57 protein-coding genes, 1 pseudogene and 1 riboswitch are annotated in these 57,671 nt (G+C 52.1%); of the genes and pseudogenes, 17 read left to right on the top strand and 41 right to left on the bottom strand.

Annotated features, from left to right (window positions below; translation table 11 throughout):
• Nucleotides 1–37 precede the first annotated feature (37 nt).
• Nucleotides 38–994 carry a helix-turn-helix domain-containing protein gene (locus D7M11_RS12880; protein WP_120747639.1) on the bottom strand — a complete coding sequence of 319 codons (957 nt, stop codon included), beginning with the start codon at nt 992–994 and terminating at the stop codon, nt 38–40.
• Between the two features lie 132 nt (nt 995–1,126).
• Between D7M11_RS12880 and D7M11_RS12875 the strand changes: the two genes are divergently transcribed.
• Together D7M11_RS12875 and D7M11_RS12870 are read left to right on the top strand one after the other, a co-directional pair.
• Nucleotides 1,127–1,897: a phytanoyl-CoA dioxygenase family protein gene (locus D7M11_RS12875; RefSeq protein WP_120747638.1), complete on the top strand. Its 771-nt coding sequence runs from the start codon at nt 1,127–1,129 to the stop codon at nt 1,895–1,897.
• Between the two features lie 153 nt (nt 1,898–2,050).
• Nucleotides 2,051–3,280: an MFS transporter gene (locus D7M11_RS12870; protein ID WP_240041086.1), complete on the top strand. Its 1,230-nt coding sequence runs from the start codon at nt 2,051–2,053 to the stop codon at nt 3,278–3,280.
• A gap of 88 nt (nt 3,281–3,368) precedes the next feature.
• Here the strand turns inward: D7M11_RS12870 and D7M11_RS12865 are convergent, their stop codons facing one another.
• Genes D7M11_RS12865 through D7M11_RS12845 form a run of 5 tightly spaced genes read right to left on the bottom strand, consistent with a single transcriptional unit; the run spans nt 3,369 to nt 6,693 of the window.
• Nucleotides 3,369–4,019, bottom strand: a complete 651-nt coding sequence (locus D7M11_RS12865) for a DUF2306 domain-containing protein (RefSeq protein ID WP_120747637.1) — start codon at nt 4,017–4,019, stop codon at nt 3,369–3,371.
• The gene (locus tag D7M11_RS12860) at nt 4,012–4,677 is read right to left on the bottom strand and encodes an NAD(P)-dependent oxidoreductase (RefSeq protein WP_120747636.1); all 666 of its coding nucleotides are present in this window, start codon (nt 4,675–4,677) and stop codon (nt 4,012–4,014) included. Before D7M11_RS12860 ends, D7M11_RS12865 begins: the two co-directional genes overlap by 8 nt.
• A complete protein-coding gene (locus D7M11_RS12855) occupies nt 4,674–5,498 on the bottom strand; it encodes an SGNH/GDSL hydrolase family protein (RefSeq protein ID WP_120747635.1) in 825 nt (274 codons plus the stop codon). Before D7M11_RS12855 ends, D7M11_RS12860 begins: the two co-directional genes overlap by 4 nt.
• Before the next feature lie 21 nt (nt 5,499–5,519).
• Nucleotides 5,520–6,284 carry a glucose 1-dehydrogenase gene (locus tag D7M11_RS12850; protein WP_120747634.1) on the bottom strand — a complete coding sequence of 255 codons (765 nt, stop codon included), beginning with the start codon at nt 6,282–6,284 and terminating at the stop codon, nt 5,520–5,522.
• A 16-nt stretch (nt 6,285–6,300) separates the two neighbouring features.
• On the bottom strand, nt 6,301–6,693 hold the full coding sequence (locus tag D7M11_RS12845; protein ID WP_120747633.1) for a DUF6220 domain-containing protein: 393 nt from the start codon (nt 6,691–6,693) through the stop codon (nt 6,301–6,303).
• 228 nt (nt 6,694–6,921) lie between these two features.
• Between D7M11_RS12845 and D7M11_RS12840 the strand changes: the two genes are divergently transcribed.
• Entirely contained in the window at nt 6,922–7,587 is a 666-nt protein-coding gene (locus tag D7M11_RS12840; protein ID WP_275671691.1) for a response regulator transcription factor, read from the top strand.
• Nucleotides 7,584–8,912, top strand: a complete 1,329-nt coding sequence (locus tag D7M11_RS12835) for a sensor histidine kinase (protein WP_120747631.1) — start codon at nt 7,584–7,586, stop codon at nt 8,910–8,912. Before D7M11_RS12840 ends, D7M11_RS12835 begins: the two co-directional genes overlap by 4 nt.
• 67 nt (nt 8,913–8,979) lie before the next feature.
• Here D7M11_RS12835 and D7M11_RS12830 read toward each other — a convergent pair whose 3' ends face one another.
• The 3 genes from D7M11_RS12830 to D7M11_RS12820 form a co-directional block, all read right to left on the bottom strand.
• Nucleotides 8,980–9,816, bottom strand: a complete 837-nt coding sequence (locus D7M11_RS12830) for a phosphotransferase (RefSeq protein WP_120747630.1) — start codon at nt 9,814–9,816, stop codon at nt 8,980–8,982.
• Nucleotides 9,817–9,855: 39 nt separating this feature from the next.
• A complete protein-coding gene (locus D7M11_RS12825; protein ID WP_240041085.1) occupies nt 9,856–10,338 on the bottom strand; it encodes a TetR/AcrR family transcriptional regulator in 483 nt (160 codons plus the stop codon).
• Between the two features lie 224 nt (nt 10,339–10,562).
• Nucleotides 10,563–11,519, bottom strand: a complete 957-nt coding sequence (locus D7M11_RS12820; protein WP_120747628.1) for a GNAT family N-acetyltransferase — start codon at nt 11,517–11,519, stop codon at nt 10,563–10,565.
• A 394-nt stretch (nt 11,520–11,913) separates the two neighbouring features.
• Here D7M11_RS12820 and D7M11_RS12815 point away from each other — a divergent pair, with 394 nt between their 5' ends.
• A complete protein-coding gene (locus D7M11_RS12815; RefSeq protein ID WP_147433426.1) occupies nt 11,914–14,823 on the top strand; it encodes a hypothetical protein in 2,910 nt (969 codons plus the stop codon).
• 102 nt (nt 14,824–14,925) lie between these two features.
• Here the strand turns inward: D7M11_RS12815 and D7M11_RS12810 are convergent, their stop codons facing one another.
• The 5 genes from D7M11_RS12810 to D7M11_RS12790 all read right to left on the bottom strand — a co-directional run bounded on the left by D7M11_RS12810 (nt 14,926) and on the right by D7M11_RS12790 (nt 19,645).
• Nucleotides 14,926–15,327: a DUF1801 domain-containing protein gene (locus D7M11_RS12810; protein ID WP_120747801.1), complete on the bottom strand. Its 402-nt coding sequence runs from the start codon at nt 15,325–15,327 to the stop codon at nt 14,926–14,928.
• 2 nt (nt 15,328–15,329) lie between these two features.
• Entirely contained in the window at nt 15,330–15,755 is a 426-nt protein-coding gene (locus D7M11_RS12805; RefSeq protein ID WP_120747626.1) for a VOC family protein, read from the bottom strand.
• A 112-nt stretch (nt 15,756–15,867) separates the two neighbouring features.
• On the bottom strand, nt 15,868–18,051 hold the full coding sequence (locus D7M11_RS12800; RefSeq protein ID WP_120747625.1) for a metallophosphoesterase: 2,184 nt from the start codon (nt 18,049–18,051) through the stop codon (nt 15,868–15,870).
• Between the two features lie 201 nt (nt 18,052–18,252).
• Nucleotides 18,253–18,792 (bottom strand): GNAT family N-acetyltransferase, encoded by a 540-nt coding sequence (locus D7M11_RS12795; RefSeq protein ID WP_120747624.1) that lies wholly within the window; start codon nt 18,790–18,792, stop codon nt 18,253–18,255.
• A 142-nt stretch (nt 18,793–18,934) separates the two neighbouring features.
• Entirely contained in the window at nt 18,935–19,645 is a 711-nt protein-coding gene (locus D7M11_RS12790; protein ID WP_120747623.1) for a phytanoyl-CoA dioxygenase family protein, read from the bottom strand.
• Between the two features lie 340 nt (nt 19,646–19,985).
• Between D7M11_RS12790 and D7M11_RS12785 the strand changes: the two genes are divergently transcribed.
• The 6 genes from D7M11_RS12785 to D7M11_RS12760 all read left to right on the top strand — a co-directional run bounded on the left by D7M11_RS12785 (nt 19,986) and on the right by D7M11_RS12760 (nt 28,279).
• Nucleotides 19,986–20,828 carry an AraC family transcriptional regulator gene (locus D7M11_RS12785; RefSeq protein WP_120747622.1) on the top strand — a complete coding sequence of 281 codons (843 nt, stop codon included), beginning with the start codon at nt 19,986–19,988 and terminating at the stop codon, nt 20,826–20,828.
• 13 nt (nt 20,829–20,841) lie between these two features.
• The gene (locus D7M11_RS12780; protein ID WP_120747621.1) at nt 20,842–21,540 is read left to right on the top strand and encodes a response regulator transcription factor; all 699 of its coding nucleotides are present in this window, start codon (nt 20,842–20,844) and stop codon (nt 21,538–21,540) included.
• Nucleotides 21,537–22,943 carry a sensor histidine kinase gene (locus tag D7M11_RS12775; protein ID WP_120747620.1) on the top strand — a complete coding sequence of 469 codons (1,407 nt, stop codon included), beginning with the start codon at nt 21,537–21,539 and terminating at the stop codon, nt 22,941–22,943. Before D7M11_RS12780 ends, D7M11_RS12775 begins: the two co-directional genes overlap by 4 nt.
• 155 nt (nt 22,944–23,098) lie before the next feature.
• A complete protein-coding gene (locus D7M11_RS12770; protein WP_120747619.1) occupies nt 23,099–23,836 on the top strand; it encodes an ABC transporter ATP-binding protein in 738 nt (245 codons plus the stop codon).
• Nucleotides 23,736–26,645, top strand: coding sequence for an ABC transporter permease (locus tag D7M11_RS12765; protein WP_120747618.1), 2,910 nt, complete (start codon nt 23,736–23,738; stop codon nt 26,643–26,645). The genes D7M11_RS12770 and D7M11_RS12765 overlap by 101 nt, the downstream gene beginning before the upstream one ends.
• Nucleotides 26,646–26,929: 284 nt before the next feature.
• The gene (locus tag D7M11_RS12760; protein WP_120747617.1) at nt 26,930–28,279 is read left to right on the top strand and encodes an esterase/lipase family protein; all 1,350 of its coding nucleotides are present in this window, start codon (nt 26,930–26,932) and stop codon (nt 28,277–28,279) included.
• Between the two features lie 92 nt (nt 28,280–28,371).
• On the opposite strand, the gene D7M11_RS12755 is transcribed toward D7M11_RS12760, so the two are convergent.
• From D7M11_RS12755 to selD, 4 genes are all read right to left on the bottom strand, one after another.
• Nucleotides 28,372–30,180, bottom strand: a complete 1,809-nt coding sequence (locus D7M11_RS12755; protein WP_158606577.1) for a LamG domain-containing protein — start codon at nt 30,178–30,180, stop codon at nt 28,372–28,374.
• 74 nt (nt 30,181–30,254) lie between these two features.
• Nucleotides 30,255–30,704: an NUDIX domain-containing protein gene (locus D7M11_RS12750; RefSeq protein ID WP_158606576.1), complete on the bottom strand. Its 450-nt coding sequence runs from the start codon at nt 30,702–30,704 to the stop codon at nt 30,255–30,257.
• A 103-nt stretch (nt 30,705–30,807) separates the two neighbouring features.
• A complete protein-coding gene (gene mnmH, locus D7M11_RS12745) occupies nt 30,808–31,869 on the bottom strand; it encodes a tRNA 2-selenouridine(34) synthase MnmH (RefSeq protein ID WP_120747614.1) in 1,062 nt (353 codons plus the stop codon).
• A 22-nt stretch (nt 31,870–31,891) separates the two neighbouring features.
• Nucleotides 31,892–32,932, bottom strand: a complete 1,041-nt coding sequence (selD, locus tag D7M11_RS12740) for a selenide, water dikinase SelD (protein ID WP_420818224.1) — start codon at nt 32,930–32,932, stop codon at nt 31,892–31,894.
• A gap of 431 nt (nt 32,933–33,363) precedes the next feature.
• On the opposite strand from selD, the gene D7M11_RS12735 reads away from it, so the two are divergent.
• Entirely contained in the window at nt 33,364–34,692 is a 1,329-nt protein-coding gene (locus D7M11_RS12735) for an ABC transporter substrate-binding protein (RefSeq protein ID WP_158606575.1), read from the top strand.
• Between the two features lie 85 nt (nt 34,693–34,777).
• On the top strand, nt 34,778–35,488 hold the full coding sequence (locus tag D7M11_RS12730) for an HAD family hydrolase (RefSeq protein WP_120747611.1): 711 nt from the start codon (nt 34,778–34,780) through the stop codon (nt 35,486–35,488).
• 42 nt (nt 35,489–35,530) lie between these two features.
• On the opposite strand, the gene D7M11_RS12725 is transcribed toward D7M11_RS12730, so the two are convergent.
• The 22 genes and pseudogenes from D7M11_RS12725 to D7M11_RS12615 form a co-directional block, all read right to left on the bottom strand.
• Nucleotides 35,531–35,992 (bottom strand): GreA/GreB family elongation factor, encoded by a 462-nt coding sequence (locus D7M11_RS12725; RefSeq protein ID WP_120747610.1) that lies wholly within the window; start codon nt 35,990–35,992, stop codon nt 35,531–35,533.
• Between the two features lie 180 nt (nt 35,993–36,172).
• The gene (locus D7M11_RS12720) at nt 36,173–37,069 is read right to left on the bottom strand and encodes a GNAT family N-acetyltransferase (RefSeq protein ID WP_120747609.1); all 897 of its coding nucleotides are present in this window, start codon (nt 37,067–37,069) and stop codon (nt 36,173–36,175) included.
• 158 nt (nt 37,070–37,227) lie between these two features.
• Nucleotides 37,228–38,388, bottom strand: a complete 1,161-nt coding sequence (gene purT, locus D7M11_RS12715; RefSeq protein ID WP_120747608.1) for a phosphoribosylglycinamide formyltransferase 2 — start codon at nt 38,386–38,388, stop codon at nt 37,228–37,230.
• Between the two features lie 78 nt (nt 38,389–38,466).
• A riboswitch (ZMP/ZTP riboswitch) is annotated at nt 38,467–38,546 on the bottom strand.
• Nucleotides 38,547–38,656: 110 nt separating this feature from the next.
• On the bottom strand, nt 38,657–39,136 hold the full coding sequence (locus tag D7M11_RS12710) for a DUF2975 domain-containing protein (RefSeq protein WP_120747607.1): 480 nt from the start codon (nt 39,134–39,136) through the stop codon (nt 38,657–38,659).
• Nucleotides 39,137–39,305: 169 nt separating this feature from the next.
• Entirely contained in the window at nt 39,306–39,617 is a 312-nt protein-coding gene (locus D7M11_RS12705; protein WP_158606574.1) for a hypothetical protein, read from the bottom strand.
• Nucleotides 39,618–40,304: 687 nt separating this feature from the next.
• A complete protein-coding gene (locus D7M11_RS12700; protein ID WP_120747605.1) occupies nt 40,305–40,964 on the bottom strand; it encodes an ABC transporter ATP-binding protein in 660 nt (219 codons plus the stop codon).
• Nucleotides 40,961–42,610: an ABC transporter permease gene (locus D7M11_RS12695; RefSeq protein ID WP_120747604.1), complete on the bottom strand. Its 1,650-nt coding sequence runs from the start codon at nt 42,608–42,610 to the stop codon at nt 40,961–40,963. Before D7M11_RS12695 ends, D7M11_RS12700 begins: the two co-directional genes overlap by 4 nt.
• A 13-nt stretch (nt 42,611–42,623) precedes the next feature.
• Nucleotides 42,624–43,721 carry a Fe(3+) ABC transporter substrate-binding protein gene (locus tag D7M11_RS12690; RefSeq protein WP_120747603.1) on the bottom strand — a complete coding sequence of 366 codons (1,098 nt, stop codon included), beginning with the start codon at nt 43,719–43,721 and terminating at the stop codon, nt 42,624–42,626.
• A gap of 402 nt (nt 43,722–44,123) precedes the next feature.
• A complete protein-coding gene (locus D7M11_RS12685; RefSeq protein WP_240041084.1) occupies nt 44,124–45,524 on the bottom strand; it encodes a HAMP domain-containing sensor histidine kinase in 1,401 nt (466 codons plus the stop codon).
• A gap of 20 nt (nt 45,525–45,544) precedes the next feature.
• Nucleotides 45,545–46,222, bottom strand: coding sequence for a response regulator transcription factor (locus D7M11_RS12680; protein WP_120747601.1), 678 nt, complete (start codon nt 46,220–46,222; stop codon nt 45,545–45,547).
• 313 nt (nt 46,223–46,535) lie between these two features.
• A complete protein-coding gene (locus D7M11_RS12675; protein WP_120747600.1) occupies nt 46,536–46,937 on the bottom strand; it encodes an Imm7 family immunity protein in 402 nt (133 codons plus the stop codon).
• Between the two features lie 94 nt (nt 46,938–47,031).
• Nucleotides 47,032–47,220: a hypothetical protein gene (locus D7M11_RS12670; RefSeq protein ID WP_240041083.1), complete on the bottom strand. Its 189-nt coding sequence runs from the start codon at nt 47,218–47,220 to the stop codon at nt 47,032–47,034.
• Between the two features lie 730 nt (nt 47,221–47,950).
• Nucleotides 47,951–48,445 (bottom strand): hypothetical protein, encoded by a 495-nt coding sequence (locus D7M11_RS12660; RefSeq protein WP_120747597.1) that lies wholly within the window; start codon nt 48,443–48,445, stop codon nt 47,951–47,953.
• A 185-nt stretch (nt 48,446–48,630) separates the two neighbouring features.
• The gene (locus D7M11_RS38045; RefSeq protein WP_120747596.1) at nt 48,631–48,819 is read right to left on the bottom strand and encodes a GNAT family N-acetyltransferase; all 189 of its coding nucleotides are present in this window, start codon (nt 48,817–48,819) and stop codon (nt 48,631–48,633) included.
• 168 nt (nt 48,820–48,987) lie between these two features.
• Nucleotides 48,988–50,135, bottom strand: a pseudogene (locus tag D7M11_RS12650) (IS256 family transposase).
• 85 nt (nt 50,136–50,220) lie between these two features.
• Nucleotides 50,221–50,598, bottom strand: a complete 378-nt coding sequence (locus D7M11_RS12645) for a hypothetical protein (protein WP_120747594.1) — start codon at nt 50,596–50,598, stop codon at nt 50,221–50,223.
• 390 nt (nt 50,599–50,988) lie between these two features.
• Nucleotides 50,989–51,342 (bottom strand): VOC family protein, encoded by a 354-nt coding sequence (locus D7M11_RS12640; protein ID WP_120747593.1) that lies wholly within the window; start codon nt 51,340–51,342, stop codon nt 50,989–50,991.
• A 246-nt stretch (nt 51,343–51,588) separates the two neighbouring features.
• The gene (locus D7M11_RS12635; protein WP_120747592.1) at nt 51,589–52,065 is read right to left on the bottom strand and encodes a VOC family protein; all 477 of its coding nucleotides are present in this window, start codon (nt 52,063–52,065) and stop codon (nt 51,589–51,591) included.
• Between the two features lie 56 nt (nt 52,066–52,121).
• Nucleotides 52,122–52,628, bottom strand: coding sequence for an SRPBCC family protein (locus D7M11_RS12630; RefSeq protein ID WP_120747590.1), 507 nt, complete (start codon nt 52,626–52,628; stop codon nt 52,122–52,124).
• The gene (locus D7M11_RS12625) at nt 52,625–52,978 is read right to left on the bottom strand and encodes an ArsR/SmtB family transcription factor (protein ID WP_120747589.1); all 354 of its coding nucleotides are present in this window, start codon (nt 52,976–52,978) and stop codon (nt 52,625–52,627) included. The genes D7M11_RS12630 and D7M11_RS12625 overlap by 4 nt, the downstream gene beginning before the upstream one ends.
• A gap of 400 nt (nt 52,979–53,378) precedes the next feature.
• Entirely contained in the window at nt 53,379–53,471 is a 93-nt protein-coding gene (locus D7M11_RS12620) for a zinc ribbon domain-containing protein (protein ID WP_240041101.1), read from the bottom strand.
• 175 nt (nt 53,472–53,646) lie between these two features.
• A complete protein-coding gene (locus D7M11_RS12615; protein ID WP_120747587.1) occupies nt 53,647–53,844 on the bottom strand; it encodes a hypothetical protein in 198 nt (65 codons plus the stop codon).
• Between D7M11_RS12615 and D7M11_RS36375 the strand changes: the two genes are divergently transcribed.
• Nucleotides 53,838–53,993 carry a hypothetical protein gene (locus D7M11_RS36375; protein WP_158606572.1) on the top strand — a complete coding sequence of 52 codons (156 nt, stop codon included), beginning with the start codon at nt 53,838–53,840 and terminating at the stop codon, nt 53,991–53,993. The two genes, D7M11_RS12615 and D7M11_RS36375, sit on opposite strands and share 7 nt — an antisense overlap.
• Before the next feature lie 90 nt (nt 53,994–54,083).
• Here the strand turns inward: D7M11_RS36375 and D7M11_RS12610 are convergent, their stop codons facing one another.
• The gene (locus D7M11_RS12610) at nt 54,084–54,785 is read right to left on the bottom strand and encodes a DUF421 domain-containing protein (protein WP_240041082.1); all 702 of its coding nucleotides are present in this window, start codon (nt 54,783–54,785) and stop codon (nt 54,084–54,086) included.
• Between the two features lie 303 nt (nt 54,786–55,088).
• On the opposite strand from D7M11_RS12610, the gene D7M11_RS37090 reads away from it, so the two are divergent.
• The 3 genes from D7M11_RS37090 (at nt 55,089) to D7M11_RS37330 (ending at nt 57,494) form a co-directional block, all read left to right on the top strand.
• Nucleotides 55,089–55,484, top strand: coding sequence for a hypothetical protein (locus D7M11_RS37090; protein ID WP_205127049.1), 396 nt, complete (start codon nt 55,089–55,091; stop codon nt 55,482–55,484).
• A gap of 319 nt (nt 55,485–55,803) precedes the next feature.
• On the top strand, nt 55,804–56,619 hold the full coding sequence (locus D7M11_RS12600) for a helix-turn-helix domain-containing protein (RefSeq protein WP_120747585.1): 816 nt from the start codon (nt 55,804–55,806) through the stop codon (nt 56,617–56,619).
• 131 nt (nt 56,620–56,750) lie between these two features.
• The gene (locus tag D7M11_RS37330) at nt 56,751–57,494 is read left to right on the top strand and encodes an MmcQ/YjbR family DNA-binding protein (RefSeq protein ID WP_240041081.1); all 744 of its coding nucleotides are present in this window, start codon (nt 56,751–56,753) and stop codon (nt 57,492–57,494) included.
• Nucleotides 57,495–57,671: the final 177 nt, after the last annotated feature.

The raw sequence follows: 57,671 nt of genomic DNA, 5'->3' as shown, positions 1-57,671 counted from the left end.
GTTGTGGTAAAGCGGCACCGACAACTAGGTAAATCCTCTATATGAGCATTTGGCTGCTCCCGTACCGCTCTTCTGCCGGAAGCCGCGCGTCCGGTTCGGATATCGACCTCCGGTAGGCCGCCGGAGACCAGCCCGTCGCCTGCCGGAATATGCGCGTGAAATAATGGACGGTACCGAAGCCCGTTTTCTCGGCGATGTCCTTGATCGGCAGCCCGCTTTTCCGCAATAGTTCGGATGCGCTCCGAATCCGTTCCCGGCGGATGAACTCCCCTATCGTCATCTGCAGCTCGCGCCTGAATACACGGGACAAATGGCGTTCGGATATGTGCAGGTAACGTGCTACTTGCCCTGTAAGATGCGACTCGGCCAAATTATCTTTCATATACATCCGGGCCTGATCCAGCATGATCGAAACCGGCTTGACGGGGTCCGCGCTCCCGCGCTGCAACCGATCCGCGGCGAACAGAGAAGGGAATGTCAGCAGAAGCGAATAAGCGACCTGTTGCAGCAGCTCCGCCGACTTTTCCCAGAGCAGCCCGGACGAGGAAAGCTGGAGCAGAGCCAGCCACAAGTTCGCCGCCGGCGTCCCCGCCGCTTGCCGAATCAAGGGAGGCCCTTCCTCCCGGAGCAGTTCGAACATGGCGCCCGCCTCCGGCGGCAACCGGTCCGGCTCCGCCTGGAAAGCGATATAAAGCAGGTACAGCTCGCGATCCGGATCCGGGACGATCTGATGATACACCTCCGGCCGCGAGCAAAAGGCGATACCGGGCTCGATTCGGAACCGCTCGTCCTTCTCCCGGTATGTTCCTCCGCCCCGCGTGCACAAGCATATTTCATAGAAGGAATGCTTATGGTACGGGTTAGCCTTAAGCCCCGGCGTCGCTCCCCAGTATTTGATCTCGTACGTTCCTTGCGCTCCGGATAACGGCTGAACAACGGCCGCATTGAGCGCAGCGGCGGCTTCCTTCCACCTTGCCGCTTCCAGTTGCTCCATTCGGCTCCCTCCCCTCTCACGAAACGTTGTCTGTATCAGACAAAAGAATGTCAGATTTCCATAAAGACGCTAATTCGAAGCGTTCCTATAATTATGGTGTATAGCGCTGCTTCTCACAAGGAGGAAACGAAGATGATTTCGCAGTCGGACATTGATTTTTACAAGGAAAACGGCTATTTGCTGGCAAAAGGGGTATTTACGGAAGCGGAAGTGGAGGATATGCGCGAAGCGGTCGATGCGATCATCCGTCGGGCAGCCGGGTCCAAATACGACAAAAACCATGTATGGCAGGGGGACTACCTCGGAGACGAGGATGTGCGCAAGCTCGTGCTGAAAGGGTTCCATGACGTGCATTATCATCATGCCGCCTTCACACGGGCGGCTATTCACCCGCGCATGGCGGATATTGTTCGCGGACTGATCGGTCCGAACGTCATGCTGCATCACTCCAAGATGCTGGTCAAGCCCCCGGAGAAAGGCGCCGCCTTCCCGCTGCATCAGGACTATCCGTACTTCCCTCACGCCAACCATACGATGACGGCGGCAAGCGTCTATTTGGACGACGCCACCGAGGAAAACGGCGCGATCGGCGTCATTCCCGGCTCGCACAAGCTCGGACCGCTGCCCCATGTCGGCAGGCACTATCTGGATCATCGCGAATATCCGATCTCTAGGGCGACCATATGCTGTGCCGAAAAAGGCGACGTGTTGTTCTTCAACTATTTGACCGTCCACGGTTCGAATGCAAACCGAAGCCCGCGTCCGAGGCGCAACGTATTGTTTCAGTACCGCGATCCGTTGGACCCGCCGACGGTCGATACGCATGTCGACTGGGGCATGGGTCTGATGATCACCGGCGAAAACGCGGACTACTTCGATTTCAGAGTCAGAATGAATAAGTAAAATATTGCATTGGAGGAGGCGGTCGGGTACCGCTTCTTTTTTTGCACATCTTATTCAATGTTTCTATCAAGCTCATAACAATCGTTTATCGGAATGCGAGGCCGTCAGGTGGTATGATAGAAAGGAACTTAACCAGCCAAGGAAGTGCATGATGTGGCCTCATTTTCATGGAAACGCAATTTATTCGTCTTATGGATCGGAACGTTTCTCGTCAGTATGGCGTATTCGGTCTCGATCCCGTTCATGTCGATTTTCCTCGAGAACGATCTGGGCGTCACCAGCCATCTGGAAGCCTGGACAGGCGTCGTGTTCGCGCTGACGTTCCTGTCCGGAGCGCTGATCGCACCTTTCTGGGGCTCGATGGCCGACAAATACGGACGCAAGCCAATGATGCTTCGCGCCGGCATCTGTTTATCCGCCTGTTACTTCTTGTATTATATCGTCAGCGGACCGTACGAGCTGATCGCTGCCCGTATTCTGGAAGGACTGCTCGCCGGATATATTCCATCCGCGATCGCGCTGATCGCGACGAACACTCCGGAGAAGCATATGGGCTATGCGCTCGGCGTCATCTCCACGTCCAGTGCCGCCGCTTCGATTATCGGACCGCTCATCGGCGGAGTCGTCAGTCATCTGGTCGGCCCGCGCGATACGTTCGCTCTTGCGGGCACCATGGTATTTATCGCGTTCCTCATCTGTTTGTTCTGGGTCAAGGAACCATCGTTCCGCAAAACGTCGGCCAAACGCTCGTCAATCGTGCAGGATTTGAAGGTGGCCGCCTCCAACCGCAGCCTGATGATCGCCTTCGGCGTCGTGTTCGCAACGACGTCCTCGGTCATGGTGCTGGAGCCGCTGCTGACGATTTATGTGAAGAAGCTCGGTTCGGACCCATCCAACGACTCGCTGTATGCCGGCATGATCTTCTCCTCGGTCGGCATCGCCACGCTGATCGCTGCCCCATGGTGGGGAAAGCGCGGAACGAAGCTCGGCTACGAAAAGGTGCTGTTCATCGGTCTGCTCGGCGGCGGCATCGGCAACATCCTGCAATTGTTTTTCCACAGCCTGATCGGCTTCGGCGCGCTGCGCTTCGGGTACGGGCTGTTTTTTGCGGCGGTGTATCCCGCGCTGAACGCCTTCATCGCGGAGCGGACCGACCCGGCCTTCCGCAGCCGGGCGTTCGGCTTGAATCAGTCGTCGAATCAGATGGGTCTGATGCTCGGACCGCTGGTCGGTGGATTCGCCGCGACGCAGGTGCCGATCCCCGTCGTATTCGTTTGTACCGGGGCCGCCCTGCTGGTGATCGCGCTGCTGCTCAAGCTCCCGAAGTTCTCTATCGCGCAGCGGCCGGCCGTTTCGCCGGAGAAGAGCGTAGCCGAGTCGTAAGGCATTTCATGTGCCTGCCGTTTGTCGGCGGGTGCCAAAGCAAAAAGGCCTCGATCTCCATGTACCGCTGGAAATCGAGGTCTTTGCTCTATGAACGGTTATGCGGGCTTAGTAGGACCCATTCCGCAATCACGACATTCACGACCAGCCCAATCCAAATATTGATCTCGAGAACAGGCTCCAGCACCGCTGCAATGCCTCCGCCCGGCTGAAGCCCGTGTCCTGCCAAGTAAATCAGAATGCATAGCGGGGTAAGAAGACGTGCGCTTGCCGCGACAAGTGTCAGGGCGTAATTCCGGATCATCCATTTTTTGTGCTCGACGAATCGTCCTAGCCTCGCCTTGCGATAGCCGTTCCAGCCGGTAAACAGCCACAGAAGAGCGAGCGTAAGAAAAGCCATTTGCCTGACATAGCTCTCTGTCAACATACCAACCGTCAGACCGGTTATCCCCCCGATCGCAACGAGTCCCAAGTATGCCCGTCCCGCCCATCTGTGGATATCCGGCCGACGGTTTCTCAGGCCGGGAACAAACTGCACCCAGCCGATAAGCAGCGCGAGGAAGGAAGACCATATATGAACAAGCAGCAGCGGAAAGTGGAGCGGGAACGATTCTCTCGGCTCAATGCGGCTTAGCCCCGGGTCGGCAGCTATATACGGAGCGACGGCAAAAACGGCCGCAGCCGACGTAATCGCAGCGATCGCGCCCCAAATCACCTGGACATACCGATTTTTACTCATACGTTCTCGCCCGCTTGTCGTTCGTCTTCGATATCTCCACGATTTGTCCGTAAGCTGCCCGGTCCGCAATCGATCGTATCATGTAATCCGCCAGGTCGGCGCGCGATATCCCTTCGGCACCGGGCAAAGGCTTGCCGATCGCCGTTCGGTACGCCTTCGTTCGCGGCCCGTTCGTCAGCCGCGGAGGGCGTATGACAGTCCAGTTGATGCCGGAGGAAGTGCGGATTGCCGCCTCCATTCGCGCCATATCGGCATAGGCGTGTTTATACATCCGCTGAATGACGAGCCGGATCACCATTCGCTGAAGCAGCGGCGTATCCGAAGCAATGTCCAGTCCTGCCGAAGAGAGACAGATGAGGCGAAGTACACCTGCCGACTGCATCGCTTCCATAATCGATGAAGTTCCTTCCGAGTAAACCGTTGTCGGATTTTTGTGTGAAACGCCAAGCGCGGATAACACCGCGTCCTTTCCGTGCAACGCCTGTCTGAACGTAGCCGGTAGGAGAACGTCGCCCCGGATCACCTCCAGCGCTCCGGGCCGAACATCGAAATTTTCAGGCTTACGGACGACGGCGGTGACTTCATGACCTTGCTCCAAAGCTTGAACGACTGCCTGCCTTCCAGTACCGCCGGAAGCTCCAAAGACGATCAGCTTCATTTCGCAAGTTCCTCAACAAGTACGGTCACGATGTATCGATGCCCTTCCAGAGTAGGATGTACGCCGTCCGGACCAAGAAGTATATCGGCGCCTGGCGACAGGAAGCCGTCTTGCGTATCCGCTACCGGGTCCGGCAGCTCGCGAATGATGTCGCCCGCACGGCGTATATCCTCGTTGCGCCAAGCGAGCCCGGCGGCCTTGAAAGGAGGGTAATCTGCCGCGCGCTGCTCGTCGATAGACGACGGCGTGAGCCATACCAGACGGGCATTCGTCCGCGCTGCGGCCAACTGACGGATAGCCGCCATATTGCGGGCCGTCTCGCCCGGGCTAACCTGCGTGATGCCGGAATCCGGTCCGATTCGCATCGCATCGTTGCCGCCGATCATGCAGAATAGCCAGTCCGGCTCCTTTGCGGCGATGCCGCTCATTCGGCCTAATACTTGCGAAGTCGTAAAGCCCGATACGCCTTCGTTCACAAAGCGGATTTCATCCTCCGGCCTTCTCAGCTGAACCAGATGGCGGAGCAGCTCAAACCAGGACAACAAGTCGTCCGTTGTACTCTCGCCGATGGCTACGACCGTCTGCCCCGGGCGAAACGGAAGGCGATCCACCTTTGCGGCAAAGTCCGGCTGCTCCAGCATGTCCGCAGCCGCATCTCGGACCGTCTCAGATAGCTGCCGCTGAATCGACCGGTACGTTTCCGTATCGATGCCGTATATGGCGGCGATCGTCGGTTCGTTCATATGGCGCGCAAAGGGCAGCAGTTTCGCCGGATGTTGAGTTTGCACCAGCTTCACCCACGGTGCGTTATTAGGTTCCATAACTGTTATCTCCTCATATCGTCATCTCATGTACATGCCGCCGTTCACGTCCAGCGTTTCGCCGGTTAGGAACGCGGAAAGTTCGGAAGTCAGAAAAAGTACGGCACCGGCCACATCCTCCGGCAATCCTTCGCGGCCCAGCGGAATGCCGGCGACGATCGCTTTGCGAATGTTTTCGGTTTTGAACCGGTCGTTCGACGTGTTTGCGATCACGCCAGGAGCTACCGCATTGATCCGAACGCCTTTTCCGGCGAATTCCTTCGCCGCGTTTTTCGTAAAAGCGAGCATCGCGCTCTTGGCCGCCGCATACATCGCTACACCTGCACCGCCGCCATGATGGGCTGCAAGCGAAGCGATATTCACGATGCTGCCCTTGCCTTTTTCGAGCATAAACGGCAGTACCGCCTTGCTTGCAAACACGCACGATTTGAAGTTGATGCCCAGCATGTCTGTATAATCGTCCTCCGACAATTCCGTGATCGAAGCTCTGCGGTTCATCTGCCCCGCATTATTGACCAGAATATCCACGGTGCAGCCGAATGCGGTGTGAGCCTCCCGTACAAGCGATTCAATCTGCGCGACCTCGGCAAGATCGGCGCCGAATGCGGCCGCCTGCCCTCCCGCTTCCCGAATGCGCAGCACCGTTTCCTCGGCACGCTCCCGATTGCGCCAGTAGTGGACAGCCACCAGAGCGCCGCACGACGCCAGCTTTTCCGCAATCGCCGCTCCAATCCCGCCGCTGCCTCCCGTTACAAGCGCCAATTGTCCGTGCAACAGCCGATTCATAGGTCCGCAAGCCTCCTTAGATCGTAATCTCTCTTTCCCGCTTCGCGCCCCTTGTCGGCTGCTGCTTCCTGACGGCCGTAACGGAGCCCCAGAACAGAAGCACGGCCAGAAGCGGATGAAGCGCGGCAATCGCGATGACGGATGCAAACAGATGAACCGTCATAAATTGCAGGATGACGAGCAGCAGCAGCGCAAGGCTAAGGTAACGGTCCAGCCCCTTGATCCCCCCGGCAAACGTGAGCAGAAACATCGCCAGCGGCACCCACGCGAACCAGTTGACGAACGATGCATGCGTTTTCCACCCGCTCGGTTCGCCGAAAAGCGCCATCCCTGCCAAAACAATTTGTATCACGATACAGGCCAGAAAGACCCTTGCCAATATGCGGTACGCGAAACGACCGGCGTTCATGCCCTCCTCCTCCTTTCTTTCTTGCGCGGTTCGTAACAGATTCCATCGTAAACGAAGCATCTCACGAAAGGCTGAGCGAAACAGTCACAAACCGGTCACCACTTCGTTACAATTCATTACAAGAGAGCCGGACAGAGCGCCATCTATGCTACAATAAGCTCACATTCTTATCGATTCGCTGCGAGGTGAACGGCCCTGAGCCTGGATAACAAACGTACGGTCCTCATCGTGGACGACGACCCGCATATTGCGGAATTAATGCGGGATTATCTCGAGGACGAACAATTCGGCACCGTTATTGCACGGGATGCCGCCGAGGCGATGAGCCGGCTGGAGTCCGATCCGGTCGACTGCATCCTGCTCGACGTTATGATGCCGGGACAAAGCGGCCTGGACCTATGCCGCCACATACGCAAAACGCGCGACCTTCCGATTCTGTTTCTGAGCGCGCGCGGAGAGGATATGGACAAAATACGCGGACTCAGTCTGGGCGGGGATGACTACATCGTCAAATCCGCCACGCCCGAAGAAGTCGTAGCGCGCATCAAGGCGGTGCTTAGACGATATGATCGAGGCGAAAAAGAGCCGAAATCGGAGTGGCGGTTCGGCCGGCTCGTACTTGACGTCAAGGCGCATGAAGCCGTGCTGGACGGGCGGCCTTTGCCGCTGACGCCGAAGGAATTCGACATGTTGTGCCTGTTCGCCGAATACCCGCGCCAAGTTTTTACTTACGAGCAGCTGCTCGATCGTTTCTGGGACGGCATCGGCGACAAACATACGGTAACAGTGCATATCGGGAGAATTCGCGAAAAAATTGAAGAGGACCCGCGGAAGCCGAAAATCATTGTAAGTGTATGGGGCGTCGGCTATCGGTTTGAAGGGGCGCGGCGATGAGCGCGCGGCTGGGCATTCGCCAGTGGATGATCATCGGAATGCTCATTATCCTGATTGTTCCCAGAGCGGCATTTGAAGGCGTGGAACTGCTTGATCGCTACGTCTTTTCTCGCTTCATTCACGAACGTCAGCAGGCCGACTTGAAGACGGCAATCGGCATCGTGAGCGGTGCGGATACCTCACGTTGGGCCGATCCGGGCTGGCAGGCTTCGCTGCAAAGCTTCGCGGAACCGGCTCATATCGGGATCGCGCTGCTGGACCGCTCCGGGCAAGACGTATGGCATACCACTTCCGCCGGGCAGAAGGAAAACGCCATTCGGCAGCTGGACGTTTTCGAGCAGGGGGAGCTTCGCGGACAAGCGTTATTTTATGCAGCTCAACGCGGCAGCAGCTTCGCCGCCGTCAGTGCAGTTATCGTGGCGATCATGGCCATCTTGTTTATAGGCTGGCAGATGGGCCGCTTTGTAGTCAAACCGCTCGAGGCGATGAGCGTGGCGGCCAGACGGATCGCAGGAGGCGATCTGGACTTTCATCTGCCCGATTCCTCCGTGCGGGAAGTGGCGACGGTGCGATCGGCTTTCCATGTTATGGGGAGCGGTCTGCGCGAGTCGCTGACCCGCCAGTCGGAGCTGGAGGAAGAGCGCCGCTTCATGATCGGTTCGATCGCACACGACTTGCGGACGCCGTTGTTTGCGCTGCGGGGGTATTTATCGAGACTGGAGCAAGGACGTGCGAATGGCAACCCGGAGAAAACCGCGCGTTACTTATCCGTTTGTTGCCAAAAGGCCGATTTGCTCGAACGGCTTATTTCCGATCTGTTCGCTTATGCGAAGCTCGAATCGATGGAGCAAAGCTTGCGGCCGGAGCCGGTTGAAGCAGGGCGGCTGTTCGCCGAGCTGGCCGACCAATATCGCCCGGTGGCGAAGGAGAAGGTCATCGAACTCCGCTATGAGGAGAACATCCATGCGGCGGAAGTTACTTTTGCCGGAGATACGCATTTGCTGCACCGTGCCCTCGGCAATCTGCTCGACAATGCCGTCCGGCATACGCCGCCGGGGGGACATATCGATTTGGGCTGGCGCGCGTACGGGGATCGCCTCGAATTCATAATCGAAGACAGCGGACCCGGGATCCCCGAGGCGGAACAGCAGCTCGTCTTCGAGCCGTTTTATCGCGGTGAGCCGTCGAGACATGCGGCTTACGGAGGGGCCGGACTTGGGCTTGCAATCGCACGCCGGATCATGCGGGCACATCACGGAGAGCTTTCTGTCCGGAACCGTGACTCGTCCGGCGGGGCTGTTTTCGCAGGCTGGATTCCGTTGTAAAAAATGAAGGGGCCCGCGCCATCTTTGTGAATGCGAAGCCCCTTCTATCTGTTTCAGGCTACTACTTCTAGAGCCTTGTTCGTATGTCATGGAGCAGCCGGGCTCTTTCTTCCGCGCCTATGTCCGCCGACAGTTTGCAAGCCGCCACCGGGGCGATCCACGAATTTATTTCCTCAAAAGTAATGCCAGACAGCGACGAATACTCGTGAACAAAGTGCTCGACCGAAGCTTCTCTTAAGCCGTTGATATAATTTGCGGACTCGCCGGGCAAATAGGCAGGTAATTCGGCGTATTTCATTGTAATAATATATTCGGCGATATCCGCTTCAGGATTGCCAATAGCCGCATTCAACCAATCTATGGCAAATATACGGCCGTTCCGGATCATGATATTGCCCGGGTTCGGATCGCCGTGACATAGCTGTTGCTTGACTGGTAATCGCTCCAGTAAAGCCAGTACAGCATCTTTCTCATGCACAGTTATACAGTCGGCTCTGCCGATTACGAACTTCATAATCTCCCTCTGAGACGGCAGCTTAAGACAGGAGTGTTGATGGACGCCATATAACCATTCTGCAGTAATACAAGCGTTAGTCCGGATGTTTCGCATTCGTTCTTCATCTGAAACAGGGCCGCTCATTGCTTGATTGACATAACGTCCCAAAAGTGATTCGCCCTTGATGCGTTCGTACAGGATACCCAGTCTGCCATCTATCTCCTTAATTTCAAACGGCTGAGGAACGGACAGCCCTTTCTCCCAAACAAGACAGTGGTTTTCATATTCTCTCTGGATGGCGTACAGGTTAGTATTCGGCTTTGCCAGCTTGATGACTTTATTGCTGCCCCACGCATAGACGTCGGAGCCGTTTCCTTCACCGATTTTGGGGCCCAGCTCGCTATTCAACCGCACCTCTCTCCTTCCCTGTATTCCCTCGTACTAGATTTAGGGCCTGGATATCCCTTCCTGAAGCAATAATGCTTCATACATGTCGCGTATCAAATCGGTTGCTTCCTCGATGCTTAGCTCCATTGTGCTCGTATTGATCATCGTTCCTAATCCAATCAAGTAAATCATAAGTTTCTTCAATACCTGCCTAAGTCTGCCCTCCTCCACCGTACTGAGTCTCCCGCGCAGCCGCAGATGGGCGATCATCATTTCTTCGCCGATGAACTTTTCTTTGGACAAGTCATACTTTTTATGACCGGACAAATAAACCGTCCGGAACAACTGCTTCTCGTTTTTGGCGAAATGCAATCCCCCGATAGCCAAGTTTAAGGCAGGCGCGTTAGCGGCATCCTTCACGCCTTCCTTCATACTCGTCAGCGCGTAATCGACGGCAAGATTGTACACATCATCCTTTAGGTCCGTCATTTTTCCGTAAGCGCTATAGATCGGTTGGGTCGAGCATTTTAAGTGCTGAGCCACACTTCTTGCCGTAAGAGCACCCAGCCCTTGCTTTCGTACAATCTCAAACGCCGCATCCAAAACCTTTTCTTTCGTAATTTCCGCTTTTGGGGGCATAACTCACCTCTAGTCCATAAAATAACATTTGTTATATAACTAATGTTATATATAGATTCATGGATTGTCAATTCATAAAAAGAACACCGTGCCTAAAACTGGCCGGTGTTCGTCCGATCTATGCCCAATTACGCCTCAACTACCTTTTGTCTCTCCCACAGCATCATATACTGCTCGTAGTTCAGCGTGAAGCCTGCTTCGTGAAGCAGCTCGTTCAGTTCCGGGTTAGCTGCGGACATGTCGCTAACTCTACGGGTGCACGGCTCATCGTACGGGCCGTAAAGCTCCGCCAACAGCAAGCGGAACAAAAGCTCCCGATCGCTGCGATCCGGACTTACTTCGCATTGACGAAGCGTAACCGACTTCAGCTTGCCGGCCGCATCGCGCGAGCGCTGGAACAACGCGTAAGCAACCGGCTTGTTTTCCTCGTCATAGACGACAAGCGATTCTCCCCGGGGCAAGTTGTGCCACATGCAGCCCCATGCCGCCTGCTCGCGGTAATAGGGAATCGCAGCGACGTTGGCGCTCAAGCCATATTCCAGCCGCACCCCGCCGGGACGCCTGCTTTCTGGCAAAAACGGCTCCTTCAGCGGCTCTTCGCGGGTCATGCCGAGTATTTTATCGGCGATGCGAAAGCCCCCCTTCTCGTAGGAGGCGATGGCCGGAGCGTTCTTGGCGACGACCTCCAATACGCCGATATCCACCTCTTGCTGAATCAGCACTTGTCTCGCTTCCTGCATCATCAGCTTGGCCAGCCCGAGTCCGCGGCATTCCGGGAAAACGCCCGTTCCCCCGTTCCAGCCCAGCTTGACCCCATTTACGGTTTTAATCGCGATAAAGACGAAGCCGACCGGTTTCTCGTCGACGAAGCCAACAATCGATTGCTCCGCCCGTATGCCGCTCGAGCCGAAGCTGTCCATCAGCCGGTCCAGCGCATCCGGCGCCGGGGTTCCGGGCTTGGGAAAATCGGGATAGTATTGCCTCATCGAATCGTGATACCCTTCAAATCCTCTCTGTCTCAGCTCCAAGGCCTGCTCGAACGTACATTGGCTCAATCGGCCAATCCGGATTGCCGGTTTGTTCATAGCGTTCGCTCTCCTTCCTCACTCCGGCAACAACATGCTGCCCATAGACTCGAGGCTTGTTCAAACCAATCGAGCCCTGCCCCTGTTACTTTTTACCTGCGCCTATTTACTTCGCCCGCTCCGTCCGATTTCCTGCCGGTTTTAATCAATTTCCGCAAACGGATCGTAGGCAGCGGCGTTTGTTTTGGCTCCAAATGTCAGAATTGTCAAGCTCTCGCTTCTATTGACTGGAAATCTGGATGCGATTACGATGAACTTGACCAGTCGCCCATCGTTATTCAAAGGTCGAAGGAGTGTTTCGTTAAAATCATACGAACGGTGTCGCCCGTCTCTTGATTTGGTTCGTTTTGTCAAACAGCTTGCTACCGACAAACCATCCGGAAGGGAGAATCGTATGATGAAACACGGAAAGCCCCAGTATGCCGTCTTATGGATCGCCGCGCTGCTGCTGTTACTCGGCGCGATAACCCCGATCGTCCCGCTCCAGCGGGCGGAAGCAGGAGGAATTCCGATTACGCTTGTCAATCCGTCTTTTGAAGAACCTTTGTCGGCGGGCTCGATCCCCGGCTGGACGCAAACGTTTGGGTCCGGCGGCATATCCGTCTCCTCCGCTCAAGCGTTCAGCGGCACCAAAAGCTTGCAGCTCACCGACACCTCGACCACCGCTTCCCTCGGCATTGAAAGCGCAAAAGTATCCGGCATCGCCGCCGGAGAATCGGTTGCCGCAACCGCAAAAGCTTATGTCACCAGCAGCTCCGCCGCCATTTACGTACGATTCTACGACAGCTCCGGCACGCTGCTGGACAGCGCCGCTGAGTGGGTATCCTCTCCTGCAAATCAATGGACTTCCGTAACCGTCACCTCCATCGCTCCGGCCAACACTACACAAGTTGCCGTGTTACTCTATAGCTCCGTATCCGGCACCACTTCCGTTTACTTCGACAATGTCAGCCTGGAGAGGATCATTCGCAATGCCGGCTTCGAGGAAGGACCTGTGGGGACAACCATTCCCGGCTGGGCGCAAACCTTCGGTTCGACCGGCATCTCCGTCTCCGCCGACAGAGCAAATGCCGGCAGCAAGAGCCTGAAGCTTGTCGACGGCAGCACGACCGGCTCCATCGGCGTCGAGAGCGATAAGCTGTCCGTTACGGCCGGGCAAGCGATCAGCGCGACATCGATGGTGTATTTGGAGAGCGGAACGGTCAGCCTCAACATCCGGTTTTGGGATGCCGGCAACAATATGCTGCAGATGGCGACGCAAACGTATAGCGGCCCTCTGTCGCAGTGGAGCATAGCGAACGTCTCGGCTGTTGCGCCGGCCGGTACAACGAAGTTCAGCATTCTGCTGTACAGCACGCTCGCGGGGACAGCCAGCGCCTATTTTGACAGCATCTCCTTATCCGGCCCGCTCATCACCAATCTCGGGGTGCAGATCACGAATGCATCGGCCTCCTATGCCGCATTCGGGCAAGATTCCAGCGGCAATGAGCTGCTGTATCTCGGATCGAACGGCAACCCATCCAAACTCGCGGTGTATAACGCGAAAACGGGTGCGACGCTTCACACCTTCGATCTTCCCGGAGCGACGGCCGTTTGGGGGATGACGGTAGCGACCGATGGCAAGCTGTATGTAGGTACCGCTTCGGGCAAGCTGTTCCAGTATAGTCCCGACGCCTCCTCCGTCACCGACCTGGGCCAGGCGATTACCGGCGAAACGACAATCTGGGAGCTAACTAGCGGCACTAACGGGAAAATTTACGGTGGTACGTATCCGGGCGGCAAAGTGTTCAAGTACGAACCGGGAAGCGGATTTACCGCTTTCGGCGGGCAGATCGAACCCGGCGAGCAGTATGTCCGCTCCATCGCCTATGACGAAAGCGATCACCAACTCTATATCGGGATCGGCTCACATGCGCATCTGATCCGTTATGACAACGATACCGGCGTCAAAACGAACATTTTGCCGTCCGCCTATGCCGGAGAAGAGTTTGCTTATTATACGAACTATGCAAACGGGAAAATTTTCACGAAAATGAGTCCAACGAACGTCACCCTTGTCATCGACAAGACTTCGCTGCAAGTAGACGCCACAATCAGCGGCACCGGCTCCATCGGCGTTTCCCGGCTTTCGCCGGCGGCGAACAAGGTGTACTACACAAAGGGCGGCAGCTTGTACGCGTACGATTTGTCCGCCAAAACCGAAACGCAGCTCGCAAACGTCGGCTCGAAGATCATCGGCTCCACCTTCGTCTCTCTGAATGAAACCGGATATCCCGGCTATACGTTATTGGCCGCGCTCCGTTCGGGCGAAATTCTAAAATACAACCTGGATACCGGTACTTGGGCCAAGACGCCGATCGCGCTGCCCGAATCTCCTACCACGATTCAGTCGATCAAACAAGGGCCGGACGGCAACATTTATAGCGTCGGTTATTTGGTTGGCGGGATGGGCGTGTACAATCCGGCGACGGGAGTCCAAACCAAATACAGAAACGTCGGGCAGGCGGAAAACATAACAGTCGCGGGCAATTCGCTATACTTCGGTATTTATCCGGGCGCCATCATTCAGCAATACGACGTAACCCAGCCGTGGGCGCCTACCGGGACGCCGAAAAATCCGAAGACGCTGTTCGACTTGGACTCCTGGGAACAAGACCGTCCGTTCGGCATGCTGGCCGTTCCGGCATTGAATAGGCTGTTCGTCGGCACGGTACCCGCCTATGGAAAGCTTGGAGGCGCGTTCGCCGTTTATGATCTGACGACCGGCAGCCTGAATGTGACCCGCAACATCATAACCGATCAGAGCGTCATCGCGCTGGCTAACAAAAACAACGAGGTATTCGGAGGGACTTCCGTTTGGGGCGGACTCGGCATAACGCCGTCGGCAACGGAAGCGAAGCTGTTCGTCTGGGATACGGCAACGAACCAGAAGGTGTTCGAAACCGTTCCGGTTGCCGGCAAACGCGCCATTACGTCGTTAATGACCGGCCCTGACGGGAACATTTGGGGAGTGGCCGAAGGCACGCTGTTCGTGTTTAATCCGGCTACGCGCACGGTGGTTTACAGCGCGAATAAGTTCCCCGTCAGCTACGCCGGCGCCAATCAAGTATGGCGGGACGCCAAAATGGAGCTGAACAGCGACGGGTATATTTATGTAACGGTAGGCGGTAAGCTGTACCGCATCGATCCGGCTACGAAAAATACGGAGACGGTTGTCTCCAGCGGCGCCTCTTTGCTCGCCCAGGACAATAACGGAGATTTGTACTACACATCGGGCGTGAACTTGTTCAAATACGACAAGTAGTCGATAGGCCGAACAACAAAAACGCGGGCCGCCGTTCAATGGCGACCCGCTTTCTTTTGATGTACCGAATTCTTGGATATGATCCTAGCGTTATTGACCTTATTACGTACTCGCAGCTTTCAGCCATTTCGCAACGACTTCGAGCAGCTTGTCCCGCTTCGCCCTTACATCTTCGGTACTGGTGAACTTGACGATAGCCCGATCGTTCGCGGCCCATTGCAGCAGCCCTGCCGAGTCCGCGATGAGCGGCTCCTTGGGCGCAGCGCCCTTAACTTTAGCCCCGCAATGAAACACGAGACGGAAAAACCCGCTGCCGTGCAGTTGGAACGTGATCCGGTCCTCGCCGCAATAGCAGAAGCTGGGCGCATTCCATTTGATCCGCTCGGTAATGGAAGCGTCGACGCTAAGAATGATGGCCCGTACTTCCTCAATCGCTTCTTTCATCGGATGCTGCAGGTCGCTCATGTAGGCGGCGACGGCGTCTTCGCCCTGGTCCCTGTTCACGCTCACGCGTCAGGTCCTTTCGGCATCTGGCTCATATCCATATACAATACGTTCCACCGGTGTCCGTCCAGATCGGCAAAGCCGCAGCCGTACATCCAGCCGCCGTGGCTGTCCGGTCTGCTGAATACGGTGCCGCCCAGCTTTTCCGCCTTAACCGCCCATTCATCCACTTCTTCCCTGCTCTCTGCACCGATCGATAGCAATATTTCGGACGCCTTCCTGGCGTCGGTGACTTCGCTGCCCGTAAACCGCTTGAAAGCGGACTCGGCAAACAGCATCACGACCACGCTCTTCTCGCCAACGATAAAGCTGGCGGAATCGTCTCCGTTGCCATGATGAGGGTTGAGCGTAAAACCAAGCTCGGTGAAAAAGGTTCTGGACCGGTTGACATCCTTCACTGGCAGATTGATCCAAATGTCCTTTGCCATGTATATCTAACTCCTTTTCCATTCATGTACACCTATAATAACATGAAATGGAATCCGGATTTCTTCCTGATTGCTCTCTTCGCAGGCTGCTCGCAAGTCACGTTCGTAAACGTCAGATAACGGCGACCTTTATCGCGATGCGCCCCTCTCTCCATCCGCACTTAACCGTAATGAACGTTTCGCCCACAGCGAGAGCGGTTACGTTGCCCTCCTGATCGACCGCTGCAAGATCCGCCTGCTCGCTGCTCCACTCCGCCTTGAACGGGTAGCCGATCGGAAGTGTGATCGGGGTATTGGTTGACGTCAAAAACGTGCCCGCCGCATTCAACTTCCATCTGTCCCCGACCCTAGCTTTAACCGGCCCGCCGTCCGGCCAATCGATCGATTCAAGCAGGGGAATAACATCCCACGTCACAGTCGCACCCTCCACATGCACGTTCAAATAATGATAATAACCTCCTTTCTCGGGCGCTATATGCGCCTGCTTGCCCCCTCCGCCGGATATGATGTAATGGACTCCTTGCACCAGCTTGTGCTGGTATACGTGGAAGTCGCCGGAAAATACGAAAACATTCGTTTCGGGCCGTCCCTGCTTGAAGCTGCCGAGCAAGTCGTAAAATCGCTGCGCCTCCAGCTTGTCCATAAAGCCGTGTCTGGTATTGTAATCTTCACCCGAAGGGCTGAGCTGATCCGGAGGAACGTGCATGAAGATGAATACGTTCGGTAAAGCGGCCTCCCTTAATTCGTTTTCGAGCCATAACCACTGTGAGGCGTCCGAGCGCGTCAGATGACCGGAAGCGGAGTCCAGCACGATCATAAGCGTATTGCCGTACACATAAGCGTAGGTCGGATCGCCAAAATGGTCCTGAAAATGGCGGCGCGATCCCGTGCCGGAAACTTCATGGTTGCCGATCGCAAGCAGGTAAGGCTTCCCGAACCCGCTCATCCGCTTAATCGCTTCGGCATAACCTGCCGTTGTATCGTTGTCGACAATATCTCCGGTATACCCGATCAGTTCGGAAGGTTCGCGCCGGATACGGGACATCTGCTCCGTGAGCAGCAGATCGGCGGCCGTAGCCTGGGTACGGCTGCTAGCCGTATAATACCCGCCGTCCCCGATGACAGTCATGCTGAATCGATCGGCGATTCGGGGCTGCCCCGGCAAAGCGCCTACCCGGAACGACCAGCTGCATTCGCAGCGGTTACCGGCGTTGTCCGCCGCCACGATACGCACCTGATACTCCGTCAACGGAGTTAGCTTCTCACGGCAAGTGAAAAATACGGTCTCGCCGCTATGTCCAACCTGCTGGGGCTGTCCGTCCAGCCATACGCGCAGTTGTGTAAAGTCTACCCCGGCATGATCGTCCTCGATTGCCGCGGCGATTCGCGGATGATCCGTATTTACCGCCGTTCCCGGCAGCGGACTAATAATGCGAACGACGGGCGGCGTCCGGTCGGGAGATGTATCGATCACGAACGACCAGTGAGCCTTCGGAACGGCGGGATTTCCGGCGCGGTCACTGGCCTCGATTACTACCTCATGTTCGCCGTCGTTCAGTGGCAGCACCGGCGTATAGACGATTCGCCCGCTGTCCGCATCGTACGAGAAAGAAACGCTTATGCCGTCCACTGTTATAAGCAGCGTACTCTCATCGACTCCCGACTGGCTATCCCGAACAATAGCGCTTACAATCGGCTCGGCATTGTGCACCGTTTGACGCGGCCGGGGCCGCATATCGCTGAACTCCGGGCCGCTCCAGTCTTCTCCGACCTCCTCATACTCCGCAACAAGCCCGTCCATATAACAAACGCCGCTATCCTTGTTATCGTTCTCCGTCTCGACCACATACAGATGAACGAGCTTGATCGGTTGCTTCAAGCCTTCGGGTACATTAGCGCTTACGTACTTCCACCCTTCCCAGCGCAGCTCTCCCTTGGCGGTAAAATCGATCGGCTTCTTCTCGTGATCGGCGTCGATGAGCAGTCCCCTCAGCCAATGACCGCCGGTATTGCCGTACAGCCAAACACCGATTCGTCTCGGATACCCTTCCAGCGTCCGGTGTGGACGTTCGGGCGAGTCATGAAACAGCACATAGGCGCAAGACGTACCGATCGTACCGGTAAAATCGTACTCCAAACGCAGCGACTGCGAACCGAAGCGAACATAATCGGACCGCCGCTCCGAATCGATGCTCACCTGGTTCGCCTGGACGGAACGAACCCCGATCCGCTCCAGCTGTTCAAAATCTTCAATACTAACAGGAGACTTCGCAGCCGCCGTCCGATCGATGGTCATCGGGTTCACCTCTAAAAAATATTGTTTCTCTTTTTATTAATAATTGAGAATATTTGCTACAAGCCTGCTATATGGAACAATAACATCCAAGATCAGGAAAGTAAATAGTTGAGCCTATTCAAACTCCTTGAAAAACAAGGCTATGTCGAATTCTAATGCTGATAATAAACCATAAGAAAACCGCCTTGCTGAAAAGGCGGTTCATTGAGCTATCGTGCCCTTTAATTTAAAGTCGCGCAATCTTAAAATCATTAAGTCTTCATCGAAATACTGTTCATCAAACTTTAATGCATGTGGTTCTACACCATAAACTTCAAACCCAAGCGAGACATATAAGCTTTTTGCTGATTTGTTATTAGACACAACCGTCAAATGAATCTGTTCCAATCCTTCACATTCTTTTGTTGCTCTTTCAATCAAGGCTACTAGAAGGGCTTTACCTAACCCCCGTCCTCGAAATTTAGGCTCTACGTACATGCCGTAAATATTTCCTTTATGCGCCGTCTTAAGCCTGTTTTCACGTGAAAAATTGACAATGCCGACTAATGTGTTATTGTCGTCAAAACATCCCAATGCAAATTGATTTTTTGTATGCTGTATCCTTTCTATAATGTGCCCCAGAGGTTTAGTTTCTTCTTGCTCATACGTTGATCCAAATGCATCGGGATCATTTTTCAATGCACGCAACCTTACTTCCTTGTACACTTGGGCATCAGAGTCATTCAACAAACGAATGTTCATTGGTCACTTCCGTTCATTTATCAAATTGTTCCAAATAAACTTATTATAGAACATTCGTTCGTAACCATCAATTATCAACAACAAAGTTAACATAGCCAAAAACAAAAAAGCCGTGACCCACACACGGCTTTTCGCAATCGGATTATTTTTTAAGCGCGGACAGCAGCTCCCGGTCGGTCAGAAGCTTGCCGGTTTCCGCATAGCGGCAGACAGCCGAAGACACTTGGAACGCATAAGCTCTTCTTGGCTTGTCCGTATGGTTCGTTTTGCTGTGATGCAGCGTCTCCCGGTGGAAAATAACCGCGTCGCCGGGAGCCATCGGATTGCACGGCATCCCGTTCTCGGGATCGGCAGCCCGGCGGTGCTTGGAACCGGATTCGTTCAGATCCGCTTGCCGTCCGAGGCGATGCGAACGCGGAGCCAGCCACAAGCCCGCATTTTCTTGGGTAATCGTGTCGAGCGCGATAAATCCGTTCAGCATATGGCCGAGAATGTGCGTGTACATATTATCCTGGTGCCAGGCGAGCCCTTCCCCGTGCGGCGGCACTACGGCGTACATGCCCATCCAGAGCCTAACCTGATCGCCAAGTACACGCTCGTACACATCGATTAGGGTAGAGGAGGAAAGCATGCTTGCCGTTTCAGGAAATTGCGCCGCGCTTTTGTCGAAATGAACAAATGCGTTCGATTTCCATTCGCCGCCCTCCGCCTTGTTGGCAAACTCCGCTTGCTCCGCGTTGATGCGATCCACGGTTTCCTTCGTAATAAAGCCGGGTGCGTAGAAGAAACCCTCGCGGTAAAATTGTTCGATCATATCCTCAGTCAGTACAAAATTCGAAATCGTATGTGTCAATGTGTTCTCCTCCTTGGAGGTCCGGTGATTAACTACACTACAGGTTTATGAAGATGCCTCCGATCGCTCTTGGTCCCAAATTTTCTGATTGAATAGGCCCTGCTAAGGTGAAAATTCGGGAACAAAGGCGACCGCTGCCGTTTCTCCGGCATCATTCAAAACCTTCCGCTCAGTTATTCACTGGCCTTTTAGTTCGTTATGACGTAAGTGTAAGGGAACACGGAGTTAAAAACTGCTCGAAAGCACACAAAAAATTGTATTTTTGTTCATAACGATATACGATACTGCTAGGCATGGCGATCGATCCTATAACCGGATAGGACAACTCACGGAGGAACCTATGTTTTACGACGATATTCGGTTGGAGAAAGAATGGAATTTTGTAAATAAGCTCGGCACGTTAACCGAGCATGCCATGCACGTTCACGACGCCCTCGAGGTCAGCATACTGCTGGAAAACGACGCCAAGTATCGGGTCATCGACCGCGATTATTACGGCAAGCCCGGAGACGTATTCGTGTTCCGCCCCTTCGAGCCGCACTACAATCTCGCCCAAACACGCGACAAGCCGGTAAAATGGATCATGCTGCTCTTCTCCCCTTCCATCGTACGGCTCATTCCGGAGGGCAGCAAGCTGCTCCAACCGTTCTATACGGCAGCGGGCCGCTTCTCCCCCTTAATTCCGGCCTCCTCCCCTTACGCGGAACTGATTCACAGGGCGGCCAGGCTTGCCGTGGACGAGGAAGAACGGAAGCTGCCCGGCTGGCAGGCCAAACAGTATCTTGCCTTTATCGATATCCTCGTTTCGATCTACCGCCACTACCTGGAGCAGATGGACGCGGCCTCGACCCCTGAGCAAAAACCGGCCGAAGGCATGATTCGCGTCATCGAGTTCGTTCTGTCGCATTTTGCGGAAGACATCGATACCGAACAGCTCATTCATATGGCCAATATGCGGAAAACGATGTTTTTCAAGCAGTTTAAAGAGCTTACGAGCTTGTCGCCCAACGAATTTATAAGCCGGCTTCGTCTGCAAGCGGCCCTTTATTATTTGGATCATACCGACAAGTCGATAACGGAAATCGCCTTCGAATGCGGCTTTCGCTCGCTGAGTTATTTCAATAAACAGTTCAAGATGTTCCGGGGTATCGCTCCCAGAGAGCACCGGGCCCGGCTGAAATAGGGGGTTAAGCACCATGATCCGTCTGCTTTGGATTGAAGATGAGCAGCGATTGCTGACGGAAGGGCAATCTTTCTTGCAAGCAGAGGGCTTCTCGGTGACATGCGCCGGGACGGTCCGCGAGGCCGAGGCTTATCTGAACGGTCAGATGTTCGACTTTATTTTGCTGGACTGGATGCTTCCCGACGGCTCCGGGATCGAGTTGTGCAAGCAAATTCAAACCCGCTGGAAGACGCCTGTGATGATGCTAACCGCCAAAACGGACGAATTCGACAAGGTGCTGGCGCTGGAGATCGGCGCGGACGACTATCTCACGAAGCCGTTCGGCATGCGCGAGCTGCTGGCGCGGATCAAGGCGGTTCTGAGACGCATGAAGAAGTGGAGCGAGCCGGATGCGGCTCCCTCCCCCCATGAATGGGCAAGAGGTGATCTGCGTATCGATGAACATAAGTATACCGTCACCAAGAAGGGCGATCAGATTCCGCTGACACGCACCGAATTTGCCCTGCTCCTTCAGCTCGCCAAACATCCCGGACGGGTGTACAGTCGTCTGCAGTTAATGGACGAAGCGCTGGGCGACACTTATATCGGCTTCGAACGCACGATCGATTCGCATATCCGCAACCTGCGCAAAAAAATCGAAGACAATCCGGTAGAACCGCAATACGTGCTGACGGTTTTCGGGATCGGTTATAAGTTCGGAGAAGGCCTATGAGGACGCGCGGGACCGGGAAAGCTTCCGGAGCCGATCAAAGCCGGAAAACGCCTTTGTCCTTATCTGCAGCCGTTGCCATCCGGGGTATCGGCATCACGCTGCTTCTGACTGTAGCGGCAGCAGCAATCGTCTGGTGGATTGCGGCAGCCCACGACCGGCAGGAAAAGCTGCGAAACAATTATTATTGGGACTCCTATTTGACGACTCTCTACGGTTTGCACGGTTCTTGGCCCGGAGTTACGGATGTATTGAAAACGGACAAAACTTCCCGCGCCGACATCGGACGTGTACGGGTATGGGACGCGGAGCGGCGGCCCGTTTTCAGAGCGGATGAATCGGACGTGAGCGCCGGTTCGCCTCCCGCCGGCCGCGAATTACGACCTATCCTTTATCGGGGAGCCATTGTCGGTTACTTTGAGGCAGCTTCTCCGCTTCGCCCGTTCCTTGCCGATTGGAAGCCGTTCGCCGTGCTTTTCGCTGCGGCCGCCGCCGGGATCGGCTTGTTTCTGACACTGTCCCAATTCGCGAAAAACGGACAAGCTTACGAACGAGCTCGTTTTCGCGGCAGGCTCTCGCGATTGCTGAACGGCCCTGCCGATATTCGCGGCAGCGCTTGCGAAGACTCCCCTCGAACGGACAAACGTACCGACCGCGAAGCGGGCTTGCTTGACCCGGATATCGAGCATTTGCTCGATCGGCTGGACATGCGCATCCGCAAGCTCGAGAAAGTGCGCAAAACGATGGTTGCAGATATCGCCCACGAACTCCGAACACCACTTGCCGTAATGCGGGCCCAGCTCGACAACGCCCTGGTCCGCCAAACCCCGCTTCCGCCTGAAAGTCTGGTGCTGCTGCATGACGAGGTGTACCGGATCACGAAGCTCGTACACGATCTCCAGCAGCTCGCATTGGCGGAATCCGGCCATCTTGCGCTGGAGAAACGCTGGTTTTCGCTCCGCGAGCTAACCGGCTCAGTCGCCGAGGCGCTGGACCTTACGGCCGAAGAAAGCGGCTGCCGGATTTCCGTCGTTTGTCCGGACGAAGCGCGCACATACGGCGACGAAGCGAGAATCCAGCAGGTGCTGGTAAACATTATCGGCAACGCCGTTCGGCATGCGAAATCAAGCGTTCATCTCGCGGTGGAAAGCGGCGAACGGCAAAGTGTTATTCTCATCACCGACGACGGAACGGGTATCGAGGAAGAGGAGCTGCCCCACGTCTTCGAACGGTTTTACCGCGGCTCCCGCAAGCCGGACGCAACTGGCGGGGCGGCGGGTCTCGGTCTCGGTCTCGCGATTGTGAAGGAATATGTGGAAGCGCATCGGGGCAGCGTATCCGTTAGCAGCGTTTGGGGCCGCGGCACGACATTTGCCATAACGCTTCCCGTCTTTGCCGAAGACTGAGACTAGAGTCTGTATGCCGGAGACGTTCACAATCCCCCGCCCAATGAACGGCTTCATTTCTGCACAAAATCTGCATAAGTTCTCCATTCCGGCTGCAAACCGCCGTGCTACATTGCAAATGTAGGATTACGAACTGCAAAGGTGGCGCATACCGAATGATCGGAACACATTTACATGGAAACGAAGTCTTCCCCTTAATTGAAGCCAGGCAAATCAGCAAAACGTTCGGCAAGGGCGAATCGGCGACCCGCGCGCTGAGACAAGTAAGCCTGAGCATCCGCAGCGGCGAAATGATCAGCATTATGGGTCCGTCCGGATGCGGCAAAACGACGCTGCTGCATGTGCTTGCCGGCATTGAAAAAGCCGACGAAGGCGAAGCCCTGATCGACGGAAAGCCGCTTCAGCGCATGAACGATGTGCAGCTTTCCGCTTTTAGGCTGGCGTATATGGGCTTTGTTTTTCAAACGTATCATCTCATTCCCGTGCTCCATGCGTTGGATAACGTCGCCCTGCCGCTTATCGGCAGAGGGCTCGCCGACAAGGAAGCGAAAGCTCGGGCTCTGGAAGCGCTGGAGCAGGTAGGCTTGGCCGACAAAGCCAAACGGTACCCTTCGGAGCTTTCCGGCGGCCAAAACCAGCGCGTTGCGATCGCGCGGGCTCTTGTTGGCGATCCTAAAGTTGTCTGGGCGGACGAGCCGACTGGGGCGCTCGATAGCCATACGGCGGAGCAGGTGCTCGGGCTTTTGCGCAAAATGAACGAACAGCGGCGGACGACGATCGTCATCGTAACGCATGACCCGCAAATTGCCGGCCAGACCGATCGAATCGTACGGATGGAAAACGGCCGAATCGTCTCCGAGCATCCGGGAGGAGGCGTCTCCAACCGTGCTTAAATCCAAAATCATTTGGAAAATGGCCTGGCAGCACTTGAAAAACGCCCCGAAGATGACCGTTATATCGATTGCTGGCGGCTGTATCGGAGCCATGCTGATTATTGCCGCGCTTGTGTTCCACCATTCCTTCGAGATCAGCGGCAAACGATGGATGGAAGCCCATTTCGGGGCGATCGACTGGGAGATTAAGCCCGTTCGCCCCAACACGTCCTTCACGCCGGAAGAAAATGTTCAAATCGCAGACTGGCTTGCCACTTCCCGTCTGACCGTGCTGCCCCTAGTAAGGACGATCGGCACAGCGGTAAAACTCGATAGCGATCGGAAACCGGAAAAAGCGGCCGCAGGCACACTTATACTCGGCTTCGATTTCGCTGCGGCGAAGCCTTTCGATGATGAAACGCAGACGCTGTCGGGCACCCCGCTTACGGAGGACGAGGCCATCGTCTCCGCTCCTGTCGCCGCTCAGCTTAGCCTTGCGCCAGGCGATCTGTTCGGCGTTTACGCGCAGTCGGGCGAGCTGCGGCTGCTCAAGGCGAAGCTTATTGCGGAAGAACGCGGGATAACCGGATACCGAGGCAGCGAGAACGCTTCTGGCGCAATTTTCCTCAGGCCGGAAACCGCCCGAAGCCTCACCGGGCTGGAAGAAGGGCGTTATCATTCAATGCTCGTTACGACCGGACTTCAAGCCGACTCCCCTCCTCATTTTCCGGTTCCGATGCCGCTATTTGAGGTGGAGGAGCAGAAGGAGTCGGCTATCGCGAAGGTCAAGTCGCTGCAGGCGCGATACGGGATTACGTTCCTTCTTGCCAGTGTTGCCGCCTCCTGCGCCGGGGCCCTGCTGCTTCTGCAGGTGCTGCTGATGCTGGCCGATATGCGCAAGGAACAGCTCGGTGTACTGCGCGCGCTAGGGATGAACAAACGGCAGATCCGCGTCATTTTCGGCGTGGAAGCCGCTCTGCTGAATCTGTTTAGCGTTGCGGCCGGCACGCTGCTCGGCTCCGCGATCGGCTATGGGCTCATCGGCTTTTTCCGGCGGCAGCTTGCCGATACCGTGTTGCGCTACGAAGGATTTTCGATACCGCTGCTTCCGCATTTACCGGTAAATACGGTGCTGATCACCGCGGGTGCGATCGCTGCCGTTCAGATGGCGATTACCGTTATCGCTTCGCGAGCGCTGACGAAGCCGTCGATCGTGCAAACGCTGCGAGGCGAAGGCGCTGGTCCGGCGACAGGCATGCGGCAAACGTCCGCCGGCCGGTACCTGCTGCTCGCCGTTTGTGCGGCCATATCCGGGTTCCATCTGATTCAGACCTTTACGCCGCTCGGTCAAGATTGGCTCGCTACAATGGGGGTACATGTTTCCGCCAAAAGCTTATCCGTCCTCGGCTTCTGGCTGGTTGGCTCCGTGGCATCGGTTTATGTCATTTTGCAGACGCTGCCGCTGCTGCAAAAAGCAGCCGCTCCTCTGTTCGGGAAAATCGGCGTCAACCAGGCGTCCGTTAAACTCGCATTCCGCTATCCGCTCAAAAAGAAAAGCCGCGCCTTCCTCGTGTCGGCCATATTCAGCATCGTATTCATGATGCTGACGACTACTGCTGCGATCAGCTACCAGATGCTGTACACGCCGGAAGGCAGCCGAGTCGAGGATTCGGTAATGGGTTACCCGGCATACGCCGCTTATTCGGACGATGCACAGCGTGATATGCTTATCCGTATCGCCGAAACGGACCCGCAAGTATACGGTCTGATCCGCCGAACGAGCGAGGTCTCTCCCTACCGGCTTAATCTAAGCGCCGAAGGCGTCTTGCAGGAGATGAGTGCGTTTAGCGTGGTAGCTTACGATGCCTCCTTTTTTCTCGGCAGCCGCCTTGAGCTTATCGAGCGCTCACCACGCTTTGCCAGCGATGAAGCAGCTTGGAATTCGCTGCTGCAGCAGGAAAACGCGGTTATATTGGATGAAAAGTACCGCTACGAGGCGGACTTATGGTCGGATATATACGGCAAAAGCAGACTTCCGCAGCGGCCGCTTCGCGCCGGAGACAAAATCGTATTATCCATCTACGAGAAATCCCCAGAGCCGAATACGCCTAATTTCGGCATGGCCCCGAAAGTGATCGCGCAGAAAGAAGTAGAGATCGCCGGCTTTGTCAAAGGAAAGATGAGAACGGAGTTTTACAGCTTGCTGGTCGCAAGTCCGTCCTTCTATGAAACATTCCGCTCCGAAGGCTTTAAATGGCCCAATCACCCCGAAAAGGGATACGTATTTTTCGACTTCGACGAAGGGAATGCGGAGACGACGGAAACGATATTGGACACGTTCGCGCTAAATCGCCAGGACGGCTTGCACATTCCGTTCCGCCAAAAGACGGGAGAGCTTCTTTCGATGCGGCAAACGGTGCTTATATTCGTGGCGTTTATGCTGCTATCCGTCTTAATCGGCCTATGCGGCCTGGCGATCGTGCAGTACCGGGCGGTTCACGAAAGAGCGAAGCAAATGGCGATGCTCCGCTGCATCGGCTTGGGCCGCAAGCATATCGCTCAGCTGTTTATGCTCGAAGGCTCGGCGATCGGGTGGATCGGCTTGACGAACGGTTTATTGTTCGGCTCGACAGGCGCTTATCTGCTATTCGGTTTAGTGGAATCGCAAAAAGCGCCGATGGATCCGCATATCCCGTTCCAATACCCGTTCTTCCCCATCTCGCTATTGTTCCTAGGCTTACTTGCCGTAACACTGCTGCTCAACGCCGCGCCTGCCGCCAAAAGCCTGCGGCTGACGCCGGGACAAGCGATCCGCGAGGCTGATTTATAGAGGAACCAAATATCGTCTTGCATATTTTTGGAGGTCTGGCCTTTGGGCTGGACCTTTCTTGATGGAAAAAGCGGATAAGAGAGTTTACTTTCGTCAAACCAGCCGATCATTCGACCCGAATTGGTTCTTTTTTCCTGCCCGCCCTTGTGTCCGTATAGGGTTTCCTGCACTTCTTCCCGGATCGCCTTCGGGCTTATAGTGAGTATGGTAAAAGCCGGAATGACAGAGACGAGGTTTACGGCTCCGGCATCATCTCACGGAATCGAAGGAGGAACGAGGAACGTATGGCGCGCCGACCGATCATTATGATTCACGGCTATTCGGATCAAGGGAAGTCGTTTCACACATGGGTGGACCGATTAAGTCAGCTCGGCTATGATGCGACGAGGATTCATGTCTGTTCCTACGAAACATTGACGAACGAGGTCACGATCGCAGATATCGCCGAAGGGTTCGACCGGGCGCTTCGCGAAAGGATCGGGCTAAACGGTGATGAGGAGTTCGACGCTATCGTGCATTCGACCGGCATGCTGGTGATCCGTTCCTGGTTAACCGTCTTTGCGCGAAGGCAAAAGCGGCTGAAGCATCTGATCGGTCTCGCTCCGGCCAGCTTCGGTTCTCCGCTCGCCCATAAAGGGCGAAGCTGGCTCGGCGGGATTTTCAAAGGCCGGAAGCAGTTCGGCCCCGATTTTCTCGAAGCGGGAGATCTCGTCCTGGACGGTCTGGAGCTCGGCAGCCGGTTTACGTGGGATCTGGCGCACAAAGATTTGCTTGGAGAGGCGCCTTTCTACGGAGCGGATAAGGATACGCCCTATGTCTTTACGTTTTGCGGCACGCAGGCGTACGGCGGCATCAAAAAGCTAATCAACGAGCCGGGAACGGACGGGACGGTCCGCTGGGCCGGCTGCGCGCTGAACACTCGGAAAATCGTCATGGACTTGACGAAGTTCAGGGAGGATCAAGAACGGATTGCGATTACCGGCTGGAGCAATGTCGATATTCCGCTCATACCGGTCGACGGCGCAGATCACGGGTCGATTCTGCAAAATCCGTCCGCCGAGCTTGTTTCTCTCGTTCATGCCGCGTTAAGCGTCGAAAGCGGGCCAGAGCTTGCGTTGTGGTATGAGGAGGCCGCCCGGAAAACCGAAACCGTCAAGGAACGGCTTGCTCCGTGGCAGCAATTTGTGATCCGGGTTACGGACGAGCGAGGCGACGCCATCACCGATTACTACATTCAGCTCGAAGGCAAACGAAGCGGCGGCTCCATAGAGGAAATTCAGCAGTTCGACGTCGATGTGCATCCTTACAGCAGCGACCCGAGCCTGCGCAATTTTCATGTCGATCTGAGCGTCATCGAGCCGGATACGCTGGAAAGCTTGTCGCTGCGTCTGATCGCCTCATCCGGGTCGCCCCTTGTCGCTTATCACGGATTCGATGACGAGTCCGGCGACGAGCTTCAAGTGTACGATGTCGAAGGAACCTGGCATGCCGTCATCGATTTGTCCGGCCTTCTGACCGATGCCCAGGTGAAGTTTTTTTATCCGTTTACGACGACGCTCGTCGAGCTGCGGCTCAATCGGGAACCGCTCCCGCTCGTTGGCCCGAACAAGGTGTGCTGGTTCGACAAGGATTGAAGTCCCTATCTTGTTGCGGTAACGGCAGAAGCCCCGAAGCGATGTGGCACGACTTCGGGGCTACCGGATTGCGTTTTTTTGGCTGGCCGGGCCTACTTGCCTGTTAACGTCAACGGTTCAGCTTCTGCGGACAAATGCTTCACCGTCTCCCGCAGGAGCTCTAGCGTCGCGATTTCCGCTTCTCGCGCTTCTTGAAGCAGTCGAATCGCCTTCGCTTTCAGCAGCGGTTCGGTCGTGTCGGCGCTTTTCGGAAACGGAAACAGTTCTCGCAGCTTCACCCATGCCTGGTAGCCGGCCATGACGAACCCTGCCAAGTCCAGCATATACCGCTGCAGCTTATGGTCCTGCAAGCTCATGCAATGCGTGATGGCCGATTGCGCAAAGAACGGAACTACATACTGCCGCGTAGAAGTGATCCATAGCAGGTTGTAGCTGGTAAAAAACGGGTGAGCGCTTCCCGCCTCAAACGCGGCGATCCAAGCTTCGAAGGCGGCAATTCCGCATCGGCGCCCTTCCACGGTCACGCTGTCATCCTCCATATGACGGACGGCAAGCGAGAGCGCGGCGCGCAGCGATTGCTTGTAACTCGCATCGTCCTCCGCCGTATAACGCGTCGCATTTATATGCGGCTTCCGCTCCCGCTCGCGGAGAACGAGCACAAACAGCTCCGGTTCGACCGCCGTACCGTTGCGGGAACGCCGCCCGAAGTCACCGTAGGATAACTCTCCCCCTTGACGTGCGTTAATGTCGTGAATGTTCAACATCTGACGCTCATCGTCGTAGCCGTAAATCAGCCCGTGCTCGTAATTGTCCAAATTCCAGCCGACGACGGCGATTCCCCGGTTTATACTTTCGCGGATCATTTCGAGCGTTTTCTGGATCGTATCCTCTTCCCACGAGCCCCCGTAAATGCCCGCCTCCAGCACTTCCATGTCGAAGCCCAGATTCTCCAGCCCTTCCTGCAATAATCGGCCGTCTCCGTACACATCCATCGGCCCTGCAGTTGTATCCGTATTCATGACGAATGCTTGGCCGGTGTATACCAGCGTTTGGGCCAAGCCGACCGGCCTGCTCGAATACTGGATCGCTCCATGGATAGCGAGCGCTAACGAGTTGTAGCAGTCATTCCAATTGAAGCTCTGGCGCAAAAGCGTTTTCTTGACGGGAAACGGATGAGCGGAAGTAACATTCGGCAGAGCGGGAATCGAAACGGGTTCACAAGCTTGTCCAGGATCAAGGGAAAGCTCCCCCGTGTATCCGTGCTCCGTGAACAGCTCGCAAACTTCTTCGGGCGACAGCGTCCTGTTGTAGATCCGAATGTCGTCCAAAGCGCCGTGAAAAAAGAAACGCGGCTCAGGCGAATTTTTTTTGCCGATATAGATTGGCTCTTCCAGGTTCGGCGCAAATGCGCCCGCTTGCGAATCGTGAAGCTCGCCATTCACATACAGCCGGTGCAGACCATCGCCGTAAACCGCTGCAACGTGAACCCATACGCCCCGTCTGACCGGCTGCTTCGATTTCAAGTCCGCCGACTTCATCATCCGGTGCCACGTAATGTGCTCGCCCATCGTGCTCAGTTGGAAGACTCGTCGCGTCTGATCTGAAGCTAAGCCGTGATCGTCCTGCGAAACTAGCGCATTGTTCCACCATTCCATTACAGCGTTCTCGTCGTACTTCACCCACAGCGATAGCGCAAACGCGTCTTCCCGCAGCGCCGGCGGCGGGTCCAGAACAATGCATTCCCCCCGTCCGGTGAAGGCTAACGCCCGATCCGCTTCGCCGAATCGATTAGCCGTAAGTGCGGCCCCTTCCACCCTGCCGTCATTTCCGTTCCCGCTGGAATCTGCGGCGCAGCCGTCAAACAAATACTCCCCGAGCAGTCCGTCTCTTAACCTGTTCAAATGATGAGCCTCCTTTGTATCGCATTCCAATAGGTAGATGCCACTTCCACGAAAAATCTATATTATTCGGCCCATCATTTTTTGAAATCGAGGCGGTCCGGCATTTCCTCGTTCATCCGCTTCCGAACTTCGATGGCGCAACGCAGCGCATCGGTATCTCGCTTTCGCCCTTTTTCCGTCGTCGTTAAGCTTATCAGCTTGAACGCTTGGGCCGTGCTGACCCATTGGACCTCGCTCGTCTCGCGGTCAAATTGGTGTACGGCTCCGGTCGGCTTCATCAAATAGTACTTGGTGACGCATGTATCCGATTCGAACGCTCCCGGTATATGCGCCACGACCTCGCACGTATACCCAGTCTCCTCCTGAACTTCCCGGAGTGCCGTACACTCGGACGAGGAATCGCCCGGCTCCCGCCCCCCTTTGGCAAACGTCCATACATAGCCGCCCCAATGCCCGCTCGGGCTGCGCATCAGGACATGGCCGTCTTCGCGAAACACAATGCCTCCGTAAGCGCAATCATCCATTTTTATCCACCTCGATTCGATTTTAGCACAGTTTGCCGTTGTTTGACGCGGATCGAGGCCAGCACAAAAAAATCGGACTCCGGTTAAGAGCCCGATTACACAATCACGTCTGAAGCGCATGTTTCGCTTGGGTCTGATGCACATACTCCTCAATCTTCGCGGTCGCTTCCGCCACCGAGTCCGCTTGAATGACGATGCCGGGAGCGTCCCCGTATTCGGCGGTCGAATAATCGTAACGCGGATCGTAATAATGAATGAGCAGCAGTTCGACCGCCTTCCCGAAACTGCCATCTCGAAGCAGCTTATCGATTTCCGCCGCGACCGGCGTATGAATGCGGGACTTGATGCGCAGAAACGAGTTGTAGCATTCTCCGGCATGCTCCCACGGCTTGTAGTCTTCCAAAATATGTTTGACGCGCGCTTCGAGCGGAATATCCAGCCATATTTGATGGGCTTGATCTTTTTTACCCAGCATGGCCTCCGGCAAAACGATGTTACCGATCCGTCTGCTCTCCGCTTCGAACAATACATAAGGGGCCGAACGAAGCTCCAGCAATTCATCGATCAGCAGCGAGTCGAACGTTCTTTGGTTGGACGCCGTTAGGCCGATATGGCCGAAAATCGATCCCCGGTGCCCGGCCATCGCCTCGAAATCTAGCACGGCATGTCCGCGGTTTTTCATATCCCGCAATATGCTTGACTTTCCGCTGCCGGTATACCCGTTAATCATATATGGAACGGGCGTAAACGCCTCGATGGCGGCGTCCATCTGCTCGACGACCCACTTCCGGTAAGCCCGGTATCCGCCGGTCACCCGATAGGCGCGGATGCCCATGAGCGAGAGCAGCGTCGCCGACGTTTTGCTCCGCATACCGCCTCTCCAGCAAAACACCGCCTTCGGGCCGGGAATTTCGGCGAAAGTCCTAATGAACGCGGGCAGCTTGGCCGAGACGATTTCCAGCCCCCGCTCCTTGGCCGCCTGAATGCTAACCTGCTTGTAGATCGTTCCGATCTCCGCCCGCTCGTTGTCGTCGAAAAGCGGAATGTTCAGGCTCCCCGGTATCGTAGAAAGTTTGTATTCCGATGGCGATCTTACGTCGATGAGCACGAGCTGCTTGTCGCGACGCTTGTCGATCAGTTCGGGAAGAGTAATATCTTGCAGCATGGAACGTCGTTTCCCTTCACAGTTATTGGACGACGATGCGTCCAGGATGTTCATCCGTTACATATCCGATCAGACTGGCTTCGACGCCGGCCTCCGTCAGCTCGCGCTCGAGCTGCTCCGCCTGCTCCTCCGCTACGGCTATGAGCAAGCCACCCGAAGTAACCGCATCGCACAAGATCCACCTGCCAACCTGATCCAGCCCGTCGGGGAACGTAACCTCGTCCTGTACGTGAGCGAAGTTATTTTTCGTACCGCCCGGGACGAATCCAAGCTCGGCCAGCTCGCGCGCCCGCGGCAATACCGGTACCGCGTCGTTCTCGATAACGAGCCCGGTGCCGCTTCCTTTCGCCATTTCCAGCGAATGGCCGAGCAGACCGAAACCAGTGACGTCCGTACATGCGTGTACCGTAAAACGGCTCATGATTTCCGCGGACGTTTTGTTCAAGGTTGTCATGACCCCGGTTACGCGCTTCACTTCTTCCGGCGACAGCTGGTCTTTTTTTATCGAAGTAGTCATAATGCCTACGCCGATCGGTTTCGTTAAAATGAGCCTGTCGCCCGGCAAAGCGCCTGCATTCGTGCGTACGCGGTCCGGGTGAACGAGTCCGGTAACGGCGAGACCGAACTTCGGCTCCTTGTCATCGATGGAATGTCCCCCGACGAGCGTGGCTCCGGCTTCCTGCACTTTATCGGCCGCGCCGCGCAAAATTTCGGACAAAATGCGCTTATCCAGCGTCGATATCGGAAAAGCAACAATATTTAATACCGTTAAAGGCTTTCCGCCCATCGCATATATATCGCTGATCGCGTTCGCAGCTGCAATCTGTCCGAAGTCGTAAGGGTTGTCCACGATCGGCGTAAAAAAATCGACGGTTTGTACGAGCGCAAGCTCGTCGTTGAGCCGGTATACGCCGGCATCGTCACTCGTATCCAATCCGACCAGCAGATCCGGATTGCTGGGCGCCGGAGGCAAATGCCGAAGTACCTGCGCCAGATCGGCCGGACCGATTTTGCAGCCGCAGCCGCCTTTGCTTGATAACGATGTCAGCTTTATGTTTTCCATATTTTCCATGTTACAGACTCATCCTCTCGTCGTTATGTATACTCGGAATCGTACACGATGACCGCCCGCAGCGCAAACGGGACTTGCCATTGGAACTGTGATAGCTGTGCCGAATCGAATCGTTATCGACACAACAACTTTTAATGCCATTAATTATTAGCGCCATAAATCTCAAGCGTAATCTCGTGAGCTAGTCGCTCCATTATAGCAAAAAACGACAGCAAAATATTTATTTAATCTCTAAGAAAATAGTTCTGTTCCTTTTCGCCGTTATCTCATACAATAACAATACAGATCATCACGGCAGCGGAGTATGTTGACAGATGGAAGAGGTGAAACGAAATGAAGGGAAAGGCGGCAGCCCGTCGCCGTTACCTATTTAGGTAAGCGCTTTAAAAATCAAAACAAAACATGGGGAGAGAATGATCGGGATGAACAAACGACTGACGAAGCTTGGCCTCCTTTCGACCGCTATCAGCTGCGGGTTAACGGCTGCGGGATGCAGCAGCGGCGACACCGCGAGCAGCCGACCTCCAAGCGCAGAAGTACCAAAAAGCACGGCAAGCAAGCCTACCGAGAACTTGCAGCCGGTAACGCTGAATGTATTCAACGGAAGATCGTCCGAGGTCGGCAACTACTGGGATCAGCTGCTGACGGAGCCGCTGAAAAAAAAGTACCCCCATATTACGATCAACCAGATCAAAGGCGATATCACGAAAGTAGTCGCCGAAGGCACTCCGATCGACGTCTACATTATGGCCCACGTCGATTTGGGCAATTTCATTCAGTTGGACTTGGCTGACGATATCGAGCCTTTGATGAAGACGCACAATATGAGCCTCAGCCGTTTCGATCCGAACGTCATCCAAACACTCCGGGCCATATCCCCCGACGGGAAAAAGCTGCTCGGCATCCCCTTTTATCTGCAGTTTACGACCCTCTACTACAACAAGGACATCTTCGACATTTTAGGCGTTCCGTACCCGAAGGACGGCATGACATGGGACGATACGATCCAGCTTGCCAAAAAAGTGAGCGCCACCCACGACGGCAAAGCGTATCTCGGCTTCAAGGCCGATCAGGCTCAGCGGATGGCCGATCCGCTAGGTATTACATCCGTCGATCCGAAGACGAACAAAGCTTCCGTGAACAACGACAAGTACAAAAAAGTCTTCCAATTGACGCAGCAGTTTTTCTCGATTCCCGGCAACGGCGCCAAGGACGAAAAGGATGTTAACGCAGGACCGGTCAATTTGTTCGCCAAAGATAAGGCACTCGCCATGTATTTCGGCGTAAACCGGTTTCCCACCCTGCAGAAGGCGGATGTCAACTGGGATATAGCCCAGTCGCCTTATTACCCGGATAAGCCGAATTACGGCGGCATTATCGACAGCTTTATGGCCGGCGTCTCCAAAACAAGCAAGCATAAGGACGACGCTTTCCGGGTTCTTGAGGTGTTTACGTCCGACGAGAATCAGTTGTACTCCTCCCGCGCGCTTGGTTACGTTTCGCCGCTCCTCGATAAGCGGATGCAGGAGCAATTCGGGGCGGAGCTCGATTTTTTGAAAGGCAAAAACGTTCAAGCGATCTTCAAAAGCAAAAACGCGATCCCCGATCCGATGAGCATTTACCGCAACGATTCGTTGACGATTCTGCTCGAAGAGCACGGTAAATATATTATGGGACAGCAGGACGTCAATACCGCCCTAAAGACGGCCGAAGAGCGCATTAACAAAAAAATCGAATCACTGGCCCACTAACCGGTCCGCTCCCCCGCGAGGTATGATATAACGGTAATATGGCGTTCAAGCCATACCGAATAACCGACCGGACGGGGGCGCATACATGTTACCGAAAGCTATGCTGCTCGATCTCGACGACACGATTATTTCCCACGATCAAGGCATTGATCTTCAGCTCTCCTGGACCAAAGCATGCCGCACCCATCTTCCCGACTACGACGACACCCGGATCGAAGAAGTAATCCGCTCGATCCGGGAGCAGGCGCGATGGTATTGGAGCGATCCGGAGCGGCATCGCATCGGCCGTATGGACCTTGATCGGGCCAGAGCGAACATCATATCGGTCGCCCTTGAACCTTTTAACGTACATGACCCGAAGCTGAGCGAACGCATCGCCGTCGATTACGACATCGACCGCAATAAAGCCGTTTGCCCTTTTCCGGGCGCTATTGAAACGATAGCCCATCTCCGCAGCGCCGGTACGAAGCTCGCCCTGCTGACCAACGGAGCCTCGGCCGCACAGCGCGCCAAAATCGAGCGGTTTCAGCTGGCTCCTTACTTCGACTGCATCTTGATCGAAGGCGAGTTCGGCGCCGGCAAACCGGACCCGAGCGTTTATTTACATGCACTGGAGCAGCTATCCGTTACGAAGGAGGAAGCATGGATGGTCGGGGACAACTACATCTGGGAAGTAGTCGCTCCGCAGAGTCTAGGCATTCGCAGCATCTGGGTCAACCACAAAGGCATCGAGCCTCCTACATCTGTCATTCCCTACCGGACCGTACGCACTCTCAGCGAGATTCAAAGCTTGTAACTTAAAAAGCAGCCCTTTCGCATTGAAAAGGCTGCGCAATTTTCATAGTTCATGAAGCGCCGACTGGACCTCGCCAGATAGCGTAAAGCGAATTTGCTCCAGCTTCACTTCAATTTCCCCCGCAGGGGTTCCTAACTGCCTCGTCTCGTTGACGGGCGTTAACAGCAGCTGGCTCCCAACGGGAGACAAGAAGGAGACCCGGTTTTGACTCAGGTTCGCTTGATGCGGAAACACGATCGTATACGTTTCCGCCGAACCGTCATCCATATACTTCAGGTTCACCTCGCTGCCGATCAGCACAATGGAATTAAGAGTTTCATAGCTGTAATCGGAAAACATCTGCTCCAATGTCGTCGTATATACGGACAGCATCCGGTCGATTTTATTTCGCTCCGGGCTTATATTTGGAAAATATTGATTCAAGAAATTCGTTTTCTCTTCGTCAAAAAAGACGAGCTGATTTACCAATTGACTTCTAGATGTCTGCAGAAAACTAGGGTTCATGGAAGATCACCCCTCCTTCCCGTTGACCGTTGAATGTGATTGCGCAATGAACTCTGATCATCATAATCACTCCCCGTATGAAAATAGAGACCTCCTGCAAGTAGGAGGCCTATATCGTCATTGTATCAGATGTAAACGGAATGTCCAGCAAATAAACAGCGGGCTTGTCCGCGCGGTGACTCAGGCTCGAACGGGAAGACGGAAGGTCGTCTGCTCCAGCCCGGGATAAAAGCCCAGACCGTAATACAGCGATTCGGCCGGGTTTCCGATTGTTACGAATAGCCGTACCACCTCATAGTGTGAATGCAGCGCTGTGATCGCTTTTTTCAACATGCCCGTTGCGCAGTGTTGTCCCCGGTACGCCGGTCTTACCGCGATATCGGAAAACAGGGGCAAGTCCTCCCACACGGATACCAGACATGCTGCGATCATTTCACCGCTCTGTTTGTCGTAGAGTATCGTCGACGCATCTCTCAGAAGCGGCTTATCATTGTGGCTGAAGTAATATTCGAGTGCCGAGGAATGATCGGCTAACGTATTCGGCGCAGGATAGCCGATTCCGTCGTCTCCCCCGTAGCAGTCCACGAAAAGCTCGGCGATCCGCTCCAGTTGACTCGCGTCAGGCGGCTTGGCGACCACGTCTTCTCCCCACTTTGGCGCTGCGAAAAGTTCGGTAGGCCGGATCATGACCCGCCTGGCTTCCGTAGGCCGAAATCCGAGCCGCAAAAAGCTCTCTTTCTGATAGGGCAGTATCCCGTATACTTGGATATCTTGCTGAAAATCCGCGCATTGCCGCAGAAGGCGTTTCAGCGGAATTAACACTTGAAACAGATCGGTAAACGGCGGGATCAGGAACAAGGCCCACATGGAATTCGGCTTCAAGCATACTCCGCCGATCTTTCGCCCATAGCTCGTAATCCAGTAGCAAGATGGCTCTTCTCCAAATATAGCGACTCGCCTGTCCCAGCTCTGTCTGAAAAAAACGTTCTCGCGGTACGCCGTATAATGGATCGCAAATGCTCTGGAGTCAGCCTGCTTCAGTTCCAATTGTTCATCCAATTTGTAATAGGATTCCATAATTAGATCCGGCTCTCCTCTTGTGTTTTCTCGATTATATCAGGAGAAGCGTTCGCGCTTGCGAGAAAAACCGGTTATAGCCAATCTATCCGCTCCGCCAAAAACAAACAAAGCCAGCCTGGGCGGCTGACCTTGCCTGGACGCATTATGCTGCAGCTTTACTCTCCCTCGATGTACAAGCTGTCCAAAGCTTGCTTCGCGCGAACGCGCGCTTCTTCGGCGGAAGCGGCCGTCGACAACGCTACGGCCATGCGACGGCCTTTTTTCGTGACCGGTTTGCCAAAAATACGCACCTGCGTGTTCGGAACGGACAACGCTTCCTCCACTCCGTTAACGCTGTAATCTTCGTACTCGCGTTCCGCCTTCAGCGGACGGCTCGCTCCCGACGTCAGGAGCACGATCTCCGGAATCGGGTAGCCCAGAATAGCGCGAACGTGAATCGCGAATTCGGACAAATTTTGCGTCACTAGCGTCACCAGCCCCGTATCGTGAGGTCGCGGCGACACTTCGCTGAAGTACACGCCATCATCGGTCAGAAACAGCTCGACTCCGAACAAGCCGTAGCCTCCGAGCTCGTCCGTGATCGTTTTGGCGATATGCTTCGCTTCGTCAAACTGCTGCTGCGTCATCGCATGGGGCTGCCACGACTCAATATAGTCTCCGCTTTCCTGAATATGGCCGATCGGCGCGCAGAAGCTCGTACCGCTGACCGAGCGAACCGTAAGCAGCGTAATTTCCGATTGGAACCGGATGAACTCCTCAATGATGACCCGGCCGTTCTGGACCCGGCCGCCCTCCATCGCGATATTCCAGCACTTCTCGATGTCGCTCTCGGCGCGGCATACGCTTTGCCCTTTGCCGGACGAGCTCATAAGCGGCTTGATGACGCAAGGGAAGCCGGTCTCCTTCACGGCTTGAACGAACTGCTCGTACGTATCGGCAAACCGGTAACCGGCTGTGCGGAGTCCCAGCTTCTCGGCAGCGAGCCGGCGTATGCCTTCACGGTCCATCGTTAATCTCGCGGCTCTCGCCGTCGGGATGACGCGGAAGCCTTCGTCCTCCAGCTTTACGAGCTCCGAGGTCGCGAGCGCTTCGATCTCGGGAACGATCAGATCCGGCTGCTCCTGCTCGATTATATAACGGAGCCGGTTGGCGTCTAGCATATCGATCACATAACTGCGGTGGGCAACCTGCATCGCAGGCGCATGGGGATAGCGGTCGACCGCGATCGTTTCGATCCCTAAGCGCTGGGCTTCGATGAGCACCTCTTTACCCAATTCGCCGGAACCTAGCAACATCATTTTTTTCGTCTTCAGCATATTTCGTCCCTCATTTCATCGTGTTCGGATGCGAGTCTCCTGCAAAAAATAAAAAGAAGCAAGGATCACTTGTATCCTTACTTCTGCCCAGGCGTACGGCCGTTACCATTGCATGCTCCCTCATGGTTCCCCATGTTCCGCCAGTCACACGCAACCCTTGAAAGTTGTCCCTTTGATCATACTGAATTCGGCGTTTAATTGCAATATTGCTTTTGTTGATCGCACCTACTGTTCAAGATAACTTCCTTCCTTTTTCCCAAAATTGTAATCATTCATTTTTTATATCTGGGGCATTTTTTAATGGCTTTTGAAGTGCGTCCACAATGGCTGCGATGATACTTGTTGCTAAAATACCCATTAAACATAATGATGTAGGACCCGCTGCATCATCACTATCTGTAACTTTAGCAAGCACCCTTAAGCTTACGATTGCTAACAAAATGAGGAAAATGACTGTAAAAGCACATTTCTTTATAATCTTCAAAGATTTAAGCGATAATTCAGAGAAAGCATTGTTCTTTTCAATGTAGGTTAATAGTTTATATGCTTGATACAGCGCAACAGAAAACGCAATACAGAATCCGTATGCACATACTAAAAAGGGGATTAGGAAGTAGGCCGTATCTGGATGTACCTTTGCATCTCTAACGGCTATCTCAGGCAACCAGATACACAAAGCAAGCACTGCAATTCCAGCCAGAAAAATAATTACCTTTAAGAACGTGGTTGAACCTCGTTTAACAATCATTTAATACACCTCACTTATTCAACGACAACATGATTTTAGCATATTATTTATCGTTTAACAATAAATTTGTATTGTTTTAAATTACACCTCATGGTGTAACGAAGGAATGAAAGGGCTTGGACCCGCCCCGACACCCCCATTCGATTTATTGACACAAATACACCCGCAATCATGAGTTGATTGTGGGTGTATTTGTGTCAATATAGATTTGCCCCGTACCGGCGGTATCGCCGCTGTCGCTGCCTTTTTTGTTCTCGACGACTTGCAGAGTGACGTGCGGAAACTTCTTTTTGACATGTTGGTTAATATATTTCTCGAAATCATCGATCGGCGACTTGGTGTAAAACTTTAGCGTTACCGGTTCCGGCGGCTTGTCCAGAGCTTTCTCTTTCGTCTCCGACGTTGAATTTGGTTTTTCTCCAAACCCGGTAAAAAGCAATGCAAGCGCAAGCAGTGCGCTTGTCGAAACGGCCTTCTTCATAAGCACGAGAACTCCCCCTCCCAGCCGGTGTACCATTACCTTGTCCCGCGCAGCCGGTAAAAAGCAACACATTCGCAAACAGCATGCTTGATATAGTTATTGTTCTGATTCGTACGGAAGTCCCCCTTTTAGTTGCAATGTTCATTTAACCACTTTCATTATTCACAAGCTGAAATCGGAGCCAATGGCCGCAAGGAATAGTTCCCGGCATAATTCCCTGTAAACACCTGTAAGCCAACAACCTCCGATGTTCTACTATACGGAACTAAGTTCCGTTTATAACTTGCATTTCTATTATGCATCAATACCGCTAAACAAGGAATGTTCATCCAGTTCAATGGTTTGGACTATAAGTTCATTCGGATAACGCGAATACGCAGTAGAAAAAAGACAATAGGCAGCCCTTCGGTCCAATTGCCGAAGGGCTGCCTTCTACACCTGCTCTGCAAACCGCAGCTTGCTCCCGCTTTTTTTGGTTACGTAAACTATCACCTTCTCGCACGATGTCCTACCGGCCTTGTTCACAAGCTCACTTCTTCACATACCAACATATTCAACGGTTTTCAGCATCGGCTACAAATGCCTTCACGGTACGCATGAGGCCGATGGTTTCCACTAGCGCGTTCTGTAGGTCCATATTAGCTTGAAATTGCTCCTGCTGTTGCGCTTCATAACCACGAAACCTGTCTAACATGATAGCACAGCCTTGCGTTCCAATAGGACGATCCGATCGCAGATCGCATCCGCATCTTCCTTATCGTGGGTGACGAGAATCGAGGTGATATTAGCAGCACGCAGCAGCTGTTTCAATTCACCGCGGATTTTACCTTTCAGACCGCTATCCAGGTTGCTGAATGGCTCATCCATCAGTAAAATGGACGGCCTTGGAGCAAGAGCCCGGGCGAACGCGACGCGTTGTTGCTGTCCCCCGCTAAGCTCGTGAGGGTACCTCTTGGCATATTCGTGCAGCTGCACAAGCTCAAGCATCTCGTCCTTCCTAGCCGCCCGATCTTTCTTCGATAACCGGTGTAGACCGAACAAGATGTTGTTCTCGACGGTCAGATGCGGGAATAACGCATAATCCTGAAACACCATCCCGACGCCGCGTGACTCGGGGCCGACGAATACATTCGAATCGACCATTGTCGTTCCGCCGATAACGATACGGCCCGAATGTGGTGCCTCTAGCCCGGCTATTAACCGCAGTAGCGTACTTTTTCCGCATCCGCTATGTCCGAGCACGCCTACGAGCTCCCCCCGCTCTAATTGCATCGAGAACCCGTACAGCACGCTTTCGTTTCCTTTATCGTATTGAAAAGTAATGTTGGACATTTCGAAAAAGGTCATTGGGATCGCTTCTCTCCTAGCCAGTGATAGAAATAGACGGACAGCATGCCGACAGCAATAATGAGCAGCGAAGGCACTGATGCTTGATGGATCTGCTCGTCGCTTGCGTACTGATATGCTTTTGTCGCCAGCGTATCGAAGTTAAACGGCCGTAACAACAAAGTCAGCGGCAGCTCTTTGACAATTTCCAAAAACGTCAGGATACATCCGGTAAATAGAGCGCCTTTGATCATCGGCAGATCGACTTTGAAAAACGTCCGTGTCATACCCATGCCGAGCAAACGCGACGCCTCCGAATACCGGTTGCCGATCTTCTCGAATCCAGACTCTATCGAGTTAAACCCCACCGCTAGAAAACGGATGATATAGGCGAATACGAGCATCACCAGGGACATGCTGAGCACGAGCTTGCCGCCCCCCCAGCCGAGGCCGGCATACAGGCCGCTAAGCTTGTTGTCGAGCGAGATGAACACGGCTAGTACCCCGATGGAGAGAACGGCCCCGGGGATCGAATACCCCATGGAGATCAATTTTGACAACACCAGCGTATATCCGGTCCGGTGCATGCGGCAGACATTCGCAACAATAAGGGCGACCAGCATAAGCAGCACGATCGATACGACGGAAATGAACAGAGTGTTCCATAGCAATGCGGCAAATTTGGCGTTCAGCACGTCCCTGTACGTCCAAGACGCCCACACGATCAGCTGTACGACCGGAATAATAAAGGAGAACGATACGATAATCGAGCTGAACAACAATACCGCCATAGCCGGAACCCCTCTCAGCCTTCTTCTCGCCAGAGACCTCGTCCTACTGGTTAAGGAGTATCTTCTGCGCCTACGCAACAGCCGCTCGATCAGGAACACGCCGATGATAAAGCACATAAGCAGTGCGGCGAGCCGGAGAGCGGAATCAACGTCGGACATACCGAACCACGTCTTGAATATCGCGGTCGTAAACGACTGAATTCCGTAATGCTTCGTAACCCCGTAGTCGTTTAACACTTCGAAGGCAACCAGGCTAGCGCCCCCGACGATCGCCGCCTGCGACAGCGGCAGCACGATCCGAAAAAAAATATGAACCGGATTTTTGCCGAGCAGTCTCGCATTTTCGATATAGGCGGCGCTTTGCTTTTCGAGAAAAGTTTTCGTAATCAAGTATACGTAAGGAAATAAAAACAAAGTAAAAATAAAGATAGCGCCCTTCATGGACATGATGTCGAAATAGTTCTGATCCGGCGTCCAGCCGAGCACGTTTCGAAAGAAGAGTTGGACACTCCCAGTATAGCTGAGCATGTCTCCGTACGTGTAAGCAGCGATGTAAGGCGGTATCGCCAAAGGCAGCACGAAAGCCCAGGCAAAAAAACGCCTGAGCGGAAATTCGTATGCGGCGACGAACCAAGCGAGCGTAACGCCGATTAGTACGGAGAAGCCAACCGTTCCGAGCACGAGCCGAAGCGATTCGAACGCGTAATCGAGCAGCAAGTACTCCTGGATATGCTGCCAGTCTTCGTTCGGCTTCCGGAAGAGACCGATCAGAATATATAGAGATGGAAGAAGAACTCCAAGAGCCCCGGTAATGCTTAAAAGAACCCATGCGTTGCTGTTCCGTTTTATAGTACGCCATAACGTGTTGACCTTCATTGTAAGTTCCAGCCTACTTCCAGCCTACCTTGTTCAACAATTCGGTAGCTTTTTTGTTTTGATCGCCGAGCTTGCCGAAGTCGATCTGCTGCGTTTTGAACGTTCCCCACGCTTTTAGCAGCTCTGGCTTGTCTGCCGTCTCATTTACCGGGAACTCGAAACTTCCTTGGCTTAGCATCGTTTGACCTTCCTTACCGGTAATAAACTCGACGAGCTTGATTGCATTATCTTTGTTTTTGGCATGTTTGGTCAACCCGATGCCGCTGATGTTCAGATGAGTGCCGGTCGTGCTTTGGTTCGGGAAAAACACTCCGATGTTTTGCGCGACTTTCACTTCTTCGGCGTCCTTCGAATTCAGCATTTGACCGACGTAGTACGTATTCATAATCGCGACGTCTCCGACTTTAGCCGCAATCGCCTTCGCCTGGTCCCGGTCTCCGCCTTCCGGCTTGCGGGCCAGGTTTGTCACGATGCCCTTCGCCCATTCTTCCGCCTTCACTTCGCCGTTCAACTCGATAAAGGAAGCGACCAGCGACTGGTTGTACAAGCTCGACGAGGATCGGACGAGCACCTTGCCCTTCCATTTATCGCTGGCCAAATCTTCATAAGTGGATAGCTGCTCCGGCTTGACGCGGTCTTTTGCATATACGATAACGCGGGCGCGCGTAGCTACTCCGACCCATTGATTGTCTTTATCGCGGAATTGCTTTGGAACGTTCTTGTCGATCGCTTGTGATGTCATCGGCTGCAGGACGCCGTTTTGCTTCGCATAATTGAGCACGCCGCCGTCTACGGTAACGAACAGGTCCGCCTCCGTGCTGGCTCCTTCGCGTTTCAGTCTCTCGACAAGCTCCTCCGCCGTACCTTTAACTTCATTAACTTTAATGCCCGTTTGCTTCGTAAAAGCATCATAAAGAGTGCTGTCCACATCATAGTGTCGGGCGGTAAATACGTTGACGACCTGTTCCTTGCCTTTGGCGGCATTGTCCGCCTGTTTGCCTGCATTCGGGTCGGCCGCACTGCCCGTCTGGGCTCCGCCACAGCCGGCTATCACGATCATCGCCATCGTCGTCAGCAGCGCAAGGCCGCCGGTAAGTTTGTTCTTTCTCATCGTTATTACCCCTATTCTTATATTTGTTTTCGTATAAATGATTGTTTAAAAACTGCTACCAGACTTTCGTTATGAAGAGAATGATAGTTAGCATGTTCGTTGACGATAATATTCATTCTCAATGAAGAAACAAAAAAATGGCGACCTGCAATTTTCGTAACCGAATGCTTCCTGGAATTTCTTTCTAACGGCCGCTGTTTTCTTGTCCTTTATCGGAGTGGTCTTCGCCTATCGGCGCTGTATGTATCATAACTTCCCTCCATCCGTTTTTTAACTCCGATTGATAATGAATATCATTACCGTTGAAACAAACAATTCACATTGTAACCGATGAAAATGAGAAAACGATGTGAAAATAAAAAAAAGTAGATAAGCTTCCATCGGAAACTTACCTACCCGCGTTTACTTGCCGTTTATTCGAGGTACCGCCGACAATAATACAGTCACTCTCGTGCCTCCATGCTCCACACTGTCGATCTTAATGGTGCCATCGTACCGCTCGACTAGCCGTTTGGCGATCGCCAGGCCCAGGCCGTGGCCGCCCTGCTCCCCGCTTCTTGCCTTGTCCACCCTGTAAAACCGGTCTAGGACGCGAGGGAGTTCGCTTGCGGGAATACCCATGCCTTGGTCCGCCACTTGAATGCACACTTGATCGCCCTGGACCGTGCCCGTCACATGGACCGCTTTCAAGTCTCGCGAATATTTGACCGAGTTGTCGATCAGAATATGCAAAATCTGCTCCAGCTGATGCTCCGGAACGCCCACCGCCACACCAGCTAGTGCGTCCGTCTCGGCATCGAACCGAAATGAAGGATGAACGACGGCGCTATTACGGACGATCTGCCAGATCGTCTCGGCCGGATCGGCAGGCGGCCAATCGTCTTCAGGCGGCGCTGCTTCCGCGCGCGACAAAGCCAGCAGCTCTTGAACTAGCCCCTTGAACCGGAACAGCTCATGAATGGAAGCGTCCAGCGATTCTTCGAGGATGGCGGGGTCGTTCTTTCCCCATCGCCTCAACATGGCCAGATGGCCTTCGATAATCGCGACCGGCGTCCTCAGCTCGTGCGATGCGTCCTCTACAAACTGCTTCTGCTGGAGAAACGAACTCTCCACCTGATCCATCATATTGTTAAACATGCTCATCAGCGTATATATTTCGTCATGATTGCCGCTGAGCGGTACCCGCTCGTGCAGCCCTTTCCGCTTAATATTGCGGATCGTATCGGACATCGACTGCAGTGGCTTCAGCACTTGACGGGCCAGCATCCAGCCCCCGAGCCCGCTTAAAACTAGGGCTCCGAGCCCGCACAGCAGCATAACGCGGGAGAAAGCCGCGATTAATTCGGCAAAGTCCTCCGTATTTCTTACAATCTCGATCGTACCGTTAAACTCAAAAATCGTTAGTGGGCTTTTCATCATGAGCAGATTATCGCTTTGCCGCCAAGTCCCTGCGATCTCGTTGTCTATTCCCCGTTCCGGCGTCTCGCCCCAGCCGCCCCCTAATCCGTTCGAGATAGACACAATAACGTTACCGCTCCCGTCGAATACGCGAATCCCTTGATTCTGTCCGTTTATTCGTTCGAGAAAGCTGCGAATCGGAGCTAAATCGGCCCCCTTGAAGGCAAATTCATTTTCCAAGAAATAGTTGAGCGCCGCTCTCATCGTCTGCTGAACGCTGGTCTTCTCCCGCTTAATCATCCAATGCTCCACATACACATACTGAACCGCGTTATAGGCCACGAAGAGCACAAACAACAACAGGGACGACCATAAGGTCAGCTTCCACTTAATCGGGAGTTGCAACCAAGAATGCGTTATTCTTCTCATCTTCGCATCACGTAGCCGGTCCCTCGAAGCGTCTGAATGTAGCTCGGCTCTCCCGGAGTATCGATTTTATTGCGCAAATAGCGGACATAGACGTCCACGACATTCGTATCGACCGCCGCTTCAAATCCCCACACCATGTCGAGCAGCGCTTCGCGCGTCAGCACCCGGCCCGAGTTTCTCAAAAATGCAACGAGCAGGTCGTATTCCCTCTTCGTCAGCTCGATCTGTTTGGTGCCTTTGCGTATCTCGCGGGAATCCAGATTGACGCTCAGCTCCTGAAACAACAGTATCGCCTTGTTGTCCTCGGCGCTGACTTCCTGCCTGCGGAAGACGACCCGGATTCGAGCCAGCAACTCCTCGATTGCAAAAGGCTTCGGAATATAGTCATCCGCTCCGCTGTCGAGTCCCGATACCCGGTCCATGACGCTATCTCGTGCCGTCAATATAATTATCGGCGTTTTCTTGACGGAGCGGATTCGCTGACATACTTCCAGACCACTCATTCCGGGCAGCATCAGATCGAGCAGGATGACGTCCCAGTCCCCTCTCAAGGCGAGCTCCAATCCCGATGGCCCATCGTAAGCAGTCGTCACCGAGAACGAAGCGTGTCGCAGCTCCAACTCAATAAACCTCGTTAAATGTCTCTCATCCTCGATCAGCAAAATGGTTTTCATTCCGCAGCTCCGCCTTTGGCACCTCATTGTAATGAGAATAGTTATCATCATCAGTCTGCTGTTATTGTATAAGAAAACGGCGGAAGCAGCAACCTTTCGTGTAAGTACGATAAGGAAGGCATCTATCAGAGCCTGCGCGGTCCGATGACGGACTGATCGGGGCTTAAGTAATATAGCCACCAGATGATTTAATTTTGAATTGTTTCGCAAATCTTCCCCGGTAGTTTAAAAAGGCAGCCGATCGTAAAATCCGGCTGCCAACATATGTCTTATTTAGCTATCGTCTTCGTTAGCTTAATCAACAAACCATAATTTAATCATTTCTATCCGGATCGTATTCATCCTCGACTACTGGAATATATGGTGACAGGAAACTGTCTGTCTCACGAGTTAATTTCCCACGAGCTAGTTTCCAGACAACAAACTTGTTATTATCTTCATCATCTTCGTCGTCATGTGTATATAATAATCCATATGAGCCTGGTAAGTTCCCAGAGACCCAGTTATATATTTCCAGAACATAGTTGGAGAAATGATTATGTAAGCCGGAGATAGTCCAGGAATCTTGCCCATTCCTCCGTCTAATATTTGATAATTCTTCAGTATCTATATCCTTCAAATAGTTAATGAACCTATTGTATGCCTGGTCTTGAAGGAATTCATTTGTATCATGTGTATGGTATCTTAATACAATCCATCCATAAAACTCGAACATTATTCCCCTCCTAACTCTTTGAACTCTCGTCTCAGATCTCAACATTATTCGAGAATTGTGAATGCACGGGAAGATTACATGGTGCATAGTTATTTTAAGGCTTAATAATTGCTTCCAAAGCTTCTGCGGCTATGGTCTTGGCTGCCTCATTACCATGTTCAGTACTTTCCACAATGGTCTGCAGCGCTTTCTTCGCGATCTCCAGCTGTTCGGTTAAACGGTCAGCAATTTGTGCGATTTCGATGGTAAAATCATCTGTTAACTCGCCATTACCTATTAACACAACCGCAGTAAATTCGAATCTATTCTTAATCTTTATACATCTCCTTCTGGTTGGGTGAACTAACGTCTCCGTTAGCTCAATAAGAAACTTTAGTTTTTTTTTCGAACACGAATATGCCCCAATAAAATAGCAAATACAATAAAGCAGTGATTATATAAAAAGTCCATATGGCGCCTTGTTTCATCTCGCTTATCAGATGTTCAAATTCATTCATTCCTTTTTGTCGCCCAACACTGTTAAACACTCCAACTATCGGGATAGTTATGGTAATGACAATCACTGCGATAGATAAACTGACTATTTTCTTTCGATACACATTCCAAATAGCTGTCCCTAATGTGGTTGATAAAAACAAGTAAAAAATTGCCCAAACCCAATTAGGTAATGTCTCCCAATACATTTTCACTAATCCCCCAATAACTTAATAAGGTTACCGATCTTGCCGGCAGTCTCGTCCCGGCAAATTGATGGAACTAACGTCTTCGTTAGCGTAAAGGATGAATTCTTTCAAACTACGCTGTATCGTATACTTGAACAACTTCCACTGTACCAGGTCTACGCAAATTCCCCTTACATCGGGGGCAGCTATCATTAGGTAAGTTATTTAACTTAAGAATAGTATTCAGTTTTAGATAGCCTTTTCCAAAATAAGCATCGTTTTCGATTGCATAAGCATCTATGTCTAATTCACAGTCAAAGCAATGGGTACAGTAACTTAAAAGGACTGATTTTATAGTGAACGTAGCATATTAACAAACTTATCTACAAAAGTTAGATTTTCAGATTCACAAGGCAATGTACCTGTAAAAGTCCCGGATCCATCCCGATAAAAGCGGTCGAACTGGAGTCGCCATCCTTTACTCCCACGTCTAACTTGGTAAGGAAATTCAGCTTGATCGCCACTTCTTAACATGAGTTCAACCCGGACTATACTTATGTCCGAACTATTTTCTGTAACAGAAAGTATCTGATAGCTCAGTACAGGATCAGTAACCATACCTTCTTGGAACTCGTCTATTCGGGCTTGCCTCGGCTTTCCACAAGCATCGTTCGAAGCTTTAACAGCAGTAACTGCATCTTTACGTACAACGGCATTGAAGAAGCTATCTATTGCTAGTTTCGGAGTTGTAAATCCCTCAGGCTGCAATTTGCTGTTTGCATACCATACAATAATGGCCATCATTGCTGCGATGGCTACCAAGATAATAATCCTTTTTCGATACATAGAGGAGTTCTCCTTATTGCAAATATCTAAAGTAACAAATGGAACTTCACTCCCATAAGATTACATTAATCCGTTTGAAAGTCTAGCTTTTTACATTCTGGTTCGTAAATAAACAGGGAACCTGATATAACCAAAAAGTAGATGACTGGTATTACTCCATAGCAAACTTAAAAAGGTTGCAATAACTATAGTGAAAAACCTAAGCACTGATATTGGTGTATCTGCTTAAATCCCAGCCGTCGTGCTAATTTATTAGAGGCTTCATTGCTCAGAGAACATTCCCATAAGCAGGTATAGCCATTCTGGACAATATCGTTAACCACTAAATTTGCCAGATAAGTTCCCACCCTTGACGCTAAGTAAGTGTTTTCAATTCCAACCGCATGTTTATCTGATCTTCTGCTACAGGGACACCATCCACTGCTTTAACTTTTCAAACCCTTCGTGTGTGTTTTTAAACGAAAGATGTCTGTTCGTAAGGGGTCTGTCAATAATTTTGTGTAAACTCTTTTATAGGAATCTCCACGAGGGGAGATTGGCCCTCAAGGTAAGTGTTGGCCGATCCGGTCCGGAAAGAAGACAGAGAGTTGCAGAAGCATTTGTCCCCAGTTTTGGACGCGGCCCGTCCATTTGCGTGTGACATCCATTGTGACGAGATACAGCATCTTAAGCAGCGCTTCGTCGCTCGGAAAGATGCTTTTGCCTTTGGTGACCTTGCGAAGCTGGCGAGTTCGTCCCAATTGCTGCGCCATGAGCGGATGATGAGCGGATATTTTGCACCCCACGTCTCCTCGAAGCGATCCAGCTCCAAGAGCGCCATCTCCTCGGTCGCGGCCTTGTAGATGGGCTTAAGATCCGCTGTTACCTTTTTCAAATCCTTGTACGAGACATAGCGTGTGGAGTTGCGGATCTGATGGATGATGCATTTCTGGATCTCCGTCTTCGGATAGCAGGCGGAGATCGCCTGGGAGAAGCCGGTGAGGTTATCGACACAGGTGATGAGAATGTCCTGAACGCCACGGTTCTTGAGGTCGTTTAGGACGCTCAGCCAGAACTTCGCGGACTCGTTCTCGCCGATCCACATGCCCAGCACATCCTTGTTGCCGTCCAGGTCGATGCCAATGACCATATAGACTGCCTTGTTCACGATGGCGCCGTCGTGCTTTACCTTGAAGTGGATCGCATCCAGGAAAACGACGGCGTAGACGCCCTGCAGCGGCCGATTCTGCCACTCTTTGATGAGCGGAATAATCTTGTTCGTCACGTTAGAGATGAAGGTTGGAGAGACCTCCAGACCATATAGATTCTGAAGGTGGTCCTGGATCTCCCGCGTGCTGACACCCTTGGCGTAGAGCGCGATAATCTGGTCTTCGATGCCAGTCACATTGGATTGATTCTTCTTAACGACGAGTGGCTCAAACTCGCCCAGTCGGTCTCGTGGAACGGAAATTTCCTGATCGCCGTATTCGCTCGTGACCTTTTTCTTGCTCTTGCCGTTGCGGCTATTGGGCGTCGTTTTGTTCTGCACGTCATGCTTCTCGTAGCCCAGATGCGTGTCCATTTCCGCTTCCAGCATTTCCTGCAGCGTTTCAGCAAAAAGGTTCTTTAGTGCATTCTGTGCGTCCTGTGCGGTGACCAAGTTATTCTCTTTAATGAAGCTCCGAAGTTGCTCTTTCGTCCATAATCCCATGTGTGCTCCCAACCTCTCTATGTTTACATTTTAGTAGGTTTGTGAGTTTACACAAAGTATTTTACAGACTCAATAGATAATCTATCTATTCATCACTCTTCTTAATAAATTTTTCGTCGTACAAACCATTTTTAATGAGTTTTTCAATTTTTTCATTTGGAACGCTTACTGACAAGTCTCCCTCCCACGCTTCCCAATCTACAAAGACAATAAAATCATCCGTTATATCTAAGATTTCATTCCATTCATATTCGTTCAGTCTCATAGATACTTCAAACATAATCTGTTCCGTTTGCTTCCACCACCCACCGTAATAATCATCTGGGTTAGACACAGAAACTAATAGTTTTTCTTTTTCTTTTAACTTCTGGTCAGGTAGGTCATTCTGATACTTCGCAGGCTGTTCCCCTGAATTAAAACAGAACCCTGAACTTTCAAGGCATTCTTGGCGATACTTAACCAATCCTAATTGTATTAGGCTAACTAATGGGTTGTAATCATCTCTACAAAGGGCAATAAAGCATACTTTATCATCTTTAGGTTTATCAATCTCCGATACTGACTTCGGAATAAATGTATTAATTCATTAATAATTTCTTTTTTTAATTCTTCAACCATAGGACACCTCTTGTTTTTGAGAGTCTGATGCAAAATATAGCAACAACCACGCACTAATTATTACCAATATGTCGTTATTCCACCAGTCACTTACAGACTATTTTAAGGGGACGAATGTTCTGAGGTACCAACCAATTATCAAACTAATCTGCCTGTTAGCACAACGACGGCAGCCGAACATTTGGCCGGCTGCCGTCGTGTGACGATAGAGCTATTGTATCCGTTAGTGTAAACATTAATTAAAATACTGGCATATCATCAATACATTGCCGTCACAATCTTTTAAGGTGAATCCTGCATGGTCACCGTAATGGCGAAGTGGACGAAGATCCACTTTTCTCTGTCTTAGAGTATGGTAAGTATTTTCAATATCATCCGTGCCCAAAACAAAATATGCTTTCTCAGCTGGACGTGAATCCAATGATTTAAATAAGTGCATAACGTATTGTCCTTCCACGGTCAATTCTACAAATTCATTAAAATCATAATCCCCAATTGAAAATCCAAGGTTATCGCGGTACCATTGGCTAGCTGCTTCTAAGTCTTTGACATAATGCATGATTCCAAGAGTATCTTTCTTCACTAGCATTATTAACTTCACCCTATCATTTTGTTTAATTTCAATACTGAAGAAGATATATTTTTTACTTCGACACGCGCCTCGTTGGTTCCTTTTTTATCCACTAAACTGCCCAATAGCTCAATAGGCTGCCGATATAATTGGCAGCCTGATCATGAAGCTATCGTTATCCGTTAGTTTAATACCTTCTCAATGTGAATAGTTGAACTTTACTACGTAGCTTGCTGCGATTCACCCAACGGGCAAGCCCCCCGCTTATTTCTCGTAAGCTTGCTTCAATGCCCGGATATCGATTTTATCCATTTGCATCATGGCTTCCGTTACGTTTTTTGCTTTTCGGGCATCCTTGTCTGCCAGCAACTCGCTGAGGATCATGGGAACGATCTGCCACGACAAGCCGAATTTGTCCTTCAGCCATCCGCACCGGCCGGGTTCTCCTCCATCAGCCGTGAGTTTATCCCACAGCTCATCGACTTCCTCCTGTGTCTTGCAGTTCACGAAGAACGAAATAGCCTCGTTGAATTTGAAGTGTGGACCGGCGTTTAACGCCATGAACCGTTGCCCCTCCAGCTCGAAAGTTGCGGACATCAACCTCCCTTTTGGAAACGGCGCTCCATCTCCATAACGGGTGACGTTCAACGTTCTTCCATTTTTGAACACCGAGTTATAGAAATGGATGGCTTCCTCCGCGTTATCATTGAACCACAAGAAAGGTGTAATTTTGTTTTGCATGAACGTTTTCTCCCCTTAGTTATCCAAAGATTTGACCTTTTAAATTCTTTCGTTTTTTAACGATGAAGTGAACCGATGATTGAGGCGAACTTGTCGAGTGACTGATTCATGCCCATGACGGCGTATTTGGACATTTGGCCCATCGTCCAGTTGTTTTCGATTATCGTCAGTTCCGTCTTGGTATCGCTTAGTGCATTAAATTCCATGATGAATTGAACCTCTTTCGGAAAATCAGGGGGCATACCCACGTCTACCGGGTCGATCGGGTTACCCTCCGCGTCGGACAAGCTCTGCGTAAATTCAAGACGTTCCTCGGGCACAATCTTCGTATAAATACCGGTGTTGTAGTAAACTTGCCCCCCTTGCTCTAACGGCGCCTGCATACAGAATAAATACTTGCCGCCAACGCGAAAATCAATTTCGCATCGCGGTGAGGTGTAATGAGCTGGCCCCCACCAGAGTGCTATCAGCTTAGGATCCGTCCATCCTTTCCAGACCCACGCGATAGGAAGGTCTAATATTCGAGTGATCACTAGTTCTTGCGTATTCGAATTTTGGTTCATTGGGATTCCTCCGAATCGTTTGGGGTTTTAGCAGCTTTCGCAATTTCTGCTTTCATTACGGCCTCGAATGTATCCAAGCGCTGGCTCCATCGACGTCTCATGTTCCTGGACCAGTCCTCGAATTCGACCATTGTATCCGTGTTGATGCGATAAATGCGTTGCTGCGCCCTTTTTTCCACAAGGATCAATTTCGCCTCAAGTAAAATCTTCAAATGTTGGGAGATCGCTTGCGGGCTGACTTCGAATTGATCGTGGATCTGAGATGCGGGGAACTCTTCATTGTCGGCAAGCATCTCCAGGATGCGGCGACGCGTTGGATCTGCCAATGCGGAAAAAATATCGTTAGGCATACAGCTTGTTCCATTCCCCTCCTTCCTGATTACCGGTCTTGACTGTGAGCTTCGTTTTGATTTCGTAGTGTGACTTAATTTTATTTGTTGACTTCATATTAAACCATTTTATTTATAAAGTAAATGATTTAATGATTATTTTTTAGTTGAGACTTACATCTCTTTCCTTGAGCGTTCCGCACTTGTAAGACACCCCCCCAAATATTGAATATAACTGCCTGTTACTTCAATGAAGGAAAGGAGTTATTGCCGCGGTATCCTATAGTGCCTATTAAACAAACTCCCTATAGCTTAGTGACGACTCCTCATGGCTTAAGCCGTGGGCTTCTCGAATCAACGAGACTTCGTAACCTTGTCCCTCCCCGAAGGCTCCGTCCGAGCCTAATCTACCTTTGTGCGTTTACGAGACTTGCCGCTTCGCGCGCGCCAGGATGTTGATCGCCGCATTCACATCCCGATCTAACGTTGTACCGCATTGCTTACAGCAATGGATACGTAGACTGCAGCTGTCAACCTACATTAACATCTCCATGGCTCGATCTATGCAGAGGCATAGAGTATCGGCAAGAACGCGAAGGCCCTTCGATCTCGGATCGAGGGCCTTCTTATGTGGGAATGCGTGATTATAAGGACTTGCATTGGCTTAAGAAGCGAACTCCTTCCAAATGCTAGGGTACCTTGCCGGTTACGATAACGTATTTCTGACCGCCTGCGTAACGGACCGGGAACAAGCCGGCTAACTGTGCTCCTTCCTGTTCATCCGGATCTGCCTTACTCTCTACGAACCCGCCCCCGAGCCGAACTGCCTGGAGACCTGGTTTCTCCGGATGGCTCGGTCCCGCCAAGGAGGTGTCCAGTATTGTCAATGTACATTGCTGCCACCTCCAAGGAGCTGACCCGAGCGGCCGACCGGATGCTTTGGCGCATAGCGAACTCTTCGCTTCCTTACGAGCATATACGCATTCAAGGTGAACTTAGAATCGGCCGCACAACCGCCGTGAACCGTAGAGAGTAAGTCGAAGTCATATCGTTGGAACGCAATAAGAGACATTTTCTCTTTCCACCCTGGTTCAGGAAATCGGCAAATGCCCCTACGGATTGAGCTTCATTGTTCTTTGTCCACCGGTTGCTTCAGGTTATCCTTATAAAAGTCCAGGATCAATTTTCCGTTTGTGCTTATTACGGCATAAAACACGTCCGCAATCCGCTTGTCCCTCTTTTCCAGCTCCGACTCTAACCATCTTATGGATACGCCGTCATTGTCCAAATTATTATCGATCAGTTGACCGTCCATAATCAATTCGACCGGGAAGCTGGAGGACGACGGCCTTTTCATATGCATATCCATCCGGGTAACCGTCCGGAAAGGCGGTTTCTTCAGCACCGACACCTTCCCGTTATTTTCTAAAACCGCGTATTCGACTTCCCCCAGATCGAATATATCTCTTTCGCGCAAAGCTTGGATGAGCGAATCGAGTGAATATTTGACATGCTTCATGTTTTCTTCTAGTATTTTGCCTCCCTCGATCAGAACGGTCGGCGAGCCCGTTATCCACTTCCTTGCTTTTCTGCTGCGTATCGATAGGGTAGAGATGCCGAATGAGATTGCCGTAAATACAACAAGCGAGAGAAGCAAGGGACCGAAGCTTAATTTCGGATTGAAGGCGAGATTGGCGGCGATGGCCCCAAGCGTAATCCCGGTTGCGAAATCGTGAAACGTCATATTCGAAAGAAGCTGCTTGCCCAATATACGGGCAATGACGATAAGCATAAGGAATGCAGCGACCGTGCGAACGAAAACAGCCATATACTCATGCATGGGTAAGAAAGCATCTCCTTTTGCGGCAAATGCAAGCATTATCCATCTAGTATATGTACGTGTGTGCCGAACTAACCAAACAGGTCATGGCCCTTAAATTCCCATCTTCCAGGAGGACGCTTTCATATGAAGTTTAAATCATAAGAGAGTCCTGCGAATTAGCGAGCATTCGTGAGAAAACTAAATCGTACCGAGGGAGTTTTAATGCACAGCCAGTGCTTCGCCAGAAGTTTGCTTTAACACCCTTAGTTCTGTGAAAAACTGTTCTTCTTTCGTTGAATCGTAATTAAATTGGATATAATGGCTTTCAGCTATTTAAACGATGGTTTAAATACAACTGAAGCACATACATTAATTCTCAATTCTGATTTATTTAAAGAATGGATATCAATTGGAAGATCCTTTGATGTATCCCAACTTGAGAATAAGATCGATGCTCTTGTGAAAGAAGTTGAGGATTTAAAATTATCCAGTCGATACCTGGAATCGGTGGCAAAACCGCGGCAACGATTCTGTGGGATTGGTGCGAGTGCTTGGCATTGCAACGATAGGAATGGTTTTTTTCGGTACCATGATCACTCTCATGTCGCACAGAAAAAAAGAAAGGTGGGCATGGTTTACTCTAAACCGGCAAAGCTCCTCCATATAGTTGAACTAATGTCTCCCGTTGGAGTACAGCGTCGTTGATACCCCCACAATCTATGGATTAAATTGGGAATTTATTTATTACATCGTTATTTTCGAATTGAACATCCGTAATTGCTAGCATCGAATAAACTTCCAACGATTTTCTAATTCCACCATTCAAATCAATCTCAACGCGTTCAATCAAACGCTGAACGGTATATGCATAAAAAACATAAATTAAAATCAACCTTCAACATTCGGCCGACAACTCATTGGAGATCACTGACGAATGTTCGTTTTATACGATCCATGCCAGATTTTACTGTTAATATAATTTTGAGGACTGTTAAATAGCAGTTACGAAAGGAGTTGTTTCGGCATGATCATGCACACTTACAAACCACCTAGGCTATTATCGGCATTCGTGGATTATTTTTGGTACATGGAAGACCAAAATACTGCATGTCAAAATGAGCTTTCATTACCGGACGGCTCCGTTGATCTCATTATTGATTTAACTTCTGATAAAGTCCTCATGGCAACTGCGTCGAACGAGACATTGCGACTCAACAATGTATTTGTCTGCGGACCTCATTCTAGACATTTCGTAATCTGCAATTCGCTTGTAACGAGAGTGATTGGAATCCATTTCAAACCGGGTGGCGCATATCCACTTATTGGTTATCCACTCGATCAATTACATAATGTCATGCATTCGATGGATGCGTTTTGGGGGCATTTAGCCGGAAAACTACGCGAGGAACTGCTCGAATTGCCAACTCCCGAACAAATGTTTCATCTACTTAACGATCGATTGCTGCAATTGGCGGTTAAGCCACTTGATATACATCCGGGGGTTCAATATGCGATTAAGCATTTAGGCAAGAAAAGCGCACAGACGGATCACGTTCGACACATTGTTGACCAAGTTGGCATCAGTCACAGACGATTTATCGAACTGTTCCAGAGGGAAACCGGTTATACACCAAAACGTTATAGCCGCATCCGACGATTTCAAGGAGTGCTAAGGAAAATGAATGAACGACAAAAAATTACAGATTGGTCAGATATCGCATTCGATTGCGGGTATTACGATCAGTCTCACTTTATAAAGGACTTCCGCGCTTTTTCCGGATTGAACCCGACTGATTATGTAACGATTCCCGGTAGGCACTACAATCATGTTCACATATGATGGATGGGGTCAATTATTTACAATACAACTTGTGATGTTTGTTGTAACATTCATATTTGAATAAGCACAAAACAAGATCACCAGCATTTCACTGAATGCTTTTCATACTTTAACATGAGGAGGACATTAGGATGGGAAACGAGTGGACCCCAAAAAGTTATTCTTCAGTTGTTCCAACACTTCGTGCGGAGCATGCCGATCGATTGTTGGATTTTTTGCAAGCCGTTTTCGATGCGGAAGTACTTCACCGCACGACAGATGAAAAGGGGAAGGTTATGCATGCCGAGGTGCGAATCGGACATGGGATCGTCGAAATATCGGATGCAAATGAGGCTTGGCCGGCTAGTGAAACTTCTTTGCATGTTTTTGTTCGCAACACGGATGAGTGCTACAGGCGAGCATTGGAGGCGGGAGCGGTTTCTCTGTATGAACGGCGGACATGCCGTATGGAGAAAGAAACGGCGGTATTAAAGATGAATTCGGAAACAGTTGGTTTATTGCAACCTTTCAAAGAGGTGAAGGGCTTGGCTATTACGATTAACGATGTTCGCCAAATCGCACTCTCCCTACCGAAAACGGATGAAGTGGAACATTGGGACAAACCATCCTTTCGGGTCAACGGAAAAATCTATGCCGTGGTTCAAAAGGATGGTGTATCAGTTACCGTCAAAACGACAAGAGAAGAGCGTGAAGCGTTAACCACATTTGAACCGGAAATTTATAGCGTCCCTACGAATTTTCAACGGCTGCATTATATGATCGTCAATACGGAGCGCATACGGAAGGACGATTTTCGCTCCGTCCTCGTCCGCGCCTGGCGACTAGTTGCTTCTAAACACATCGTAAAAACGTATGATGAACAACGATCAAAATAGACCATGTGCTCCTATCTACTCGCGCAAAAAGAATCCACTATCCTGCCCAATCGTATTATGAGGTCACCAGATCTTTCTGGTCGACCTCATTTTTGTATGGTCGTAAGATATCGGTAGCCGGGGATCGAACGTTTCTGCCCGTGGGACTTGGATCCCGAGAGCTATACAGTTCATCCC

The sequence above is a fragment of the Paenibacillus ginsengarvi genome, from assembly GCF_003626695.1.
Classification (GTDB): domain Bacteria; phylum Bacillota; class Bacilli; order Paenibacillales; family NBRC-103111; genus Paenibacillus_AB; species Paenibacillus_AB ginsengarvi.
Note: the sequence above shows the minus strand (reverse complement) of the source record. Positions and strands in the feature narration are given on the sequence as shown.

Bases quoted from the DNA above. Each gene is read 5' to 3' on its own strand.
- D7M11_RS12880 (WP_120747639.1), bottom strand. From the start codon at position 994: ATGGAGCAACTGGAAGCGGCAAGGTGGAAGGAAGCCGCCGCTGCGCTC.
- D7M11_RS12875 (WP_120747638.1), top strand. From the start codon at position 1,127: ATGATTTCGCAGTCGGACATTGATTTTTACAAGGAAAACGGCTATTTG.
- D7M11_RS12865 (WP_120747637.1), bottom strand. From the start codon at position 4,019: ATGAGTAAAAATCGGTATGTCCAGGTGATTTGGGGCGCGATCGCTGCG.
- D7M11_RS12860 (WP_120747636.1), bottom strand. From the start codon at position 4,677: ATGAAGCTGATCGTCTTTGGAGCTTCCGGCGGTACTGGAAGGCAGGCA.
- D7M11_RS12855 (WP_120747635.1), bottom strand. From the start codon at position 5,498: ATGGAACCTAATAACGCACCGTGGGTGAAGCTGGTGCAAACTCAACAT.
- D7M11_RS12850 (WP_120747634.1), bottom strand. From the start codon at position 6,284: ATGAATCGGCTGTTGCACGGACAATTGGCGCTTGTAACGGGAGGCAGC.
- D7M11_RS12845 (WP_120747633.1), bottom strand. From the start codon at position 6,693: ATGAACGCCGGTCGTTTCGCGTACCGCATATTGGCAAGGGTCTTTCTG.
- D7M11_RS12835 (WP_120747631.1), top strand. From the start codon at position 7,584: ATGAGCGCGCGGCTGGGCATTCGCCAGTGGATGATCATCGGAATGCTC.
- D7M11_RS12820 (WP_120747628.1), bottom strand. From the start codon at position 11,519: ATGAACAAACCGGCAATCCGGATTGGCCGATTGAGCCAATGTACGTTC.
- D7M11_RS12815 (WP_147433426.1), top strand. From the start codon at position 11,914: ATGATGAAACACGGAAAGCCCCAGTATGCCGTCTTATGGATCGCCGCG.
- D7M11_RS12805 (WP_120747626.1), bottom strand. From the start codon at position 15,755: ATGGCAAAGGACATTTGGATCAATCTGCCAGTGAAGGATGTCAACCGG.
- D7M11_RS12800 (WP_120747625.1), bottom strand. From the start codon at position 18,051: ATGACCATCGATCGGACGGCGGCTGCGAAGTCTCCTGTTAGTATTGAA.
- D7M11_RS12795 (WP_120747624.1), bottom strand. From the start codon at position 18,792: ATGAACATTCGTTTGTTGAATGACTCTGATGCCCAAGTGTACAAGGAA.
- D7M11_RS12785 (WP_120747622.1), top strand. From the start codon at position 19,986: ATGTTTTACGACGATATTCGGTTGGAGAAAGAATGGAATTTTGTAAAT.
- D7M11_RS12780 (WP_120747621.1), top strand. From the start codon at position 20,842: ATGATCCGTCTGCTTTGGATTGAAGATGAGCAGCGATTGCTGACGGAA.
- D7M11_RS12775 (WP_120747620.1), top strand. From the start codon at position 21,537: ATGAGGACGCGCGGGACCGGGAAAGCTTCCGGAGCCGATCAAAGCCGG.
- D7M11_RS12770 (WP_120747619.1), top strand. From the start codon at position 23,099: ATGATCGGAACACATTTACATGGAAACGAAGTCTTCCCCTTAATTGAA.
- D7M11_RS12765 (WP_120747618.1), top strand. From the start codon at position 23,736: ATGACCCGCAAATTGCCGGCCAGACCGATCGAATCGTACGGATGGAAA.
- D7M11_RS12760 (WP_120747617.1), top strand. From the start codon at position 26,930: ATGGCGCGCCGACCGATCATTATGATTCACGGCTATTCGGATCAAGGG.
- D7M11_RS12750 (WP_158606576.1), bottom strand. From the start codon at position 30,704: ATGGATGATTGCGCTTACGGAGGCATTGTGTTTCGCGAAGACGGCCAT.
- mnmH (WP_120747614.1), bottom strand. From the start codon at position 31,869: ATGCTGCAAGATATTACTCTTCCCGAACTGATCGACAAGCGTCGCGAC.
- selD (WP_420818224.1), bottom strand. From the start codon at position 32,932: ATGGAAAACATAAAGCTGACATCGTTATCAAGCAAAGGCGGCTGCGGC.
- D7M11_RS12735 (WP_158606575.1), top strand. From the start codon at position 33,364: ATGAACAAACGACTGACGAAGCTTGGCCTCCTTTCGACCGCTATCAGC.
- D7M11_RS12730 (WP_120747611.1), top strand. From the start codon at position 34,778: ATGTTACCGAAAGCTATGCTGCTCGATCTCGACGACACGATTATTTCC.
- D7M11_RS12725 (WP_120747610.1), bottom strand. From the start codon at position 35,992: ATGAACCCTAGTTTTCTGCAGACATCTAGAAGTCAATTGGTAAATCAG.
- D7M11_RS12720 (WP_120747609.1), bottom strand. From the start codon at position 37,069: ATGGAATCCTATTACAAATTGGATGAACAATTGGAACTGAAGCAGGCT.
- purT (WP_120747608.1), bottom strand. From the start codon at position 38,388: ATGCTGAAGACGAAAAAAATGATGTTGCTAGGTTCCGGCGAATTGGGT.
- D7M11_RS12710 (WP_120747607.1), bottom strand. From the start codon at position 39,136: ATGATTGTTAAACGAGGTTCAACCACGTTCTTAAAGGTAATTATTTTT.
- D7M11_RS12705 (WP_158606574.1), bottom strand. From the start codon at position 39,617: ATGAAGAAGGCCGTTTCGACAAGCGCACTGCTTGCGCTTGCATTGCTT.
- D7M11_RS12700 (WP_120747605.1), bottom strand. From the start codon at position 40,964: ATGACCTTTTTCGAAATGTCCAACATTACTTTTCAATACGATAAAGGA.
- D7M11_RS12695 (WP_120747604.1), bottom strand. From the start codon at position 42,610: ATGAAGGTCAACACGTTATGGCGTACTATAAAACGGAACAGCAACGCA.
- D7M11_RS12690 (WP_120747603.1), bottom strand. From the start codon at position 43,721: ATGAGAAAGAACAAACTTACCGGCGGCCTTGCGCTGCTGACGACGATG.
- D7M11_RS12680 (WP_120747601.1), bottom strand. From the start codon at position 46,222: ATGAAAACCATTTTGCTGATCGAGGATGAGAGACATTTAACGAGGTTT.
- D7M11_RS12675 (WP_120747600.1), bottom strand. From the start codon at position 46,937: ATGTTCGAGTTTTATGGATGGATTGTATTAAGATACCATACACATGAT.
- D7M11_RS12660 (WP_120747597.1), bottom strand. From the start codon at position 48,445: ATGTATCGAAAAAGGATTATTATCTTGGTAGCCATCGCAGCAATGATG.
- D7M11_RS12640 (WP_120747593.1), bottom strand. From the start codon at position 51,342: ATGCTAGTGAAGAAAGATACTCTTGGAATCATGCATTATGTCAAAGAC.
- D7M11_RS12635 (WP_120747592.1), bottom strand. From the start codon at position 52,065: ATGCAAAACAAAATTACACCTTTCTTGTGGTTCAATGATAACGCGGAG.
- D7M11_RS12630 (WP_120747590.1), bottom strand. From the start codon at position 52,628: ATGAACCAAAATTCGAATACGCAAGAACTAGTGATCACTCGAATATTA.
- D7M11_RS12625 (WP_120747589.1), bottom strand. From the start codon at position 52,978: ATGCCTAACGATATTTTTTCCGCATTGGCAGATCCAACGCGTCGCCGC.
- D7M11_RS12610 (WP_240041082.1), bottom strand. From the start codon at position 54,785: ATGGCTGTTTTCGTTCGCACGGTCGCTGCATTCCTTATGCTTATCGTC.
- D7M11_RS12600 (WP_120747585.1), top strand. From the start codon at position 55,804: ATGATCATGCACACTTACAAACCACCTAGGCTATTATCGGCATTCGTG.
- D7M11_RS37330 (WP_240041081.1), top strand. From the start codon at position 56,751: ATGGGAAACGAGTGGACCCCAAAAAGTTATTCTTCAGTTGTTCCAACA.